Origin of the sequence: Actinokineospora enzanensis DSM 44649 (assembly GCF_000374445.1) — a bacterium.
Classification (GTDB): Bacteria; Actinomycetota; Actinomycetes; order Mycobacteriales; family Pseudonocardiaceae; genus Actinokineospora; species Actinokineospora enzanensis.
In genome coordinates this window covers 383,796-440,517 of record NZ_KB894405.1, presented here as the reverse complement: position 1 = coordinate 440,517, position 56,722 = coordinate 383,796, and the positions used below count along the sequence as shown (strand labels likewise).

Genomic DNA, 56,722 nt, shown 5'->3' with positions numbered 1-56,722 from the left:
GGCAGACCTCGGACACCGGCAACATCGGCAACACAGCCGAGCTGGCCGCCTGGGCGGCGCGGCTGGCGGCCGCGGCGGTGCCCGACGAGGTCGAGCTGGCCCCGTCCATGGTCCTCGCCTACGTGGCGGGCGGTCGGGAGCGCGCGGAACTGTTCCGTGTGGACGGCAGCACCTCCTCCGGCTTCGATCCCGACGGCCTGGTGGTCGTGTTCCCGTGGATCCTCGCCGCCCTGCCGGGCGCCGGACGCGGCCTGTGGAACCTGGTGGACCGGCACGCGGACGCGGCCCCGGCGGTGGGCGCGCTGCGGATCCTGCGCGCCGCCGACCCAGAGCTGGACCAGGTGCTGGGCACGCTCGACGCCCGGTTCGCCGAGGCGGGAGTACCCCTCGCCGAGCGCGAACCGCTGGCCCTGCGCACCACGTGGGCGCTGCTCGCCGACGCCGGTGGCACGCGGGCGTTCCTGACGGCGGCCGGGCCTGCGTGACAAGCAGGCCGAGCACGCCGCCGTGGCCGGTGTTCTGGCTCGGCACGGCGCTGCTGTGGACACTCCCGCGAGGCGCGGGGCCGTGGTGGACGGAGCTGCTCGACCTCCTCGGCATCGCCCCGGACCCGGCCAGGGAACTCACCGCCAGTGGCCTGCTGCGGATCGCCAACCTGGTCGATCTCGTCGGGCCACTGGTGATCGTGACGGCCGTCGTGACGGTGTTCGGCGCAGGCATCCGCGGCCGTTTCATCGAGTCCCGCTACAATCTGCGGGCCGCTGCTCCGGTGGGCGCCGTCGCGGAGATGGCCGAGTACGCCCGCGCGCAACTGCCGAACATCGAGGTCAGGGTCAACCTGGTCCGGGCCAGGCAGACATCGTTCGCCTACTTCCGCGGGCCGCGGCGGCCGCGGCTGGCGGTGTTCGGCTCGCTGGTCAAGCTGTGGCGGTCGGACCGCCGGGCCGCGGAAGCGGTGGTGCGGCACGAGGTCAACCACTGCAGACAGGGCGACAACGCACTGCTGGGCGCGGTGAGCCCGTTCGAGTTCGTACTGCGGCACTGGCTGCTGCTGTTCGTCTGCGCGGTGCTGATCCCCACGTCGGCGGTGTGGCTGGCCAACGCGATCGACTTCCTTCGTACGACCGGCGGCACCTCGCACACCCTGGGCCAACTGCTCACTCATGTCCTGCCGGGCCTGCTGCTCACCCTGGCCGGTTCCGGCGCCCGGCTGTTCGCCGCGCTCACCATGGCGATCGCCGCGTCGTGGAGCGCGGAGCTGGGCGCCGACCAGGCGGCGGCGCTCGTCGATCCACAAGGGACGATCGGCGCGCTCGCGCACACCGACCGTCCCGGTGGCTCCCGGCACTGGCTGTTCGGCCGGATCACCCATCCCCCACGCGCCCTGCGCCGGGCCGCGCTACGCGGCGGACCGACCACCGCGATCGTCTGCTACCCGCTGGGGTGGCTGGTCCTGCTGTTCTGGGAACTGGTCGCGGCCAACGCGTCCTTCCTGGTCGACGAGGTGCCGGCGACCGACATCCTGCACGAGAACGGCCGCCTCACCCTGCTCTGGATCGGCAGCATGTGGCCGCTGTGGCTCGCCGCAGCGGGGTTCATGCTGCTGTGGTCCGTGCTGCGGCGAGCCCTGTCATGACAGCGGAAGGCAGGGCCAGGAACCGGTGTCCCGCCGGAGTTGCCGATCGTGCGTGGCGAGGACGACCGCGGCCCCGGTGAGCCGGAGCGCCTCGGTGAGCTCGTCGACCAGCGCGATCGACAGGTGGTTGGTCGGTTCGTCCATCAGCAGCACGTGCGGTCGGGACGCGAGCGCGATGGCCAAATCGAGCCGCCTTTGTTGTCCCATGGATAGATCACGGACACGTTTGTCGGCATCCGCAGCGGTCAGGAGTCCGAGTGCGGAAAGCGAGACCGACGGGTTGTCGACGAGCCGGTTCAGTCGGGCGGCGAACACATCGGCCGCACGGCCGCTCCGGGCTTGTGCGGATTCCTGGTCCAGCAGGCACACCCGCGCCGTGCGGGCGGTGCGGACCGTGCCGCCGGACGGGTCGAGACGACCGGCCAGTACCGCCAGCAGTGTCGATTTGCCTGCCCCGTTCGGACCGCTGACGACCAGCCGCGCACCGGACTCCAGGTGCACGGTGACCGGTCGGTCCAGCCGACCGTCCACTGTCACCTCCTCCGCGCTCAGCAGGGTCACGCCCGGCCGCGTCGGCAGGTCTGGCATACGGAACCGCAGCGGTGGCGGCGGCACGGTGACCGCGTGCCGCTCCAGGTCCTCGCGGCGCCGGTGCACCGATCGGACGAGCGCGGGCGCGCGGGTGGCCCGTTCGTGCCTGCCGTGCCCCTTCTCCGGCCGCCAACCCGCGACCAGACGGTTCTGGGCGGTGGACAGGTCCTGGGTGAGACGGGCGTGCTCGGCTTGCTGTTGCTCGTATTCCTGCACCCAACGCTCCCGCTCGGCCTGCCGCCCCTCTTGATACCCGGCGAACCCGCCCCCGTACACGCGGGGTCCGCCGTCGCGGCTGGGGTCGAGATCGAGGATCGTGGTCGCCACGTCCGCGAGCAGCGCCCGGTCGTGGCTGACCAGCACCACGCCGCCCGGGTACTCGCGGAGCCGGTCGGTGAGGAAGTCGAGCCCGGCCTGGTCCAGGTGGTTGGTGGGCTCGTCGAGGAGCAGGAAGTCGTGGCCCGCGCCGAGCAGGCACGCCAACCGCACCCGGTAGCGCTGACCGACGGACAGCTCGGCCAGCCGCAGGGAACGGTCGGTGACGGCGCCGAGGTTGTCCAGCGCCAGGTCGACGCGCCGGTCCGCGTCCCAGGCGTCGAGGGTCTCGGCGGCGTCCAGGGCGGCGGCGTAGTCCTCCGCCGCACCGGGCCGGTCCTCGGTGAGGGCCTCGGTGGCCTGGTCGAGGGCGCGGAGCACGAACCGGGCGTCGGCGAGTTCGGTGTCGACGACCTCCCCGACGGTGCGGTCGTCGGACATTTCCTGTTCCGCGACACCGAGTGTCCCGGTGCGGTGGATCGTCCCGGAATCGGGTTCGAGGACACCAGCGAGAATGTGCAGGAGGGTGGATTTCCCGCAGCCGTTCTCGCCGACGACACCCCAGCTGGACCGGGGTGTCACCGTCATGTCCACACCGGACAGCACTGGACGTCCACTTCGGACGATGGCGATCCCGGACACGGTGAGCTGGGCCCGCGCACGCGCGGGCAGGGGAATGGAGATGGTCACGCTTTCCTCCGGACGGAGGCGCAGTTCGGCTGCGCGTCGATTTACTCGGGCTGGCTGAGCGCATCAACCGGACCGCCGCCTCGAACTGTGCGAGGGGCGGTCCGCTCGGGTCCGTCAGAGGTAGAGCTGCGTGATCACGGTTCGGACGCTACCAGGCGGTCCGGGCGCCCCCAACCGCATTTACCGACAGCCGAAATGGGCGCGGCCGTCGCGGTAGGGGGATACCGCGACGGCCGCTGGGAACCGGGACGGACGGGGCTATCCGTCCCGGGCCTGCTTCACCAGAGGTCGACCTCGTCGTCGTCCTCCGGTTCGGCGGGGCGGGGGCGGCGAGGGCGACGCCCCGTGGTCTCGGGTCTTGACTGGGATTGCGGACGGACTTGCGGCTGAGACTGTGCCTGCGGCGGTTCCTCGGCCGGGTAGTAGGAATCGGGAGCGGGGTCCTGCTCCTCCGGCAGGTACACGCTGAGCATCCGCATGACCTCGGTGCCCGCGCCCATCGGGGCGAAGGCGTCCGCGACCTGCCGCACGACCCGGCCCCGGGCGGCGGACACCGTCTGCATGATCGCGGCGGTGAGCCGGGCCGGGCCCAGCTCGCAGGCGCGGTGCCCGAGAGACAGGTCCAGCAGCGCGCCGGACAGGCTGAGCGTGACGGTCACCGCCCCGTCCTGCGACGACATCACCACCCGGTCGTTGGACAGCCGCTCGCCGAGTTCGACGGAGCGTGCGCGCAGCTGGTCGATGTCCTGCTGGATACCGCCCAGCGACGGTGGGTCGAGGTGCGGGTTGGTCACGGGGCCACCGCCAGGATCGTGTCCAGCCGCTGGGCGATCCGCTCGTTGTCGGTGGGGGCCATGCTGAGCCAGTGGTCGTCCAGGATCACCAGGTAGCGGCCGTCGGCGGTGTCGAACCAGCACACCACCGGGTGCGCCCGGTACCGGCCGGAGCCGACCCCGAACTGACCGCCCGCGACCCGGGTCTCGGCCAGCTCGCCGAGCACCAGGTAGTCCGGGTTCGGCGCGCCCGACTCCAGCACGCTGTCGTCCTCCTCGCCGGTGAGCGCGGCGACCGCCACGGACACCGCGTGCCCGGGACCCGCCTGGCCCGCGGGCAGCAGGCCCACCACGGCCCGGGGCAGCTCGGTGGGCCGCAACGACCGCACGGTGACCGACTCGTCCGCGTGCACGATCGCCAGCGCGCCCATGCCCTCGCGCACCGCGCCCAGCGCCCGGAACGGACCGGCGGGCCCGAGTCCGGGCGACTCCTCGGCGAGGTGCCCGACCGCGTCGACCGAGTGGTCCGGCGCGGCGAGGACGGCGAGCAGGTCGAGCAATGCGCCGTCCGGTCCCCGGCCACTCCACAGGCCCCGGGCCAGGAGACCGTTCCGCACCCGCTCGGTGATCTCGGTGCGCTCGGCACGGGTCACGCCCGCGCTGGGCACATCCAGCGGGTAGGGCAGCCGACCGAACCGGCCGGTCGACCAGACCACGTCGAACTCCTCGACACTGAGCCGGATCGCGGTCATTCGCGGACCCAGCTCTTGGACTTGAAGCTGACACCGATGACCGACGGGGCGACGCGCTCCTCGTCCTCGAAGATGGACTCGCCCTTGATGTACGGGGCGGAGCGGCGTTCCTCGTCCTCCTCGCCCTGGGCGCCGGTACCCGCGGCGGCGCCGGGCAGACCGGGCTGGCCGGGGGCGGCGCGTTCCGGGGCGAACACCGGCCGTCCGGGGCCACCGGTCGGCTGTGCCGGTCGGGATTGCGCGAGGCCTGCCAGCGGGCCCGTGCCGACCGCGCCGGTGCCGGTCGCGCCGAATCCGGAACCGACGCCCGAACCGCCGCCGGAGCCGCCACCGAGGTCCGGCATGCCCGTGCCGCCGTACCCGCCGCCCGGTCCGCCCAGGGCGGTGCCGGGGAGGAAGGTGCCGGTGGGGCCGAAGTCGGGGACGAAGCCCGCCGTGTCGACACCCGATTTGACATAGCTGCCGGGGCCGAGACCACCGGTGCCGCCCGGACCGAACGGCTCGAAGTCGCGGCCGAAGTCGCCCTGACCGATGCCGCCTGCGTGCACGGCCGGGTTGAAGCCGCCGGTGCCGAGACTGTTGGGGTCGAACCCGCCGCCGGGACCGTTCGGATCGAGCATGCCCGGGTCGAAGCCGGTGCCGCCGAGGTCCGGGGAGCCGGACGCTGGCCCGAGCGCGGACAGGTCGGCGTACTGGGGCAGGTCGGACTGGCCGCCGAACACGTCGCCGGTGAAGGCACCCGCGCCGCCGGAGTCCGGGTCGAACTCGCCGCCGCCGCCGAAGCCGAACCCGCCGTTGTCCCCCGTGGACAGGTTGAGCGCGGGGTCGACCGTCTGCGTGCCGTTCGGCGGCAGCGCGAACACCGGCATCGCGACGTCGACCTCGCGGGAGTTGCTCTCCAGCTCGGTCATCACGTCGACCGCGCGCTCGTGCGCCTCGCGGGACATCTCGTTGACCCGGGACATGTCCTGCAACAGCACCAGAAACCCGCCGATGCCGCTACCGCCGAACGCGGCCCGCAGCATCGACTGCCAGTCGAACACCACCGGCTCGGGCATGGCCGCGCGGGCCCGTTCGACCAGGATGCCCTGCTCTCCCAGCCGCACCGACAACGTGGTGGCGGTGGCCGCGGTGGCCGAGCCCCAGGACACCAGGCTCATGGTCGAGGCACGGGCCGCGTCGGCCGCGTCGCCCTCCCAGCCGGACTCGGTGTCGCGCACCGAGGCGGCGAACCGGGTGACCGCCTCGCCCATGTCGGCGCCCAGCCGCTCCCACTCCCCCGCGATGTCCTGGGTGGTGGCCGGGTCGACGTTCATGTGCACCGAGTAGTAGAGCTGCGGGTGCGTGTAGGCCGACCAGTTCACCGGCTCGGTCAGCACCAGGTCCGTCCCCAGGCGGGGACCGCTCGTGGGCGCGGTCATCAGCTGTCCGCCGTCTGCATGAGGTCCGCTCGCTCCTGGTCGGTGTCCTGGTATGCCTTGATCGCGAACGAGACGGCCTCGACCGCCCCGTCCAACGCTTCCACATAGCTGCGCAGAACGACCACGAAAGACGTGTCGTCGCTGTCCGCGCGGCGCCGGAACTTGTCGGCCATCGCCATGCCGACGTCGTTGGTGCCCAACGGGATCGCGCTTGTCAGCGCCTGGGCGCGGGTCAGCCAGCCCGCCGCCTCGTCACGCTGACCGCGCAACGCGGCGAGCAGCCGGGCACCGGTCTCCCGGTCGATGGTGACCCGGCCGGTGCGAATGTCGTCGGTGAGCGTCCGCACCCCGGTGATCGCCGTCTTCATGGCCGTGCCGCTCTGCGGGCCCGTCACCAGCATCCGGTCGGGCCCTTGTGGGTTGTCCACGGTTCTCCTCGGTCAGTGCCGGTTCTTCTGGTCGTGCGGTTGCTGTAGCTGTTGCCTGCGCCGGATCTCGGCGTTGGTGCCCTGCTGCGCGGACCACTGCACATCGGTGGTCTCGGTGATCACCTTGGTGCCCGCCTTGCCGTACCAGCCGATCGTCTCCTTGGAACTATCCAGATCGGCCATCCGGCGCAGGTTCGGATAATGCTTGCCGAGCCTGCTGCTGTTCTTGATCCGTTCCTCACCGCGTTTGAGCAGCGTCCACGAGTCGGGAAGCCGGGACTTGAGCACGTGCTCGTGGTACTTGAGCCACGGCCCGTCGTACGGCTTGGTCGCGGGCGGCTTGGTGGTGTTGGTGCTCGGGTTGGTCGTGCTCTGGCTCGTCGTGGTTCGGGTCGCGTTGTTCGAGGTGTTGGTCGACGTCCGGGTGACGTTGTTGGTAGTGCTGGTGTTCGTGGTGGTGCGGGTGGCGTTGTTGGCGACGTTCGAGGTCGAGTTGGTGGTCGTGCGGGTGGCGTTGGCCGTGTTCGTGGTGGTGTTCGTCGTCGTGCGGGTGGCGTTGTTCGTGCCGAGCCTGCCGAGCTGGGTGGTGCGGTTCCCGGAGCGCCCCAACAGGCCCACCACCCGGGTGATCTGGGTGACCGCCTTGCCGACCGTGGCGCAGATCTGCGCCCACAGCCAGGCGACGAAGCCGATCAGCGAGGTGCCCCCGGTGACCGGGGTGAGCGCCAGCGCGATCAGGCCCGCCGCGATGGCGTCGCCGACCAGGGTGGTGATCAGGTCGCGGACCAGCGCCCGCACCACGCCCACCGCCGCCGCGCAGCCGTGCACGATGTAGCCGACCGTCTTGGTGGTGGCGGCCAGCGCGGCCACCGCAACGTGGTGCTGGTTCATCGCGGCCTTGCAGGTGGTCGCCGCCTCGCCCTGCCACTGGTCGACCCCGGCCCGGCCGTGGTCGAACTCGGCGTCGAGCTGGGTGAACGCCTCGGCGAGCGCGTGCAGGTTCTGCGAGACCAGCTGCGCCTGGTCGGGGTCGCCCGCGATCCAGGTAAGCACCTGGCGGGTCGGCTCGAAGTGCTCGACCGCCCAGCCCAGCCCGGCCGAGATCAGCGAGCCGAACGGGTTGAACACCAGCTTGACCACGTCGAAGGCCAGCGCCAGCACGTCCACGCCGATCTCGACGCCGAACCGCGCGATGTCCGCGCCCTGCGCGTCCTTGATGGCCATGATGTCGCTGAACAGGTTTGCGCCGGAGTCGACGATGCCCGCGCCCGCGGTGGCGCTGACCTTCGGCTCCGGGAGCTGTTCATTGAGTGGCTCGGTCATGTCGCCGGGATGAACGTCGTGGCGGCGCCGTGGTCGGTACCGAGGTAGGCGGCGGCGATGCCGCGGACCTGGTCGGCGTCCCGGTGCATGAGTTCCGCCCGGTCCAGGCAGCTGTTCTCCAGGATGTCCATGGCGGTGTGCGCGACCAGGCCGAACACCTGGCCGAGCAGGTAGCCCCAGGCCTGCGGCGCCCAGTGGTCGCCCATCCGGCCCGCGGTGTCGTGCACGCCCTGCCCGGTGTCGTCGAGCAGCCGGGCCAGGTCGAGCAGCTGCCCCTCGATCACGGTGAACTCGTTCTGGTTCGTCACTCTCTCTCCCAGGTGGACGGTCAGCGGCGGGCGGTGACGAGGGTGCGGCCGTCCTCGGTGACGACCTCGACGGCGACGACCGCGCCCGGCGGGATCGCGGTGCGGCCCGATGGCCGCGCGGTGGCCGTGGAGGCGACCCACCGCGCGGCCTCGGTCCGGTTGTCGTCGGGTCCGACGACGAGCAACCGGCAGTGCGTGCCGGGCGGAACCCCGGTCACGCTCGCCCGCACAGCCGAGCCGCCGCGGTCGGCCGTGAGGGTCGCTTCCAACCACACCCCGGTCACCGGGTCGGTGCCGGACAGCACGACCGGCAGCTGGGGCGGTAGCCCCACCCTGGTCGGTGTGGTCGTGACCACCGTGGTCGAGGGCACGGTGGTGCTGGTGACGGGCACCGTGGAGACGCCCGTGGTCGGTGCCGGGCCGCCGGGTGCGGACGTCCGGGTGGCCGTGTCCGCGGTCGAACCCGGCGCGTGGCTCGGCTTCTCGCCCGGCACGCTCGTCCGGCCCTGGCTCTCGACCGGGGCCGGGGCGACGGGCGCGGCGGTCAGGACCTGGCTCGGTCCCCGATCGGGCAGCGGCTGCCGTTGCGCCACACCACTGTCCGATCCCGACCGGCCCACCAGGACGGTGACGCTCACCGCCGCCGCGACCACCACGCCCGCGGCGGCGGCCGTCAGGGTTCGCGTGCGGCGGGCGGCGGCCTCCGCGCGGATCTGCCGCAGTGTCCGTGCCAACAGGAGATCGTCGGCGGGCTTGGTCCGCAACAGGGCCTCGGGCGGCAGCGCGTCGGCCAGGTCCAGCAGCGCGCGCACCTCGACGAGCTCGGACCGGCACGGCGGGCAGCCGTCCAGATGCGCCTCGGTCACGCGTCGCTCCTCGTCGTCGAGCACACCCAGCGCGTAGGCGCCGAGCGGCGGGCAGTCCGGCGCGCTCATGTCGCGGTCCTCTCCAGCGGACCCGCCAGCACGGCCCGCAGGGCCTGCACCGCGTAGTGCGAACGGGACTTCACCGTGCCCGGGGCGATCCCCAGCTCCCGCGCGGCGTCGGCGACGCTGCGATCGTGGAAGTAGATCTCCACCAGGACCCGGCGGTGGTCCTCGGAGAGCCGATCGATGGCGGCCAGCACGCTCATCGAGTCGACCACCCGCTGCGCGTGGTCGACCAGCACCGGGTCCGCCGGGGCGGGCTCGGCCACCTCGGCCGGTCGCGCCGCCAGCGCGCGGGCCCGGTCGATGACCAGGTTGCGGCTGACGGTGAACAGCCAGGCACGCGCCGTCTCCGGCTTCGCCGCCAGCGCGGAGGCGTTGCGCCAGGCGCGCACCAGGGTCTCCTGCACCACGTCCTCGGCGGCGGCCCGGTCGCCGGTGAGGCGGGTGGCGTAGGCGAGCAGCGGCCTGCTGTGCTCCTCGTACAGCGAGCGCACCAGTGCCTCGTCCGCTCTGGCGGTCCTGGCAGAGGCGAACAGCCGCACCATCCCCGACTCCCCTGTCCGTCTCCGTGCTTCGGGCCCTCACTGCTGACACGGATGGCAGACGTCTCGGGTTCAAAGTGGAGGGCTGTTGTCGGCCACCACACACGGGGCAACCCCGGCGGCCGCTCCGCGCGTGGGCGGTCGGGATTCGTTGCGCTGTAACAATATTATGGCGCGCAATCAGAGGTGATCGGCGTCGAGGAGTGCCCGAACGAACGCGCGAGGTGCCTCTTGGGGCACATTGTGTCCGGTTCCGGGGAACTTGCGGTGCCCGTACGGACCGGTGAACCGGTCGCGGTAGCCCGTACCGTCGCCCGCGGGGGTGAACGGGTCCACTTCGGCGTCCACGGTGATGGTCGGGACGGCGATGGTCGGGCGGGCCGCGAGGCGGTTCTCCAGGTCGTCGTACCGGGGATCGCCGTCCGCCAGGCCGAGACGCCAACGATAGTTGTGCACGACAATGTCCACATAGTCCGGATTGGCGAAGGACGCGGCCGTCCGGTCGAGGGTGCGGTCGTCGAACCGCCAGGTCGGCGAGTTAAAGGTCCAGACCAGTTTGGCCAGGTCGCGGGCGTGCTCCCGGAGACCGAGCCTGCCGCGCTCGGTGGCGAAGTAGTACTGGTACCACCACGCCCATTCCGCGCTGGGGGCAAGCGGGGTCTTGTTGTTGTCGCGGTTGGTGATCAGGTAACCGGTGGTGGAGACGAGCGCGTGCACGCGGTGCGGCCAGAGCGCGGCGATGATGTCGGCGGTGCGGGTCCCCCAGTCGTAGCCCGCGAGGACGGCCTTGTCGATGCCGAGCGCGTCCATCAGCGCGAGGATGTCGAGCGCGAACACGGACTGCTGGGCGTTGCGGAAGGCATCGTCGGCGAGGAACCGGGTCGTGCCGTGGCCGCGCAGGTGCGGGACGATCACCCGGTAGCCGTGCTCGGCGAGCATGGGGGCGACGTCGGCGTAGCTGTGAATGTCGTACGGCCAGCCGTGCAGGAGGACGGCGGGGCGGCCGTGGGCGGGGCCGACCTCGACATAGCCGATGTCGAGCCCGCCCGCGTGGATCTGCCGGACCGGGCCGAAGGGCACCTTCGCCGCCGCCGGGGTGGTCGTCATGGTGGCCGCGGCCGCGCCGAGGCCGAGTGCCATTCCGAAGGTCCGCCTGGTGATCATCTGCCGCCCTTTCCCGTGGAGTGCGTGCACTCATCGTGAGAGCGGGCGGTGACCGTTCGCACCAGGGAGACTCCCTGGTGTCACCGCGCGACGTCGCGGAGTTGGCGGCGGGAGCTGATCCCGAGCTTGGTGAAGACCTTGCGCAGGTGCCACTCCACGGTGCGCGGGCTGATGAACAGGCGGGTGCCGATCTCCGGGTTCGACAACCCCTCGCGGGCGAGCCGGGCGATCTGGAACTCCTGCGCGGTCAGCTCGTCGGCGGCCTCCGGTTCGCTCCGTTTGCGCACCGTCTCGCCGGTGGCCAGCAGCTCACGGCGGGCCCGGTCGGCGAACGCGGTGAGGCCCATCGTGGTGAGCCGGTCGTGGGCGGCGCGGAGATGCTCACGTGCTTCGACGCGCCTGCCCTCGCGGCGTAGCCACTCGCCGAACAGGAGGTGGCCTCGGGCGGTGTCGACGCGGTTCGGGGTGCGGGACAGGTGATCGAGGGATCGCCGGTAGCACTGTTCGTCGCCTGCCAGCGCGCGCAGTCGGGCGTCGACTCCTAGTACCCAGTCGGTGGGGGTTACCCGGGCTCGCTCGGCGGAACGTGCGATGGCCGCCGCCAGCGACACGCCGTCGCCGGTGCGGGAGGCCGCCTCGGCGAGTTCCATCGTGGCGAGCATCCCGTAGCCGATCCAGTCCCGTTCGAACACTCGCGCCGCCGCGTCCCGCGCGGCGTCGTGGCGCCCGAGGCCGTTGTAGAGGACGGCGGTGGCGTAGTCCGCGAACGTGACCAGCCTGCCCTGGCCGCGCGCGGCGGCTTCCCTGGCGGTGGCCGTGATCATCTCGATGGCCTCGGTCTCGTGGCCCCGGAAGGCGGCGAGCAGCACTCCGCTGTAGCCGACGGGCGGGTTCCTGGTGACGTCCGCGATTCGCGAGTCCTCGGCCAGGGAGGTTTCGGCACCGGACAGATCGCCGGTGAACATTTCGGTGGCGGCGAGGAAGTTGAGGGCGAACTGGAGCTGTACCAACGCGCCTGCGTCCCGGGCGAGCTGCACCTGCCGCTCGGCGAGCGCGTGCGCGGCGGCGAAGTCACCCAGCTCGGCGGCGACGATGCCGCCTGCCCGGTTGCCGAGCAGCCACAGCACGCGCCCGGTTTCGGCTGCGTCGTCCGGATCCGGGAGGTCGTGCAGCGCTTCAAGCGCCCGGCCCAGCAACTCGTTCGCGGCCGCGTACCCCTTGGTGAACCGAACCGCGAACGCGTCGAGTACGAGGTCGACAGCCCTCGGTGGCCCGTCGACCCGTGACGCCGCGCACGCGGCCTCCGCTGCCTCCACCACTGCGGTCGAACCGCCCGGACCATCGGCCCAGATCGCGGCCGAGAGTGCTTCCAGGTGGGCCTCGCGGGCGAGAGCCGTGTCCCGCGGAGCCAGACAACGGGCCGCGTGCAGCAGCAGTCGGGCGGCGTCGGTGCCGTGGCGTCGGTCGAAGGCGATCTGGCCGCGGAGGTGGGCGACCTCCGCCGTGCGCAAGGGGTCGGGCGGGCCGGATTCGACGACGGTCAGCAGGTCGAGGGCCGCGTCCAGCAGACCGGCCGCGCGGCGGGCGCGGGCGGCGGCGAGTTCGCGGTCGGCCCGGCGGTCCGGTTCCGGGGTGAGCAGGGCCGCCTGTTCGAGGAACGACGCCGCCGCGACCAGGCCGCCCCGGGCCCGGGCGCGGACGGCCGAACCCTCCAGGTCGGCGGCCACGTCCCCGTCCGGGGTGACCGTCGCCAGGGCGCGGTGCCAGGCGCGGCGGTCGGGGTCGAGCCGCGGGTCGGTGACCTCGGCCAGGGCCCGGTGGACCGCCTGCCGGTCCCGCGCCGTGGCCGACCGGTAGACGGCCGAGCGCACGAGCGGGTGGCGGAAGCGCACCCGGGGGCCGAACTCGATCAGGCCGGTCTGTTCGGCCGCCGTCGCCGGGTCCGCGCCCAGCCCCAGCAGTCCGGCGGCGGCCCAGAGGAGGGTGGCGTCACCGAGGGGTTCGGCGGCCGCGGCCAGCAGCAACCGGCGGGTGTCCGGCGGCAGGTCGGCCACCTGGTCGGCGTAGCCCTGTTCGAGGCGGCCGGTCAGCGGTCCGGGCGCGGTGAGGCCGGTCCAGGAGCGCGGGAGCTCGACCAGGGCGAGCGGGTTGCCGTGGGCCTCGGCGAGGACCCGGTCGCGGACTCGCGGGTCGACCGGGCCGGTGACCAGCGAGTCCAGGAGTGCGCGGGCATCGGCCTGGCCAAGGCCCTCGACCACCAGCTCGGGCAGGTCGGCCAGCTCGGCGGCGGACTCGCGGGTGGCGAACACCAGGACGACCCGCTCGGCCAGCAGCCTGCGCGCGACGAACGCCAGCACCTGGGCGGACATCCGGTCCAGCCACTGCGCGTCGTCGACCAGGCACACCAGCGGCTCGGTCTCGGCCACCTCGGCGAGCAGGGTCAGCACGCCCAGCCCGACCAGGAACCGGTTCACCCGCCCGCCCGCGCTCAACCCGAACGCCGTGCCCAGGGCGTCGCGTTGCGGGTCGGGCAGCCGGTCGACGTGGGCGAGGAACGGCGCGCACAGCTGGTGCAGGCCGGAGTAGACCAGCTCGCGCTCGGACTCCACCCCGGCGGCCCGCACGACCCGGCAGCCGTCGGCCGCGGCGGCCAGGTGGTCGAGCAGGGCGGTCTTGCCGATCCCGGCCTCGCCGCGCAGCACGAGGACCTGGCCCGCACCCGCGCGCGCCCGTGCGGGCAGGCCGTCGAGGATCCCGCACTCGACCCGCCTGCCGAGCAACCCCGACATGAACACCCCCTGCGACTCCCCGCCACCGTAGCGCGGGCCCGTGCCCGGGGGCCGGTCCCCGGGCACGGACCAGGGTGTTCCACGGGTGCGACCGACCTGCCCGGCGAGCGATCGTGGTGTCAGCGGCCACGAGGGGCCGCGGGGCGCCGAGAAGGAGAGACGGATGGACATGAAGCTGGAGGTCGTGGTCCTGCCGGTGGCGGACGTCGACCGGGCCAAGCACTTCTACAAGACGCTGGGCTGGCGTCTGGACGCCGACTTCCCCGGCCAGGGCGACTTCCGGGTCGTGCAGCTCACCCCGCCCGGCTCGGCCGCCTCGGTGATCCTCGGCGTCGGGGTCTCGGATGCCGCGCCCGGCTCGGCCCGGGGCCTGCACCTGATCGTGACCGACATCGAGGCCGCCCGTGCGGAGCTGCTCGACCATGGTGTCGCGGTGAGCGAGGTCTTCCACGACGCGGATGGCGTGTTCCACCACGCCGGGACCGAGGGCCGGGTCACCGGGCCGGACCCGCAGCGGCGCAGCTACGGCTCGTTCGCGTCGTTCAGCGACCCGGACGGCAACGGGTGGGTGCTGCAGGAGATCACCACGCGGGCGCCGGGGCGCTGACCCGCACTATCCACAAGGGAGAGGGACGATGACTGTCGGCTACCGGTCCGCCGAGGAACTGGCGAAGGCATTGCGTCGTGCCGCCGAGGCGCATGGGCGGTACGAGGAGCGCATCGGACGGGCCGATCCGGACTGGCCGGATTGGTACGCACAGTACATGGCGCGGGAGCAGCGGTATGGGCAGCTGCCTGAACGGGTCGACCCGAGCGGGACGACCACGAGTGCGCAGACTGCCCGCCCACAGGACGAGGATGAGCTTCGGCCGCGTGACTTCCTGCACCACTACGGTGCGGCGGGTCTCGACTGGGACCCGTCCGACGCCTGACAATCCACAGTGGACCAGCCCGGGCGCCCCCACTGATCTGGCATTCCCACGGTCATGCAACGTGCGAGACAGGTCACCGCGTGTCAGCGCGCGGAAGACCAACTCACGCAGGAGTCTGCATGACCAAACACATGCGGGTATTCGCGGCAGCGGTGGTCACCGCCACCACCGCGGCCGCGCTCATCCCGACCACCGCGACCGCCGCACCCCCGGGCACGACACCGGACGGACCCGCCGACTACGAGATCACCCTCATCACCGGCGACCACGCACAGGCGAGCCGGGGCGCCGACGGTCAATGGTCTGTCTCCGCCCGTCCTGACGAGACGACCCAACGCGACTCGTACCTGACCTACGGCAAACGCCGCGGCAACACCACCGACGTCTACCTGGTACCGCGCAAGGCAACCAAGCTGATCCAGTCCGGCGTGCTGGACCAGGAGCTGTTCAACATCACCGGCCTGATCCGCCAAGGCTACGACGACGCGCACAGCAAGTCGATCCCGTTGCTGGTGCAGGGATCCGGCCCGGCACTGGCCGCGCCGACCGCCGCCAAGGTGCGCCGTCAGCTCACCGGCACCGACCTGGTCGCCCTGGACGCCACCAAGTCCGAGGCCGAGACGTTCTGGGCCGGACTCGACCGGCCCGACGCCTTCGCCAAGCAGGATCGCAGGATCTGGCTCAACGCCAGGGTGGCCGCGTCCCTGGACCGCAGCGTGCCGCAGATCGGCGCGCCCGCGGCCTGGCAGGCGGGGTTCACCGGCCAGGGCGTCACCGTCGCCGTGCTGGACACCGGCTACGACGCCACCCACCCCGACCTGGCCGGGAAGGTGGTGCAGAGCAAGGACTTCACCGGCTCGGGCAGCGTGCAGGACCACGCGGGCCACGGCACGCACGTCGCCTCCACCATCGCCGGTTCGGGCGCGGCCTCCGACGGCAAGTACAAGGGCGCGGCACCGGGGGTCACGCTGGCCGTCGGCCGAGTGCTCGACGACAACGGTGGCGGGTCCATGGACGGCGTCATCGAGGGCATGCGGTGGGCCGCCGCCGACGTGCACGCCAAGGTCGTGAACATGAGCCTGGGCGGCAACCTCCCCAACGACGGCACGGATCCGGTCGCACAGACCGTGAACGAACTCAGCGCCCGATACGGCACGCTGTTCGTCGTCGCGGCGGGCAACGACGGACGCGACCGCACGGTGGACAGCCCGGCGAGCGCGGACGCGGCGCTCGCGGTCGGCAGTGTCACCAAGGACGGCGCGGTGTCCGAGTTCTCCAGTCGCGGCCCGCGGGTGCGCGACGGCGCGGTCAAACCGGAGATCGCGGCGCCGGGCTCGGACATCGTGGCGGCCAAGGCGAAGGACGCGACGATCGGCGACCCGGTCGACGAGCACTACAGCCGCCTGTCCGGCACCTCGATGGCGACCCCGCACGTCGCCGGGGCGGCGGCGATCATGGCCCAGCAGCACCCGGACTGGTCCGGCGACCGGATCAAGGCCGCGCTCGTCGGCTCGGCCAAGTCGGTCGCCGACGCGGGCGTGTTCACCGTCGGCGGCGGCCTGGTCGACCTGGCCCGCGCGACCACCCAGCCGGTGACCGCGACACCGGCGACGGCCAACGCGTTCCTGCCCTGGCCGTCGACCACCCCGCAGCAGCGGACGATCACCTACCACAACGACGGCGCGGCCCCGGTCACCCTGAACCTGGAGCTGGCGCTGACCGGCACGGACGGCGCCCCGGCCCCCGCCGGGCTGGTCCGACCGGCGTCCCCGACGGTGACCGTCCCCGCGCACGGGACGGCCGACACGGTGTTGACCATGACGCCACGCAGCGGCAAGGCGGACAGCTACGGCGGCCTGCTGGTGGCGCAGACCGCGGACGGCACGGCCATCCGGACACCGGTCGGCGTGACCGAGGAACCGGAGTCCTATCAACTGGCCCTGGACGTCAAGGACCGCAACGGCGCGCCCGCCGACCTCGGCGGCCTCACCCTGATCAGCATCGACACCGGCGAGGTGTTGACGCTCGACCCGCGGGCGCCCATGCGGGTCGTGGCGGGCACGTACGCGGTGGAGACCTGGGCCGACACGCCGCGGCCCGGCCGGGAGCCGGTGACGACCGTCTTCGCGCACCCGGGCGTGCGGGTGGACAAGGACACCACGGTCGCCTTCGACGCCCGCGCGGCCAAACGGGTCTCGGTCAGTACCGACCGGCCCGATGCCCGCTCCGGCTGGTTGCAGACGCGGTTCCGGGTCAAGACCGACAAGATGGCGTTCCCCTTCGATGTGAAGGATCTGTTCAACCCGCAGTTCAACGAGGTCTACGCGTACTCCCCGCCCGGGGTCACCGCGCCGTGGTTCAGCTTCGCGGTCAACGCGCGCCTGCAACAGGCCCCGGTCGAACTGTTCACGGACGGCCCGCGCGGGTTCGAGGCGACCGCGATCTGGCTGTCCGACGCACACCGCGCCGACCTGTGCGAACGGCTGGCCCTCGCGTACGTGGGCGATGGTGGCCCGGACGCACTGCGGGGTGTGGACCTGCGGGGGAAGCTCGCGGTGCTCGCTCCCACTCGGGAGATGTCGCCCGATGACCTCTATGCGCGGATCGCGGACCTCAAGAACGCGGGCGCCAAGGTCGTGGGCGTCGTTCGGACGAAGCGGATCTCCACGCCGGAGGGGGATCCGGCGCCCGCGCTGCCCACGGTGTTGCTGGCCGGGGGTACCACTCAGGCGTTCGTGGACGCGGCCAAGAGTGGTTCGTGGGCCAGGCTGACCACGCGCCGGAACAGCGATGTCGCGTATGACCTGTCGTATCCGAGCGAGGGGCGGGTCGCCGAGTCGTTGACCTATCGGGCTCGGCGGGCCGACCTGGCGTCGGTGCGCATGGTCTACCGGTTGGGTACGGAGACTTCGCCGCCACGCATGCAGGCCTGGGTGGCCGGGCTTGGCGGGAAGTTGGGGGTGGACTGGCCGTTGGCGGCGATTCCGCGTGGTGAGCGCGTGGAGTATTACACGCCTGGGGATTGGCGGTTCGAGGTTCGGTCGGGTTCGGAGGTATTGCGGCGCCAGCAGGTGTTGCGGCGGGGGTGGACATATCGGTTGATCTGGTGTGAGCCGGTCGGTGAATAAGGACACTGTGATTCGGGCTTGATGCTTGTTCTGCGGGCTCCGCGTTCGATTGAGCGCGGAGCCCTGCTTTTCCCGACGGTGATCCAAGGCACGCTCCGGATGCGAGTGGACACGGATTGATGCAGGAATGAGCCATCGACCTCGGCCCGGATCGGCCCTGATAGCATGGCGGTCCGGTGACGTGATCGCGGCAGTCGGGCTGAGCGCACCTGGGTGATGAGGGAGTCAGGCTGTGTCTCGCGGGAAGTCCTACGCCATTGAAGCCGTGCAGGCCGTGGTCGCGGTCCTGGGTGGTGTGGTGGGCGGCGTCCCGTTGATCAGCTACGTCAACCAGAAGAACCACGGCGCGCTTTTCGACTTTCTCTTCGGCCACCTCTCCGGCGCGCTCGCCTATGCCGTGCCGATCGCCGTGAGTGTCGCCGCCATCGCCGTCATTCTCCTGCTGGAACGGCCTCGGAAACAGGCCCTCGTCCGCTAGGTTTCCCCGGCACCACGCCAAGTCACTCGATCAGGGCGCGGGCCAGGGTGATGGCGCCGACCACCGGGGGCTCGGTCAGGAAGCGCACGTCGATATCCGGGTGCGTGCTCCGCAGCGCCGTGGTGAACGCGGCGGACAGGCGGGGTTGGTTCGTGATGGTGCTGCCGCCCGCGACCACCGCGTGAGCGGCCGCGCCTTTCCGGATCACCTTGCACACCAGGGCGGCGAGGTCACGGCCCGCCTGCTCGATGAGCTTCACCGCCAGCGGGGAGCCCTGGTCGGCGGCCTCGAACACGGCGCGTGCGTGGGCGGCCCAGGTGTGCGCGGGGGTGGTCATCATGACCACGGGGAGTCGGCGGGTCGAGGCGACCTCCGCCGAGGTGGCCAGACAGGCGTCCAGGACGGGGTCCGGGTGGTCGTCCTGGGCGGCGTGCAGAACGGCCCGGACGGCCTCGCGCACGATGCCCGCCGCGCTTCCCTCGTCGCCGACCAGCCAGCCCCAGCCGCCCGCCGGGACCGTGCGGCCGTCGGGCAGGACGCCGATGGCCAGCGAGCCGGTGCCGGAGACCAGGCAGATCGCCGTCGGGTCGCCCATTCCGGCGCCGATCAGGCGGGCGTCGCTGACGACCCGGCACGGGGCGGACACCAGCAGCCGCAACGCGTCGGTGAGGGCCGTGCACTGTTCGTCGCTGTCGCACCCGTGGGCGCCGATGGCCAGTGCCCCGAGTGGGTGGTCGCCGAGGGCCGCGATGGTGTGGTCGGCGAGCTGGGCCGCCTTGTCCGACCAGGGGGCTCCGCGCCAGTCCCGGGTGACGTGCACCTGGTCGGCGAGCAACTCCCCGTTCACCCGGCACACCCGGACGTGCGTCTTGGTGCCCCCGACATCTATCCCGACCAGTACGCCGTCGCCGCTCACGCCTGCCCCCGGGTCCGTCGGCCACCCGTCCTGTCGTCTCCGAGAATAGTGAGCGACAGCGAGAGCGCGCGTGCAACCCGGGACCGGGGTCCGGGCGTGTAGCCGGCGTTCGAGTTCGACCGCGTTGGTGAAATCAGCGAAGAGGTGGAGCAGATGACGCTGTCCAGACGGGGTTTCCTGATCGCGGGGTCGACCGCGGCACTCGTGTTGGGCCTGGACGGGCCCGCGCGGGCCGCGGCACCGTACGACGCGATGCGGTCGCGGTGGCGGGACCTGCTCACCGGCCTCGGGTTCGACCCGAACGTGGCCCCCTTCGACTCCGCGCTGGCGGCCACCGGCACCTCGGCCACCAACTACCTGACCGCCATGACGCTCGGCTCGACCACCGAACTCTGGCCGGGCTACCCGGTCGACGTCTCGGCGAACGTCACCACCTCGTTCAGCAGGCTGCGCACGATGGCGCTGGCCTGGGCCCAGCCCGGGACCGGGCACACCGGCTCGGCCACGACGGCCACCGCCGTGTCCGACGGCGTGCGCTGGATGCTCGACCACGCCTACAACACCACCGTCGACCCGGACAGCACCAACTGGTGGGACTGGCAGATCGGCTCCCCGCAACGACTTCTGGACATCTGCTGTCTGCTCACCCTCTCTCCCACCGACCTGGCGGACGTGATCACGGCGGTCGACCACTCGGTGCCGTTGTCGCGGTTGACCGACTACGAGGGCAACAGCACCGGCGCGAACCGGGTCGACCTGTGCCAGGTGGTGGCGCTGCGCGGGGTGCTGGGCGCCGACCCGACGAGCATCGCGGCCGCGCGTACCGGCCTGTCCCCCGTGTTCCCGCGGGTGTTGATCGGCGACGGGATCTACGCGGACGGCTCGTTCGTCCAGCACACCTGCGTGCCCTACACCGGCGGCTACGGCGGCGTGCTGCTCGGCGGCCTGACCGAGGTGATGTTCCTGCTCGCCGGGACCACGTGGGCGGTGACCGACCCGAACCGGCAGGTGCTGTTCGACTCGGTGGAGTCCGCGTTCGCCCCGTTCCTGCACAACGGGTTGATGATGGACGGCGTGTCCGGGCGCGGGATCGCGCGCGCGGACCAGAACGACCACCAGCGCGGGCACAACGCCATCGCGTCGATCCTGCTGCTGACCACCACCGGCCTGGCCGCGCCTGCCGACGCGACCCGGTGGCGCGGGCTGGTGAAGGGCTGGATCACCCGGGACACCCTCTCGCCGAACCTGGGCGGCACGCCGGTGCCGGACCTGGCGCGGGCGGCGACCCTGCTGGCCGACGGGGCCGTGCCCGCGGCCGCGCAGCCGTCGTCGAGCCGGGTGTTCGCCGCGATGGACCGGGCGGTACACCGACGTCCACTATGGACGTTCGCGGTCTCGATGCACTCGGCTCGTACCACCTTCTACGAGACCGGCAACGGCGAGAACCTGCGCGGCTGGCACACCGGCAGCGGCATGACCTACTGGTGGGGCGACACCTACGGCCTCGACCAGTACACCGACAGGTTCTGGCCCACCGTCGACCCGTACCGGCTGCCCGGCGTCACCGCCTCGCGCAAGCCGCTCGCGGACGGGGAGGGCGGCAACTGGAACCAGACCCCGCCGACCAACGCCTGGGCGGGCGGGGCGGCCGATGGCGTGTCGTCGGTGGTCGGCCAGCACGTCACCGGGCTGAGCTCGACGCTCACCGGCCGCAAGTCGTGGTTCTGCCTGGACGACGCCGTGGTGTGCCTGGGCGCGGGCATCACCGCGACCGACGGCGCGTCGGTGGACTCCATCGTGGACAACCGCAACCTCGGCGCCTCGGGCACGAACGCGCTGGTCGTGAACGGCACCGCGCAACCCGCCACGGTCCCCTGGTCGGGCACGCTCACCGGAGCGCAGTGGGCGACGATCGCCGGGTTCGGCGGCTATGTGTTCCTGGGCGGCCCGACCATCAAGGCGACCCGCGCCGACCGCACCGGCAAGTGGAGCGACATCGACAGCGGCGGCTCCGCCACCTCGATCACCCGCCGCTACCTGACACTCTGGTACGACCACGGCAGCACGCCCGTGAGCGCCTCCTACGCCTACCTGGTCCTGCCCGGCGCGTCGGACATCACCACAGCGGCCCGCAGTGCGTCGCCGGGCGTGACGGTGCTGTCGAACACCGCGTCCATCCAGGGAATCTCGACGACGACGGTGCGCGGGACGAACTTCTTCGCCGCGGGCACCTGCGGGTCGATCAGTGCCGACGGCCCGTGCTCGGTGCTGGCCCGGCAGGACGGTTCCGTGCTCTCCGTCGCCGTCGCCAGCCCCGACCGCTCGGTACCGACGGTCACGGTCACCTTGCCGGACAACGGGTTCACCACCGCCACGGCCGACCCCGGGGTGACGGTCTTGCAGACCACGCCGACCACCAAGCTGCTGGTCGAGATCGGCGGCGTGCAGGGCGCGAGCAAGGTGATCCGGCTCGGCACCGGGGCACCCATCTCGCCCGGCACGGCCTCGACCGTCGCGCCCGCCGCGGACTCGTATGTGCGTGACGGCAGCTACGCGGGCCAGAACTTCGGCACCGCGACGACCTTCGGCATCAAGACGGCGGCCACCGGCTTCACCCGGCGCGCGTTCCTCCGGTTCACCCTTTCCCTGCCCGCCGCGCCGAGGCGAGCGATCCTGTGGCTGCACGGCAAGGCCATCGACCAGCTCTACTCGACGGTGAAGCTGTACCGGGTGACCGCGGCGTGGACCGAGACCGGGGTGACCTGGAACAACCAGCCCACGCTCGGCACGAACATCGCCACGTTCCAGGTCGGCAAGAACCCGGACTGGGTCGGGCTCGACATCACCGCCGAGCTGAGCACCAATCCGAGCACGGTGTCCTACGGCCTGACCGCCGACGAGTACGTGACCTTCGACAGCCGCGAGGCCGCCGCCGGTGTCCGCCCGGTGCTGGAGATCATCGCCTGAGCCGGGCGGGCCGGTAGGCGGCAAGGACCAGGGCCATACCGGCCAGCAGGAGGACCACTCCCGCCCAGAAGCCATGCTCGGCGTCCACCCCGGTGGCGGCCAGGGCGGGAGTGGTCGCCGGGCGGTATCTCGCCTCCGGGACGAGGTTCTCGGTCGGCGCGGGCGTCTGCGGGGCCGGGGTCGCCGTGCTCGGCGGGGGCGGGGTGGCCGCGCAGTCGGCGGCGAGGTGGAGCGTCACCGGGTCCAGGTCCGCGCCCGCCTGGTAGAAGCCCGCGAACGCCTCCGAGCTGGTCAGCGTGGCGGGGACGTTCGACCAGGCGAGCAGACCGTCGGTCGGCGTGGCGGTGGGCGGGGTGAGGTTCGCCAGGGCCACGTCGGGCAGGTCGGTCGGCTGGGCCGGGGCGCCGGGGTCGGCCTTGAGCTCGATGTCGGCGTGCAGGGTGGCAGCGCCGCCCGCGGTGGTCACCGAGGGGTCGGACAGCAGCAGGGTGAAGAAGTGGCCGGGGTAGCTGAAGGCGACCGTGCCGCGGTAGTGGACGGTGAAGTGGGTCGGGTCGGTGTAGTCGGCCGAGCCGAAGGTGAAGCGGTAGGCGCCGGTCGGGACGCCCGTGGGGTTGGCGACGCCGTCGCGGACGATCTCGTCGAGGGTGGTGATGGTGGCGCCGTCGGTGGCCTTGATGGAGTTGCCGGTGGCACCCGCGAGACCGATGCCGACGTACTGGCGGAAGCTCTTCTTGACCCCCCACAGCAGGTCGCCCTGCTTGGCCGTGGCGGGCGTGAGGGCACAGCCGGGAGCTGTCGTGGTCGTGCTGGGTGCTGTGGTCGTGGTGACCGGCGTGGTGGTGGGGCCCTGGGCGGCCAGGAAGACCAGGCCCGCGATGACGGGGATGCTCACGCGTCGACCTTCTTTCGCTTGCGCAGCACGACGACCACGACGACCACCAGCAGGACCACGCCCACGGCGACGACGGCAGGCCACCAGCTGGACGTCTCGCTGACGGGCTCGGCGGCCGGGGCCGCGGTGGGCGCGGCGGCAGCGGAGACCGTCAGGGCGACCGACCCGACCGCGCCCGACTTCGCGCCGGTGAACTCCAGGGTGTGGGCGCCCGCGGGCACGTCGGCCGGGAGGTCGGCGGTGTAGGCGATCGCGCCCGCGGCGTCGGAGTGGGCAGGGGCCAGGAACAGCGGGTCGGAGTGCAGCACCACGTTCACCTGCTCGTCGGCGGCGAACCCGGACCCGGTGACCGTGACCGTCCCCCCGGCCGCGGCCGCACCCGAGGCGGCCGACACGGTCGCCGCCCGCGCGGGCAGGGCGGTGGCGGCTCCCGGCACGGCATCGGTGTTCGGCACCGCGTTGGTATCGGGCGCGGGCTGGGTTGCCGGGGCCCGAGTCTGTGGTGTCTGAGTCTGTGGTGTCTGCGCCTGACCGCCGGCGGGGGCGGCGAAGCGGATCGGGGTGAAGGTCTCGTTGGTGGGGTTGACGACGCCGTGCGCGCCGATGGTGATGATCCCGCAGGTGACCTTGGCGCAGTCGACCTCGGAGGTGTTCCCGGTGCGGTCCACGGCCTTGAACCGGGCGCCGGGGATGACCATCCGCGCGGCCCACGCGCCGTCCGCGGACACCACGCCGCCGTTGGCGCTGGTCGCGGTGTCGCTGCCGGGAAAGGAGACGAAGCGCTGGTAGCCGTTGTTGTCCTTGGCCTCGCTGTCCTGGACGTAGCGGTAGGTGGTGCCCGCCGCGCCGCCCTTGCTGGGTTGCCATGCGCCGTCGGACACCCAGCCGAACAGGACGTAGATGCCGCCGTGCGCCTTGGGGACGGACTGGAAACCGGTGCCGCGCACGTCGATCTGCGTCGCGTAGTCGGGGTCCGCGGTGGACACCGACACGCTCACCCGCGCGGCGGCGGACGCCGTGCCCGGCAGCAGCGTGGCCGCGACCAACGCCGCCGCCACCGCACCGAAAGCCTTTGCTACGAACATTCTTCCTCCTCTCGGGACCGCACGGGCAACACGACGGGCACGCCCGTGCGCGGGTGCGGGAAGACCTCGACGGGATGCCGGTAGACGGCGCTGAGCAGCTCGGCCGTGCACACCTCGGCGGGCGGGCCGACGGCAACCAGCCTGCCCTTGTCCAACACCGCCACCCGGTCGGCGTGCGCGGCGGCCAGGCCCAGGTCGTGCAGCACGACCAACACGCCGCCGCCCGCCCGCGCGTGCCGGTGGGCCAGCTTGAGCACAAGCTCCTGATGCCGCACGTCCAAGGCGGCCGTGGGTTCGTCCAGCATCAGCACCGGCGTGCGCTGGGCGAGCACCCGCGCCAACGCCACACGCGCCTGCTCCCCGCCGGACAACGTCGGGTAGGCGCGGTCCGCCAGGTGATCCACCCCGGTGTCCGCCATGACCGCGGTGATCACGGCTTCGTCGTCGTCCTCCTCGGGCATCCCCCGCCACGGCGCGCGGCCCATCTCGACCACGGCTCGCGTGTGGAAGGGGAAGGAGACGGGATTGTGCTGCGTCAGCACCGCTCGCCGCCGCGCCGCCTCGACCGCCCGCCACTCCCCGACGGGCGTCTCGTCCAGCAGCACGCGCCCGTTCGCCAGCGGCACATCCCCGGCCAGCGCGGACAACAGGGTCGACTTGCCCGCGCCGTTCGGCCCGACCAGGACGAGAACCTCCCCGGTCCGCAACTGCACCGACACGTCGTCGACCAGCAGCGCGTTGCCCAGTCGCACGCTCACGTTCTCGGCGGTGATCACGCCCAACCACCTTCCCGGGTGCGTGTACGCCGCAGCAGCCAGAAGAAGAACGGGCCGCCCACCAGCGCGGTGACCATGCCGATCGGCAGGTCCGCGTAGGACACGACGGTGCGGGCCAGAAGATCGGCCGCCGCGAGCAGCACCGCGCCGCCGAGGAGGCTGGCGGGGACCAAGACCCGGTGGCCAGGACCGACGACCATGCGGATCAGGTGGGGCACGACCAGGCCGACGAAGGAGATGATCCCGGCGTAGGAGACGGCCGCCGAGACGCCGATCGCCACCACGCAGACCACGACGAGCCGGAGCCGCTCGACGTCGACACCGAGGTGCCGGGCCTGGCGGTCGCCGAGGGCCAGCAGGTCGAGGCGGCGGGCCACGGCCAGCGACACCAGGGCGGCGACCAGGACCAGCGGGGCGATCACCCAGACGTAGGACCAGCGGGCGCCCGCGACGGAACCGAGCTGCCAGAAGATGATCTGTTCGCGGGCGGCCTGGTCGCCGACGAACATCAGCAGGGCCACCGCGGCCATCGCGACGGCGTTGACCGCCACCCCGGTGAGGATCATCGAGACCGTGCCGGTGCGGCCGCCCGAGCGGGACAGCGCGTAGACGGCGGACGTGGTGATGAGGCCCGCGACGAAAGCCGCGCCGGGGGTGGTGAACGCGCCCAGGAACGTCCAGCCGAACACGATGGACAGACAGGCGCCGACGGCCGCACCGGAGGAGACGCCGACCACGCCCGGCTCGGCGAGCGGGTTGCCGAAACTGCCCTGCATCAACGCGCCGCACACCCCGAGCACGGCGCCCACCAGCAGGGACATCACGACTCGCGGGAACCGCACTGCCCAGAGCGCGCCCTCGGCGTACGGGTCGGACAATGGCTGTCCGGTCAGTGCGCGCAGGACATCCGACACCGGCACCCCGTACTGGCCTGCTCCGGCGGACACCACCGACACCACGACCAACGCCACGAGCAGCACCGCGAACAAGGTCACGACCTTGGTACGAGCCCTCATGACGCGTACAGGGCGCGGGCCAGGCCGTCGAGGACGGCGGCGGTCCGCGGCCCGAACCCGAGGACCACCGAGTCGGCCATGTCGATGAACCGGTGGCGCTGCCCGGCCGGGGTCTGCGCCACGCCCGGCACCTTCAGCGCGCCGTCGACTCCCCCGACGGACGCCAGGCCGTCGGTCATCATCAGGATCACGTCCGGTCTGGACTTGGCCAGCGCCTCCGGGTTGATCGGCCGCATGCCCTCCAGTCCGGCCTCGCCTGCGACATCGACCGCTCCCAGCGCCTGGATGAGAGAGTCCGCGCCGGATCCCTTGCCGAACAGGTAGTACACCCCTGCCTGCCCGCGCATGTACAGGAACACCACTCGCGGCTTGCGTGCCGGATCCGCGGGCGCCAACCGTTGGATCTGCGCGACGGTGTCGGCGACCTCTCTCTCCGTGCGCTGTGCCAGCAACTCGCCCGCGGCAGGCACCCCCAGGGCCGCTGCGACCGCGCGCACGATCGGACCGTTGGTGTCCATGCCGCGTTTGGGGTCCACGATCACCACCGGCACCCCGGCGTCCCGCAGTTGCAGCACGACATCCCAGGGGCCGAGCGTGGTGTCGGTGAGCACGACCGTGGGCCGCAGCCGCAGGATCGCCTCGGCGTTGAGCTGGTGGCCGTTGACCGTGACCAGCGGCAGGTGCTGCGCGGCCGGGAAGCCGGTCGAGATGTCCCGCCCGACCACCTGATCCCCGAGGCCGAGCCCGAACACGGTGGCCGCGAGGGTGCCGGAGACGTCGAGCGCGAGGATGCGGCCGGTGTCCTTGACCGTGACCTGGGTACCCTGGAAGTCGGTGACGGTGACCGGCAGCTTGACCGGCAGCTGCAGTGTCGGCCGCTGGACCGGGACGATGTCGTTGTGCGCGACCAGGGCCGTGGTCGGGCCCTCGTGCGTGCGCGGGTCGGCCATCGGTGTCAACGCGGACAGTGGCGGGCGTTCCCCGGACTGGGCGGCGCCGTGGGCGGAGTGTCCTGGCGGTGTCGAGCAGCCCGCGAGCAGGAGCAGGGCGACGAGCAGTGCCGCGCGCTTCACGCCTCACGCTCCCGCAACGCCGCCGCCACGGCCGCCTCGATCCGGTCCTTCTCCCCCGCCGACTTCGCCTTACCCCGTGCACGCAACGCGAGCGCGAGGCAGACGAGAAGCAGCAGACACACCACCACGGACCACGGGATCGCCACAGCAGCAGCGGAGCTGGTCACGACAGGCAGTGCCGCCCCGCCCGGAACGGCAGCCGTCACCGTGACCGCCGCCGACAACCGGCCCGCCGGTACGGAACCGACCGCGGCCTTCCTCGTGACGCTCTCGCCCGGCAGCAGCTCCGGCAACGGCTCGACCGCCGCGTCGGTCGCGAACCAGCCGAACGGCCCCTCGATCCGCACCCCGTGCGTGGCGGTCAGCCGGGTGTTGCCGGTGTTGACGATCGTGTAGCCCACGCTCGTCGTGCCCTTGCCGACGGGGTTCGGCGTCCCGTCGTAGTTCACGGTGAGGCCGCGCACCTCGACCGACGGCGTCAGCACACCGGCCACCCGCAGATGCATCCGCGAACCCAGCCGCCGGTCGACGGTGATCCCGGACCCGGACTCCACGCGCAGCGACGTGACCACTCCCCCGCTGTGGTCGCCGGGCGTGGCGTCGGCCGGAACGGTGACGGTGAACGGCACGGCGACGGTCTGTCCGGCCGGGACGGTGACGGTCGGCGTGTCGAAACGCACCCACGCGCCCGCGTCGGCCGGGGCCTCGCCCGCGGGCTTGAGGTCCAGCCGGCCGGACGAGGTCGTGAAGGCGTCGGCGGCGTACACGGCGAAGGTGAGCGCGCGCTGCTCGTGGTTGCTGACCAGGAGCGCGTCGCCCAGGGCGGCGCCGGGCGCGACGGAGTAGGCGAAGTTCGGCCGGTCGGTGCCGAGCGCGGAGTCGACGGGACGCACGCCCCAGGTGACGTTCTGCGCGGCGGCGAGGCCGGGCAGGCCGACGGCGAGCAGGACCGCGGTGGTGAGCGCGGCGAGGAAGCGAGTCATGGTGGGAATCCAGTGCGGGGAGAGGGCGGTTGTGGGCGCCATCAGGCAGCGATGGCGCCCACAACCAGGGGGACCAGACCGTGTCCACCAGCCCGCGGTGGCTTGTCCGGTGACGTTCCCGGCGCCGCGGTGACGGTGCGGGTGCCAGGGTCGGGGACGATGCCGGGCGGGGATGTGGGGGCGGGTGGCGGGAGAGGACTAACTCAGCGCAGTGAGGGTCAACGTGGCGTCGTAGGTCCCCGCACCCACGCTCGCCGGGACCTTCAGCTGCAGGTCGGCGCCGAGCAGCACCGAGCCCTTCGCGTGGTCGAGTGCCGCGCTGCCCAGCGTCGCGGGCTGCTTGAGGCCCGTGCCGCCGTCGAAACCGGACGCCACGGCGGCACCGGCCACCGCGCCACCCGAGTTCTCGGTGGCCTTCGGCGCCCAGCCCAGGTACTTGCCGTCGAACGAGGTGCCGTTCGCCGAGAAGTCGCTGACCTGCGCGGACACCGACCACGTCGGGGCACCGGCGCGGGTGTCGGTCACCCGGACCGGGTTGATCGAGCCGGTGGCCAGGTAGTGGTCACCCGCGGCCTTCGCGGTGCCGAGGTCGACCAGGCCGTTGCCGCCGTCGATGGTCCAGACGAACTCGCCCGGCTGTTCCTTCTCCGGCACGGTCACCCGCACGTCCTGCTCGTTCGCGGACGGCTGCGGCTGCTCCGGCGTCGTGGCGACGGTGTAGCCGATGTCGAAGGGCAGCGGCGGCTTGTAGTCCTGGTTGCCGCCGCAGCCGGTCGAATAGAAGTGCGGACGGATCGAGGTGGGCACGGTCTTGACGAAGTCCGGCGACCAGGAGCCCCACCAGCCGGTTCCGCCGGCACAGCCGCGCGTCTGCGCGGTGCCGTCCGGCACGTCGACCTGCACGCCCTGGTAGTCCGGGGTGACCCGGAAACCGGTGGCGGACAGGCCGCTGAGCGAGCCCGCGTCGTAGGTGACCAGGGTCAGGCGGCCGAAGTCCTGCGCCGAGGTCGGGTTGCCGGAGATGTCCGTGCCCGCGCCCAGGCTGTACTCCACCGACAGCGAGCCGGAGCCGTCCGCGGCCACGGTCACGACCGGGTTCTTGTAGATCTCGTTGGGCGCGTTGAACTGCGGCGGGTAGGCGTTGACGGTGTAGCTGCCGGTGAAGGTCAGCTTGCCCGCGCCGGTGGCCGGGTCGACCGTGCCGGTGCCCGCGGTGAACCTGACCGCGTTGGGCGTCTTCTGCGGCGTCGACGGCGGCATCGAGGTGGCCGGGACCGGGTCGACCGCGTAGGCGGTCTGCGCCCCGCCGGACACCGATCCGGTGAGGATGGACGCGGTGCCGGTCAGGTCCTTGTAGGTCCACGGCCCGAAGATGCCGACCTGCGCGTACCCGTTGAGGCCCCAGACGAACGTCGCGTCGGTGACGTTCGCGGTGGCCGCCGCGGCGGGCGTGGTGCCCAGGACGGTGGCGGCGAGAACGGCCGCCGCACCGACGGCGACCGCTCTGGCCGCGTGTGGTCTTGCCATGTGTTTCCTCCTGCGTGCGACCGCGCGGACCCATGCCGGTCAATTAGGTAAGGCTAACCTAATTACTCGGTCGCGGTATTGGCAAGGGCGACGCCCGCCACACTGTCCACAGTGGTATTCCGGGCATGCCGAAGCCGGGGTCCCGACCGCGGAACCCCTTGTCCGGCAACGGTCAGCAGTACACGGCGGCCAGGTCGACGAAGACGGCCCGGTTCAGCCGGAACGCCAGGTTGGCCTCCTCGACCAGGGCCTCCCGCTCGCCCTCGCGCCACGGCGCGTCGTCGAGCAGCGACCGGTAGTGGTCGCGGAACGGTTTGGGCTTGGCGACCCGGTCGAACACGTAGAACCGCACGCCGTCCTCATCGAACCCGTACACCTCCCGCATCCGCCGCCGGATGACCTGCCCACCGGACAGGTCCCCCAGGTAGCGCGTGTAGTGGTGGGCGACGAACGCGCCCCGGTCGGTGAAGCAGACCTCGGCCAGGCGGTCCACATAGGACTTCGTGGCCGCGAGCGGGGTGACGTGGTCACGCCAGTCCCGGCCGAGCAGGTGGGTGAGGTCACGTTCGAGGGCGTCCTTGCGCAGCAGCCCGTCGATGACGAACCCGCCGACCACCGGATCGTCCCGCCACGCCTCGCCCGCGGCTTCGAGCACGGTGTAGAAGAGGTGGCTTTGCCCCAGGAGCCCGGCGTAGGCTTCCCGCCCGAGCCGACCTTCCAGCAACGCCTCGATGAACGTCGACCGCTCCGCCCGCTCGTGCTCGTCCCGGGTCCCGGTCCGCAGCCGAGCCGCGAACCCCTCGTCCACCGCAGTCATAGCCCACCAATCCGTAAGGGTTGCCTTACCTAACCTAAATCAGGCAAACGGTGCTGGCTAGGGCCATTTTCTGAAGATCTCGACACGGAGTGTCACCGCATGTCGAGATCATCAGGCCTGGTGACAGAACCCGTGATCGACGCAACGACGGCTGCGGCAAGTACGGAGAGTAGCTTCCGTGCGGTTCTGCCGGAACTGCATCATGGTCAGGAAAGAACGCACCCTCGGACGTCGGTGCCCGAGGGTGCGTTCTGGCGAGATCAGCCGTGTCTAGACGAGCAGATAGGAGTTCGCGAAACCGCTAGGACTACACACGGCCAGACGGCTTTCCACCCGCGAGTAGGTGAAGCCGTACGGGACCGAGCAGGCCCACAGGCCCGCGCGGGGAGTCTCCACGTAGTAGGAGTTCGCGAAACCGCTGGGGCTGCAGACGGCCAAGCGGCTCTCCACACGCGAGTACGTGTAACCGTCCGGGACGTCGCACATCGACACACCACCGCGCGGCGCCTCCAGCAGGTAGGAGTTGGCGAAACCGCTGGGACTGCACACGGCCAGGCGATTCTCCACCCGCGAGTAGCTGAAGCCATACGGAACGGAACAGGCCCACAGGCCGGACACCGGGGTCTCGATGTAGTACGAGTTGGCGAACCCACTGGGACTGCACACGCCCAGCCTGCTCTCCACCCGCGTGTAGACCTTGCCCGCGGGCACGCTGCACGCCCACGTACCCAGCACCCCCTCGGTCGTGGCGTCCGCCGATCCCGAACCCACCATCGCCAACGCCAGCGCGCACGCGGCGCTCGCCACCAGACTCACGATCCTGCGCATTGCTCTCCCCGCTTGAAGGATGATCACGCTCCGGACGAGCAGAGTGTGTCGGGGAGATGTGGCCGTCGAGTCCGTTCTGTGCGGGCATTACCGGAAACGAGCAACCGTCACGACGGTCGGTGAACCCGGTGCGGAACACGCCACTCATCCAGTCCATTCCAGATGTCGTGGTCCGCCGCCGGGCGGCCGAACCCCGAGGCCATCCGGCCCAGGACACCCCGGGACGGTGCCATCCCGGGGTGCGTCGGGCATCAGACGAGCAGGTACGAGTTCGCGAAACCACTCGTGCTGCACACGTTCAACTGACTCTGCACCCGCGAGTAGGTGAACCCCGCCGGAACACTGCACGCCCACAGACCGGAGCGGGGCGTCTCGACGAGGTAGGAGTTCGCGAAACCGCTCGTGCTACAGACGTTCAACTGGCTCTGCACGCGCGAGTACGTGTAGCCATAAGGCACGTTGCACATCCACACGCCACCGCGCGGGGACTCCAGCAGGTACGAGTTCGCGAAACCACTCGTGCTGCACACGTTCAACTGACTCTGCACGCGCGAGTAGCTGAAGCCGGACGGGACGGTACAGGCCCACAGCCCGCTCACGGGTGTCTCGATGTAGTAGGAGTTCGCGAAGCCGGTGGGGCTGCACACCCCCAGCTGGCTCTGCACGCGCGTGTACGTCCTGCCTGCGGGCACACTGCACGCCCACGTGCCCAGGACCGCCTCCGTGCCCGCGTTCGCGGAACCCGAACCCACCACCGCCAGGGCCAGCGCGCACGCGGCACTGGCGACCAAACCCAGGATCTTGCGCATTGTTCTCCTGCCTCGAACCGTTCTCGACTGGTGCTCGCGTCCCCGACAGGCAGCAGTGTGGCCAAGCCGGGCGGCGTGGATCCAGTTGCGCGAGAGGGGAATGCCGGAAACGAGCAGTCGTCACGACAGCCGGTGAGCCCGCCGCTGCCGGGCACCACTCACTTGGTCCATTGCACGCGCGGCGGCCACCCGACCGGGCAAGACCGTCGCACATGACCACATCGGACCTCGCGCCACCACGGACCATCGGGGCTTCCGCCGGTTCGGGCAACCCGGCCGTGGGCCGGGCGGACGAGCCGAGCGGCCGTCCGGAGCAAGATCGAAATGTGCTGCAACCAGGGGCAGGCCCGGGGGCGTGGTGTCCGCGGAACGATCCTCCCGGGACCCAGGTCCCCCATCACCGAAGGTGGCCATGAGACATCGCAGGCTCGCCCCAGCCCTCGCGCTCACTCTCGCACTCGGCGCACTGACCATCCCGCAGCAGGCATCCGCCGCACCGGCGCACAACTCCGCCGTCGACTCGACCGGCTGCTCGGCCACGACGTCCCCGCTGACGCTCGGGCAGACCACCGCGCAGACCATCAGCTCCGGGGGCCTGACCAGGAGCTACCTGGTCCACATGCCCTCCACCTACGTGCCGGGCCAGCTGAAGCCGCTGGTGATGGTGTTCCACGGGCACAAGGGCACCGCAGCCGACATCGAGTCCTACACCGGTTTCGACAGCGCGGACGCCGTTCTGGCCTACCCGACCGGCGTGCTCGGCACGGACAACGGGACCGCCTGGCAGGGCGCGCCCTACAACGCGACCGGCGTCGACGACGTCCAGTTCGTCGCCGACCTGCTCGACAAGCTGCAGTCCCAGCTGTGCATCGACAAGTCCCGGATCTTCGCGGCGGGCAAGTCCAACGGCGGCGGCTTCGTCGGCCTGCTCGCCTGCCAGCTGCCCAACCGCATCGCCGCCTTCGGCATCGTCGCGGGCGCCTTCTACGACGCCACGCAGTCCGGCTGCGGGGCCAACCCGCCCGGGGTCCCGATCATCGACTTCCACGGCACGAACGACACCATCGTCGACTACGACGGTGACCTGGACAGCCACGGCGAGACCCTGCCCGCGATCCAGACCTGGCTGGCAGGCTGGGCGGTCCGCGACAACTGCACGACGGGCCCGACGCAGACCGTCCTGGACACCGAGGTCATCCGGTACGCCTGGTCGTCCTGCCAGAGCTCCGTGGACGTCGTGCACTACAAGATCCTGGGCCACGGCCACACCTGGCCGGGCGCGGCCGACAGCGGACCGGGCACGCACACCATCCAGATCAACGCCACCACGGCGATCTGGAGCTACTTCACCGCCCACCCGCGATCCTGGTTCTGACCGACTCCTGACCGCCGGACGCTCCCGGCGGGAACTTGGTGACGGACAGGAGAATCCCGGCCGGTGGGTGCGCTAGCGCACCCACCGGTTCCGGGGTCAGGGGCAGGACAGGACCGGGTCGCCGGTCGCGGAGCCCGAGGATGTCAGACCGCCCAGGGGCGCGCCGCGCAGGCCGAGGATCGCCTGGGTGGTGGCGCGGGTGACCGTGGACGGGTTGTATCCCGTGGCGTCGTAGGCGATCGCGCCGCGCTGGGCGGCGGGCGCGGTGCAGGTCTGGCGCAACGACAGGACGAACTGGTGCGCCTTGAGCGCGGGCACGACGCGCAGCCCCGCGCGGAACGCCTGGCCCGCGAGGCCGGTGGTGTTGGCGTTGGGCGTGCCGGAGCCGTCGCCCGCCGCGATGCCGCCGTCGTTCTGCTGCTTGGACTTCAGCCAGGCCAGCCCCTGCCGCGCGGCGGCGGTGCGGCCGGTGGCGAGCAGCGCCTGGGTGACCATGGCGGTGGCGTCGGTGTCGCCTGCGCAGGTGGGCGCGTCGAGCACGATCGGGAAACCGCCGTCGGGGCACTGGGTCGCGGCGGTGTAGTCCACCGCGGACACCGGGGCACCCGAGGGGGTGCGGTCCAACGCGATGAGCGCGAGCGACTGGGTGAAGGCGTTGCTGTAGTCGCCGTAGGCCGAGCGGTCGGAGTAGCGGCCGGACGGGGTGAGCAGCGAGTTCAGCCGGGCGACCAGGTCGACCCCGCCGTACGCGGCCGGGTCGCCGCCGCGGACCTCGACGGCGAGCGCGGTCTTGGCGGTGGCGCCCGCGTACGCTTCGGTGGTGCCGTCGCCGATGTAGCCGGTGAGGTTGGCGGGCTGCGCCAACCAGGTCAGCGCCGCGGAACCATAGTCGTCGGCAGTGCGCGTGGCGGCGAAGGCGAACACGGCGTCGAGGGTCAGACCCGGGTCCGGGTAGCTGGTGCCGCCGAAGTCGGTCTCCAGGTGGTCGCCGTGCACGAACTGGCGGGCCAGCCAGCCGGACGCGGCGTCCGCCGGGGCGTGGGTCGCGGCGGCCGCGGGCACGGCGGTGGCGACCACGGTGGCGGCGGTGACACACGCGAGTACTGCCTTGAATCTCATAGGAACCTTTCTCCGGGGGTGTTTCCGTTGTGGCCGAACGTCACCGGCGCCCCATAGGAGGCGCGGCGCGCGGCCCGGCGGAGCGTGGCCAGGACGGCGGGGCCGACCACGAGGATCGCGATCGTGTTGGTGACGGCCCGACCGGTGTCCCAGCCCGCGGTGGACGTCAGCAGGGTGAACACGGCGAAGCGGTGCAGGTTGTCCAGCACCGGGTCGCCGGGCACGTAGGAGATGTGGCCGTGGTGGTAGGGCACCTCGGCGCCGGTGATGAACGGCCAGAACCACAGGTTCATCAGGAAACCGAACAGATAGGACACCAGGATGCCGTAGCCGACCAGCATGGCGATCTCCGCCTTGCCGGTGACCCGGCGCGGCAGCAACCCGGCGCCCATGCCGATCCAGGCCGAACTCAGCATCTGGAACGGCAGCCACGGCCCCACCCCGGCGGTCAGCAACGCGGAGGCGAACAGCGAGGTGCACCCGAGCACGAAACCGAACCCGGCCCCGAAGACCCGACCGGCGAGCACGAGCATGAAGAACACCACCTCGATGCCCGCCGTGCCCGCCCCCAGCGGCCGCAGCGCCGCGTTGACCGCCGACAGCACGCCCAGCATCGCCAGCGCCTTCGCGTCCATGCCGCCCTCGGACAGCTCGGCGAGCACGATGACGATGAGGACCGGCAGGATCCCCAGGAACACGAACGGCGCGTCCGGTCCGTGCTGCGTGCTCTGCGGCTGCACCCGGACCAGCAACGGCCACACGAACATCATCAGCCCACCGAGCGACGCCAGGGTGAGCACGACCGCCGACCGCGGTCCCAACCGGACCACCTGACCGGCCCGCCCCCAGGTCCGGACCCGACGCGACCCGCCCACAGCGGAACCGGCCCGCTCACGGTCCACCGGCTCGGCGCTCATCGGGGCTCCGCCGGACGGGCGGCGGCGACCTCGGCGACGGTGAGCCAGTCCGGGCCGAGGATCTTGGCCACCTGCGGCGCGAAGGCGGGCGAGTCGCCGAGGACCCGGGCGGTGGGCCCGGCGGAGACGATCTCGCCCTCGGCCATGACCAGCACCCGGTCCGCGATGGCCGCCACGAACTCGACGTCATGGGTGGCCACGACGACCGCGCGCCCCTCGGCGGCGATGGCGGCGATCATTCGCCCCAGCGCGGACTTCGCCGGGTAGTCGAGGCCGCGCGTGGGCTCGTCCAACAGCAGCACGCGCGGCTCGGCGGTCAACTGCACGGCCAGCACCAGGGCCAACCGTTGCCCCTCCGAGAGATCACGCGGATGTCGCGCCGCGTCGACCTCCGGTGCCAGCCGGTCCAGCAGCGAACGGCAGGTACCCGCGGCGGCCCCGGACTCCCGATCGGCGGCCGCGCACTCGGCCGCGACCGTGTCCAGGTACAGCAGGTCGCTCGCGGTCTGCGGGACCAGCCCGACGACCTTCCGAGCCTCCACAGTGGACATACTCGTCGGGTCGACCCCGTCGACATCGACCCGGCCGCTCTGCCGCGGCCCCGATCCCTGCACCGCCCACAGCAGCGACGACTTGCCGGACCCGTTGCGCCCCATCATCGCCAGCACCTCACCGGCGCGCACGTCCAGGTCGACCCCGCGCACGGCCACGATCGGCCCATAGCGGACGACGACATCCCGCACCGACAGCAGCTCCGCCCCGTCGACCCGGGACGGCCGCGCCGGAACCGACAGCGAAGACCGCAACGGCCCCGCCCGACGACGCGCGTCCCGCACCGACAGCGGCAGCGGGTCCCAACCGGCAAGCCGCCCCAGCTCCACGATCGGCGGGGCGACCGGCGTGTCCCGCAGCACCTCCGCCGGGTCCCCGTCGACCACTCCCCCGTCCCCGGTCAGGTAGACCATCCGGTCGACGAACGGGACCACCCGTTCCATCCGGTGTTCGGCCAGCAGCACCGTCGTCCCCAGGTCGTGCACGAGCCGCGCCAGGGTCGCCAGCACGTCCTCGGCCGCCGTCGGGTCCAGCGCCGAGGTCGGCTCGTCCAGCACCAGCACCTTGGGGTGCGTGGTCAGCACCGAACCGACCGCCACCCGCTGCTGCTGCCCGCCGGACAGGGTCCGCAGCGCCCGGCCGCGCAGGTCCGCGATCCCGAGCAGGTCCAGCGTCTCCTCCACCCGCCGCCGCATCACCGGCGGCTCGACGCCGAGCTGCTCCATGCCGTAGGCGAGCTCCTCCTCCACCGTGTCGGTGACGAACCCGGCCAGCGGGTCCTGCCCGACCACGCCCACCAGGTGCGCGAACTCGCGCGGCGGCCGGGACCGGGTGCTCACCCCGTCGACCGACACCTCGCCGTCCAGGTGGCCGCCGGTGAAGTGCGGTACCAGCCCGTTGAGCGTGCCAAGCAGCGTCGACTTGCCCACCCCGGTGCGGCCGGCGAGCAGCACCAGCTCGCCCTCCCCGATGGACAGGGACACCTCGGACAGCACCGGCTCCGGCTGCCCGTGGTACCAGAAGCTGACCCGGTCGAGTTCGATCACGCGGGCACCCTCCCGAGCGCGGGTTCCGGCGGCGGGGCGAGGACCGCGGGCAGCGCGCCGAGCAGCACGCCCGCCAGCGGGGTCCACGACAGCGCGGGCCAGGACAGGACCATCAGGGACGGGGTGAGGTCGGTGGGGTCGACGGCCGAGGTGGCGACCAGGGCCGCGGCGACCGTGAGCCCGCTCAGCGCGACGAGCACCTCCGGCAGGTGCCAGCGGCCCGGCCGGTACCGGGTGCGCCGGACCCGCGCGCCCGCGGCCCGGAAGCCGACGAGGCCCACCACCACACCGAGGACCAGCATGGGCGCGGCGAGCACGCGCGGCGTCGACCCGTCCAGGGTGGCGTAGACGCCGACGCACACGCCGAGCAGACCGGCGATCATCAACGCCCCGGTGGCCAGGCGCCTGCGCGGGTCGACCGTCCCGGCCCGGCCGTAGCCGCGCGAGTCCATGGACGCGGCCAGCCGCAGCGACCGGTCCAGCGCGTCGGCCAGCACCGGGATCACGATCGCCCGCAGCGCGTGGAACCGACGGCCGTCGCCGCCGCGCAGCCTGCGGGCGCGCCGGACCCGCACCACGCTCTCGGCCAGCTGCGGGAACACCGACAGCGCGACCACCACGGCGGTGCCGACCTCGTAGAGCGCGGGCGGCATGGACTTCAGCAGCCGCTTCGGGTTGGCCAGCGCGTTGGCCGCGCCGAGGCACACCACCATGGTCGCCAGCCGCAGCCCGTCGTAGAACCCGCCGAGCAGCGACTCCGCCGACACGTCGCCGAGCAGGCGGATGCCCGCCGCCCACTCCGGCAGCGGGATCTCCGGCAGCCGCAGGACGATCGTGGCACCCTCGCCGCCGCCGAACACCAGCCGGAAGAACACCCGGAACCCGACGACGACCGCGCCGAGGTACAGGTACATCCGGAACGCCAGCGCCCACGGCGCTTCGCCACGCCGGGCCACCACCACGAACCCGGCCACCGCCAGGATCAGCCCCAGCAACCACGGGTTCGTGGTGCGGCTCGCGGCCGTGGCGAGGCCGAGCGCCCACACCCACCAGGCCATCGGGTGCAGGTCGCGCGGCAGGTAGTAGGTGGCGCCCGGCACTACCGCTCCCCGGCGCGTCTGCGCCGCACACCGAGGTAGGCCGTCGCGGCGGCCAGCATCAGCACGGCCCCGGCGGCGAACCAGGGCGCGGCACCGTCGGCACCGGACTGGTCCTCAAGCACCCGGTTGACGTCCGGCCTGTCCTCGCCGCCGGTGAAGGCGATGTTCGCCGCCGGGTCCGGCGCGGCCGACGCGGTCCGCGGCCGAGGCGGCGGCAACGCACCACCGGGCGCGTCCCCGGCCTGCACCGGCGCATCGGGGACGGCCGTGCCGGGAACGTTCGTACCGGGCTGTCCCGGCGCGGCGTTCCCGCCGTCCGATCGGACCCCGGGTTGGGCGGTGGCGCCCGGCACGGGTGCGGCGGCCGCCGGTTCGGGCTGCCGCTCGGCCGGGTTGTCGGAGTTCGGCGGCGGTTCCGCCGCCTCCGCACAGGGCTGGCCCGCGGTGCCCGGACGGACGGGGGCGACGCGTGGCTGCGGGTTGGACGTCGTGGTGGCGTTGAGCGAGAAGGACCAACCCTCGAAACCGCCCTGGACGAACTGCCGGTTCTTGACGCCCCACTGGCTGTAGGTCCACGCGCAGCCATTGCTCGCATGCCAGTACGACCAGTACCCGGTGGCGGGCGGGGTGTTGACGCACCCCTCGCGGTAGTCCTCGTGCCCGGCGATCGGCAGCGTCTCCACCGCGGACGGCCGGTTCTCGATCCGGCAGACGAACCCCTCGCCCCACCGCGCCGCGCCCGCGATCTGGAAACCGGCCCCCTTGAGCGCGTCCAGCCCGGTTCCGGGGTCGGCGTTCGGGTAGCAGCGGACGATGGTGATGCCGCCCAGCCTCTGGAAGTCGACGACGACGGTCACGCCGGTGGGGCCGGGGCAGAACCCGGGCAGGCCCTTGCCCTGGTCGATCGCCCACGCCGGGGCGGCGCTCGCGACCGTCACCAGCGCGGTGACCGCCGCGAGCGCCGCGAACCTGGTCGTCATCGCACGAAGCCGCCGGTCGACGCCGGGCGGGTCGGGGTCACGCCGGGGGCCGGGTTCGTGGTCGCGGTCTTGTTCAGCGAGAACGACCAACCCTCGAAACCGCCGGGGATCACGTTGCGGTTGAGGGCGCCGTAGCTGCTGTAGGTCCAGGTCGTGCCGGAACCGTCGGCGTACCAGTAACCCCAGTAGGCGTTGGCGGGTGGGGTCCGCGCGCAGGACTCCTTGTAGGTGGGGTTCGTGGTGCGCGGCAGGGTCTCGGTGGCCGACGGCCTGCCCTCCAGCCTGCACACGAACCCGAGCCCCCACTGCGTGCTGCCGGTGATCGCGATGCCCGCGTCCTGCAGGGCCTTGATGCCGGTGCGCGGTGTGCCGGGACCGGGGTCGGGCGAGCACCGGGTGATGGTCGGCGCGGCGGTGCCGCCGTTGCCGTCCAGCTCGTTGAAGTCGATGACGACCGTGACCCCGGTCAGGGCGTCGGCGCCTGCGCAGACCCCGGCGTAGCCCTTGGTCGGGTCGATCGCGGACGCCGCCGTGGGCAGCGCCGCGACCAGCCCGGCCGCCAAGGCCGCGGCCGCGATCAGGGACGGGAACCTTCTCATCGGGAGACCACCTTCGGTGTCGAGTTCCGGGTCACCAGCCGGGTGCCGAACACGGCCGCCACGGCCAGCAGGAAACCGAGGCCGACCAGCCCGACCCCGAGCCACGGGGACACCCGGTCGGACGAACGGGCGACCGCAGCGACGGAGTCGGCACCGGTCAACGGGAGCCGCACGGCGGGCACCACCGGGGCGTGCTCCGCCCCGGCCCAGGACCGCCCCGCGACCGCGGGCGCCGCCGTGACAAGGTCCGTCAGGACGTTCCCGTCCGATGCTTCCTGGTCGAGGCGGGCCACCTCGCCCATCGCGTTGTCGGGGGCGATGTCCGTCGAGCGGGAGCGCGGCTCGTCGGCGAGGGCTCGGGTCGTGGCGGCGATGTCGAGACCGACGAACTGCCGTCCACCGGCGATGGCCGCGGTCATGGGCACGTCGATGTCGCCATCGGGGCCACGGACGGTGCCGTCCGTCGCCGTCCGGGCGTTGAGCGCCGCCGCGGCGGCCACCAGGGCGGTGGTCCGCTTGGTCGACCATTCGGCCGGGGCTCGGTTCGCCGGGATCTCGACGGACGCGGATTGATTGCCCGGCAACGGTTCTGTCGGGGATGGGCCCGTCGGGGATGGGTCTGTCGGCTGGGTGGACGCGCGGGCCGCGTCCAGGGCGATGACGGCGGACGCGGTGGCGGCGAGGTCGCCGGTCGCGCAGTCGGCGGTGGTCATGTTCTGCGGGAACGTGCCGTCCCGGCACTGGCGGTCGGCCAAGGAGTCCACCGCGGCCAGCGCGGCGTGGTCGGAGGCGGCGATGGTGGCCGTGGTCGCCCACACGTGCCGCTGCACGGCGGTGGAGGCGTCGGCGAACTGGCCGGTGTCGGTGAAGATCCCGGCGTCCGAGCGCAGGCCCGCGAGGGCGGCGTCCAGGTCGGTGCTCACCTGGTCGTACTCGCCGGTGTCCCGCTGGAAGCCCGCGACCAGCCGGAGTCTGGCCAGCGGTTCGGCGTAGGCGGCGGGGCCGGGCTCGTACGGGACGCCGTGCGCATAAGCGTCGATGGACGCGGGGGTGAGCAGGAACCGGGTCGCGCGGTCGACCGCGTCCGGTTGGCCGCCGAGCGCGTGCAGGGCCAGGACGACGTCCGCGGTGGCGTCGTAGTCGACGAATGTCCTGCCGTCCTGGGTGACCTCGACGTGGTCGCCGTCGACGAGCCTGCCCGCGAGGTACGCGGCCGCGTGACCGACCGGGGTCTCCGGCTCCGGGGCCTGCGCCGGGGTGGGCGGTGCCAGCGGGACACCGGGTGCGGAGTTCGGTGGCGGCGCCGGGGTCCCGGCCCGGCGGCTGACCGGGGCGGGCACCCGCCGGGTGATCGTCCGGGTGGTGCCGTCCTTGGTGATCACGATGGTCTGCGGCGCGGGCGGCAGGCCGGTCGCCGGGCCGGTGGTCGTCGTGGTCGTAGTTGTGGTCGTAGTGGGTTCGGGCGAGGTCGGGGTGTCGGTCGGCGGGACCTTGCCCTGGGTGAGGTCGTGGAAACCGACCTGCGCGAGACCGAGCGCGGCCTGGGCTCCCGCACGCACCCACGTGTCCTTACTGGACATACCGGTCTGCCTGGAGTCCCGGTACTGCTGCGGGTCGTAGGCGATGGCCCCGATGTCCTCGGCCAACCTGGTACCGGCATCCGCCTGGTTCACCTGCGCCGCCTTCAGATATGCGAGCCCTGTCCGCACCTGCGCGTCGGATCCCCCGGCGTCGGCCAAGGCCTGCACGACCAGACCCGTGCTGTTGGTGTTGGGCGCCTCGGTGGTGACACCACCACCCCAGCCACCGGACGCGTCCTGTGCCCCGCGCAGGAACCGCACCGCGCCGTCGATCGGCCCGTCGACTCCCCGGGCACCCGCCGCACGGGCCGCCAGCAGCGCGGACAGTCCCATGGCCGTGGCGTCGTTGTCCGGCTCGGACAGGTCGTACGGCTTGCCTTCCTCACAGCTGGAGAGCTTGTACCCACCGGGCAGCACGTCGTCGCCGGTCTCGGTGGTCGGGACGAAGGAGTACAGGATCCGGAAGTACCCCTCGACGCACTGCTGGCCCACCAGCCGGTCGACGGCGAGCTGGTCGACCTCGCGCACCCCCGCCAGGCCGATGACGGCGAGGGACTGGCCGAAGGTGTTGGTGTTGTTGTCGACGGCGTCGGCCAGCTCCGGGTTCTTCGTGTGGACACTGACCCGCCCCTTGTCCGGCCCGGACCGCGGGATCGAGCCCTTGGTCTCGGCGAGCAGGTCCCACCCGCCGAAGTGCCGGGGGTCCCGCCCCGCCACCTCGGCCGCCACCAACGTCTTGGCCGCGTAGCCACCGTCGATCACCGCGTCGTACTTCGGGTTCTGGTACAGCGCGCCGAACGCGAAGTACTCGCCGGCGTGGCGCTGGTCGTCGAGGTAGCGCAGGATCGGTTGGGCCAGCTCGCCCGCGCCTGCCGCGTAGGAGGCGTAGACCAGGTCGATCATCAGGCCGTGATCGGGCAGGGCTCCGCCGAGCGGGTTGCGCACCGTGCCGTCCGCGTCGACCTGCCTGGCCAGCCACCGTGCGACGGCCACGGCCCCGTCCCGTTCGGGGGCAGCGACCACCGGCGTACTCGCGCAGAGGAGCCCGATAACGGCCAGTGCCGACACAGCGATCGACGGCTGGGCGACCTTGCGCAACGCCAGACTCACGGCCACATCCTCAATCCCGCGAGGACAGGGAGGAGGGAAGACCGGTGCGCGACACCGCCTCGTCACCCCTGTTCTCGCGACAGCGGTACGACAGACACCCCACCCGCACGGTGATCCGACTCGCCACTCACATGGCCTACGGTTGCGCGACAGTGCCGGACTTCGACCGGCTTCCCCGTCCCGGGTGGTGACTATTCAGTTGGCATGACGCAGGGAATGTAACACCTCGACCGATGGGGGCGGCTCCGCCGAACGGCGTACCACGCGTGAACGTCATGCCCCGGCTTCGCGGGCGTTGCCTTCGGGAGTCACCGCTAGTGGTGCGACCCAGAACGTCGACCGCGTCTCGACCCGCCCACGACGTGCCTGACGGCACCGCCGAAACGACCAAGTACATCCAGTACGAGGCCGTCCCGGCGGCACCGTCAGCCACGCCGTGGACCCGCCGATACACGGCCGACGTTCTGAGTCGCACCACTAGCCGGAGTCGCGGCCGATCAGGCGGGTCCGGGCCAGGACAAGCGCGAGGGCGACCCAACCGAGCAGCACTGTGCCGCCGATCACCGGGCCTGGGCCGTCCGGGGCGTGTGCCGCGCTCAGTTGTTCGGCTGCCGAAGCCGGGAAATAGGTGAGGATGTCCGTGCGTACCCAGGCAGGCAGGAACGCGCCCACGATTGCCGGGGCGAAGATGAGGGCGATCGTCAGCACGACCGATCCCACCGAGCTACGGGTGATCACCGCACCGGAGAAGGCGATCAAGGCGAACGCGGCCATTTCCGCGCCCCATCCGAACATGCCGCGCAGCACTCCTGGATCCCCGAGAGCCAAGGCATGAATGTCGGGATTCGTGCCCAGAAGCGCCTGCCCGATGGAGAAAGCCGCCACCGCGAACACCGCGCCCAGGACGAACGCGAACAGCCCCACTACCAGAGCCTTCGAGAGCAGGACTCGTCCCCGGCGCGGGGTGATCGCGAGCGTGAGTCGCATCATGTCGGTCGTGTACTCGGTCGATACGGCGAGTACACCGAGGATGGCGACCAGGACCAGGCCCAGGTTGAGGCCGACGAGGCTGGTGCCCGCCGCGTCGAAGTCGAGGCGTTGTTCTGCTGGCAGGTTGGCGTAGTCCTGTGCTGTCACCAGGCAGAACAGGACGGAGAGGCCGACACTCACCACCATGGCCGCGATGGCGACTGTCCATGTGGTACGGACCGACCGGAGCTTCGTCCACTCCGCCGCAACGGTGTCCGACAGCCTGACCGTCATCGCTCTCCCCTATGCGCCCGGTACTGCACACTGCCACGCGTCAGTTCCAGGAACGCGGCTTCCAGGCCCGCGTGGACCGGTGTCAGTTCGTGCAGGCCGATTCGGTACTCCAGTGCGAGGTCACCGATTCGCGCTGCGTCGAGTCCGATCACTTCCAGCGCGCCCTCCGGTCGACGCGTGACCGCGCCGCCCGCGTGTTTCAACACGGTCGATAGCTCTGCCAGTCGAGGTGCGACCACTCGGACATGGCCGCGTGCGCCGCGTTGGGTGAACTCGTCGATCGGGAGGTCCGCGATCAGTTCGCCGCGTCCGATGACCAGGACGTGCTCGGCGGTCTCGGCCATCTCGTTCATCAGGTGGCTGGAGACGAGTACTGCCCGGCCCTCGGCGGCGAGATCGCGCAGGAGGGTGCGGAGCCAGTGGACACCCTCGGGGTCCAGGCCGTTCACCGGTTCGTCGAGCAGGAGCACCGGCGGGTCGCCCAGCAGGGCCGTGGCGATGCCGAGGCGTTGGTGCATGCCCAGGGAGAAGGTGGCGATCCGGGCATTCGCGACCGAGGTCAGGCCGACGATGTCGAGCACCTCGTCGACACGGGTCCGGGGGACGCCGCCCGCGCGGGCGATCCAGCGCAGGTGGGTGCGGGCGGTGCGGGCGCCGTGCACGGCCTTGGCGTCCAAGAGGGCGCCGACCTCGTGGATGGGCGCGGGCAGGTCGCGGTACGGCTTGCCGTGGATGGTGACCGAGCCGCTGGTCGGGGCGTCCAGGCCGAGGATCATGCGCATCGTGGTGGACTTGCCCGCGCCGTTCGGACCAAGGAAGCCGGTCACGACGCCGGGCCGGAGGTCGAAGGTCAGGCCCGCCACGGCCGTGGTGCGGCCGTAGCGCTTGGTCAGGTCTCGTACCGAGATCAAGTTCCGCTCCTCTCGCGCTCGGGGTTCGGCACCAGGCAACCCGGGACGACGGTCGTCGGGCGACGGCGCTTGGTGGTCTTTCGCGGCAACGAAAGTTGCGGGTTCGCCGAAGAGTCCACTTTGGTTGCGCGGGTCGTGCACCGTCGGCCGTGTCGGATCGACCACGGGATCGGGTCGACTCGGCGTATGACAGCCAGCCTGAGCAGAATCCCGGCGTTCGCGCGGTTTCCGGTGTTCCTGATCGCGGGGGTGACCGGTGTTCTCCTGCTGCTCGCCAGCCGGAACTACGGGTACTCGTTCGACGAGGCCTACTTCATCATCGCGGGCCGCGATCACCCCGCGTGGGGCTATTTCGACCAGCCGCCGTTGCTGCCGGTGCTCGCGGCCCTGCTCGACGGCCTGGCACCCGGTTCGCTGGTGGTGCTGCGGCTGCCCGCGACGCTGGCGGCCGTCGGCGGGATCCTGGTGACCGCGCTCATCGCCCGTGAGCTGGGGGGACGGCGGGTCGCGCAGGGGGTCGCGGCCGGGGCGGCGGCGTTGTCGGCGATGACGGTGCTGTCGCACTACCTGGCGACGTCGTCGCTCGACCCGTTCTTCTGGACGCTGATCGTGTGGCTGCTCGTGCGCTGGACCCGGCTGCACGGGGAAGGTGCCGACGACGACCGCCTGCTGTTGTTCGCAGGCCTGGTCACGGCCGTGTCGTTGCAGACGAAGTTCCTCGTGCCCGCGCTGTGGGTGGCGGTCGCCATCGGGGCACTGGCGTTCGGGCCGAGGCGCCTGCTCGGTCGGCCGTGGCTGTGGGGCGGCTGGCTGATCGCGACGGCCGCGACGGTGCCGACACTGCTCTGGCAGAACGCGAACGGGTGGCCGTACCAGCGGATGACGGACGTGGTGGCGCGGGAGTTCCCGGGGACCGGCCAGTTCCTGTGGCAGGCGTTGACCGGGGCCGGGTTGGTGATCGGGGTGCCGCTGGCCGTGTTCGGGCTGGGGCGGTTGTTGATCGCGCGGTCGCTACAGCCCTATCGGTACCTGGGCGTGGCGTTCGTGTTGTTGGTCGTGGCGTTCCTGGTGATGTCCGGGCGGTCGTACTACGTGTTCGGGGTGTACGCGCTGCCGTTCGCGGCCGGGGCGGTGGGGTTGCAGGACCGGGAGTGGCATGTGTCCGCGAAGATCGTCGGCGCGGTGCTGTTGGTACCGTCGGTGTTGTTGACGCTGGTGGCGCTGCCGTTGTATCCGAAGTCGTGGGCGGAGCGGATCCCGGACAGCTCGCTGTTCCCGTTGACCGCGAAGGTGTTCGCGCACGCCGACGGAATGCTGCGGGAACTGTCGGACGCGGTCGTGACGGTGTATTGGTCTTTGCCTGCGGAGAAGCGGGAACACTTGACAGTGATGACCGACAGCTATGCCTTCGCCGCCGATATCCAGTTCGTGGGCTCGCAGCAGGCATTCCCGATCGTCTACAGCCCGCATCGGGGGTACTACTACTTCGGTCGTCCGGGTGACGAGTCCACCGATGTGCTGTTCGTGGGCGACCCGAGTCCGGAGCTGGTCGAGGCGTTCGAGCGGCGGGAGGAACTCGTTCCCGGACTGATGACCGTGTTCAGCGGCCGGAAGAAAAGCTGGGAGACGCTGTGGCCCATATTGCGGACTCAGTGAGCCTTCTCGCTGGTCGGCACGTAGGTCGGCAGCTCGGCAGCCACCTCGAAACCACCGTCGTCGGTGGGACCCGCGCGCAGGGTCCCACCGACGAGGTCGACGCGGTGGCCCAGGCTGGACAGGCCGAGCCCGGACCCGCTGCCCGCCAGGACCTCGTCCGGCGGGCGCGGGGCCGCGCTGTTGTGGACGCTGACCGTGACGCCGTCCGTCCGGTAGCTCAATCGGACCCGGACGCGCGCGCCTGGTGCGTGTTTACGCGTGTTGGTGAGCCCTTCCTGCACGATCCGGTGGACCGTGCGGGCGATGGTCGGTGACATCAGCGACCGCTCACCGTCCACATCCAGCTCGACCGGCATCCCGGCCGCCGTGGACTCCTCGGCGGGCGCGGCCGGATCGGGCACCGCGGGCTCCTGCCGGACGGCCGGGGCCCGCTCGTCGGACTCGCTGCTGAGCACGCCGACCAGGTCGCGCAGCTCGTCCAGGGCCGCCGTGCCCGCCGCCCGGATGTCCGCGGCGGCCCGGCGGACCGCGCCGGGATCGGCCGCGATGACGCCGAGCGTGCCCGCGTGCAGCACCATCAGGCTCAGCCCGTGGGTGAGCACGTCGTGCATCTCCGCGGCCAGCCTGCGGCGCTCCTCGAACCGGGCCCGCTCGGCCATCAGGTGCTGCTCGCGCTCCGCCCGCTCGGCCCGGTCGCGCAGGGACCGCACGAGCTGCTTGCGCGCCTCCAGGTAGAGCACGAACACGGCGGGCCCGGCCGTGCTGAGCACGGCGAACGGCGTGACCGCCCAGTTCGGCTCCCATGGCCTGCTGCCGATCAGCGCGAGTACCCCGATCAACGGGAACGACAGCCGCGGGGGCACGACCAGGACCAGGTGGATGGCGACCACCGGCGTGGCGCGGGGCAGGGTGAGCGGGCTGGCGGGCTCGACCGGCACGAACAAGCCGGGCGCGAACACGTCCGAGACCAGCGTGAGCACCGCGACGACGAGCGTGATCGCGCCGACCGTGCGGGGATATCGGGCGAGGAACACCAGGGAGATGTCGACCGAGAGCTGCAGCACGAGGTCCGCGCGCGGGCCCGCCCAGCCGGTGGTGGGCGGGCTGTTCAGGCAGATCGCCAGGTCGAGCGCGGCGAACGCGACCGCCAGGATGATCAGGGTGAGCCGGTGCCGTCGCCCGCCCGGCCAGTCCGGTCGGCCGGTGGCATCGAGCACGAAACCCACCCTAGCGCGGCCGGGAAAACACGGCGCCGTCCTGCGACGGAAGTCGATACCGGAGCGGAAATCGACAACTTTGGTTGTCTTCGTCGTCCGATCGCGGATAGCACGCCGCCTGCTACGGTTGAATCGGCCGATGAGTCGCTTCGGGGGAACGATGGCTCGGGGGGCAGTGATGACAGCCGAGCAGGGGACAGCCGAGGATCCGATCCGCGTCGTCCTCGTCGACGACGAGCCGATGGTGCTCGCCCACCTGCGCACCATCCTTGGCGACGCCGACGACCTGGAGATCGCGGGCACCGCCCAGGACGGCGCCGAGGCCATCGAACTGGCCGCCCGGCTGCGCCCCGACGTGATGCTGATCGACCTGCGCATGCCCGAGATCGACGGCCTCACCGCCATCCAACGCATCGCCGCCATGCCGAACGCCCCGGCCCTGGTCGCCCTGACCACGTTCGACACCGACAGTCATGTCCTCACCGCACTCCGGTCAGGAGCCTCGGGGTTCCTGCTTAAGTCCACGCCGCCTGAGGATCTCCTGAACCTCATCCGTGTTGCTGCTGACGGTCACACTGTTATGTCCCGTCAGGCCACTCGCCGCGTTCTGGGTGCTGCTGCGGGGGAGCAGCGGCGTACTCAGCAGGCCAAGTCTCGGCTTCGCGGACTGACTACTCGGGAGCTTGATCTGTTGGCTTGTCTGGGGGAAGGTTTGTCCAATGCCGCGATTGCTGGTCGGCTGCATTTGTCTGAGGCCACGGTGAAGAGTTATGTGTCGCGGATGCTTACCAAACTCGGGTACAGCAATCGGACGCAGGCCGGGTTGCTTGCGCGTGAGGCTGGGATCAGTTAGTAGCTCGGCTTCGCGGTGTGGGCTGCTTTGGGTAGTGGGGTGGGGGTGGACGGGTTTGGGGGGCTGGGCGGGGGGGACATTGGTGAATGGATACTCGGTTCGGGGTGTCACTCCTTTGTCGTAGAAGGACATCGGGCGAGGGGATTGTGCGGGATGGCGGGAACTCGTCCGGAAGGGTGGGGTTTCTTGAAGTGGGGGGTGTGACAGATATACCTTGGATGGCACGGCCTGGCCAGTCGTTCGACATCGTTGTCTCACGTCCACGTACGCGACCGAGGGGCTCACGCGATGACGCAAACCTTCTCGGCTATGCCCGTCGCGCCTCGGGGCGTGCCGCTGCTTGGGCATCTGCCTGCCTTTTTGCGTGATCCGCTCGCGTTTCTTCGGTCGCTGCCTGCGTATGGCGATGCCGTGCGTATTCGGTTGGGGACCTCGTCTGCGGTGGTGGTGTGTACTCCGGAACTGACCGACCGGGTGTTGCGTGATGACCGCGTGTTCGATAAGGGTGGGCCGTTCTGGGACCGGGCCAGGGAGTTCGCGGGGGATGGCGTGGCCACCTGTCCGCACCACCTGCACCGGCGGCAGCGCAGGCTTGTGCAGCCCGCGTTCCACTTCGCTCGGCTGCCCGGCTACGCCCGGACCATGGCCGCCGAGTTCACCGCGACGGCAGGCTCGTGGCGGGACGGGCAGGTGCTCGACGTGGTCGCGGAACTGCAGGCCCTCACCGCGCGAACCGTCGCCGTGACCATGTTCTCGGACGCGTTGCCCGCCGACGCGCAGCGGCAGATGCTCGACGATCTGAAGATCCTGTTCGCGGGCATGTACCGACGGATGACCCGACCACCCGCGCTGGATCTCCTGCCCACGCCCGGAAACCGTGCCTACGACCGGGCCTGCGCGCGGTTTCGGGAGACCCTGCACCGGGTCGTCCTGGCGAGCCGCGCGAACGACTCCGATCAGGGTGACCTGCTGTCGGCGCTGCTGTCCGCGCACGACCCCACGGGCGACGCGAGCGACGCGGAGTTGACCGACCAGCTGACCACGTTCTTCATCGCGGGCTCGGAAACCACCGCCAGCGCGCTGTCCTGGCTGCTGCACCTGCTCGCCGAACGTCCGGACCTGCAGGACCTCGCCCACGCCGAGTCGGCCGCCATCCTGGCCGCGGGCACCGCGCCCGACCGCGCCACCCCGGTCGCCCGCATGATCACCGAGGCGCTGCGCAAGTGGCCGCCCGTCTGGATGTTCACCCGTACCACCACGACCGACACCCGGATCGGCGACCACACGGTCCCGGCGGGCACGGCGATCATCATCAGCCCCTACCTGCTGCACCACCGCCCGGACCGCCACCCCGACCCGGAGCGCTTCGACCCGGACCGGTGGCTGCCCGAACGCGCCCCTCGGGTGGAGTACATCCCGTTCGGCAGCGGCGCCCGCAAGTGCCTCGGCAGCCAGTTCGCGGTCACGGAGATCGCCCTCGGCCTCGCCACCATCCTCACCCGCTGGCGGCTGACCCCGGTCGACCGGGTCCACGCACACGCGACCGCCACCCTGCACCCACGCCCACTCCACCTCACGGTCGTGGCCCGTTCGGACTCCCCGGTTCCGCTGTCCGGCCATCACTCCACACCGGCACCACCCGCGTGCGACTAATTGTCCTTTGTGGACTCACGAGTGATCACCCTGACGGTGGATTCCCGCTGTGCTTCCCCGAGTGCGATCGTGAGCCGCGACCACTTTCCCGGAGGGGGCGACAACCATGGGGTCCAACTCGTCCATAGTCAGACGCGGCGCGATGGCACTCGCAGGCGCGGCCGCACTGATGTGCGTCACCGCGCAGGCCGCGAGCGCGGACAACGCCACGCTCGGCGAGGGCTGCTACGGCGGCTGGTTCGCGTTCACGCTCCACGCCACCGGCGACATCCCGGCAGGCAGCAGCTGGACGTCGAGCTACTCGGCGGCCTCGTCGATCCCCGGCGACTACATGGTCAACAGCACGTCGGGCGCCATCACCGTCACCCAGGCCGGCCCGCACACCGCCCACCTGGTCAGCACCGCGACCATCTCGGCGGGCACCGTGGTGTACCTGCAGCCGACCGGCTACCCATTGACCACCAAGAGCTCGCTGAACCTGAACATCTCCGGTTATGGCGGCTCCGCACACGCCACCTTCCAGACCCAGGACGGCGAGAGCCCCAACTGCTGAACCAACCACACAGGCCCGGCCTGCTACGCGAAGCAGGCCCTCGACGGCGGCAATGTCGTCCACTCAGGACTGCTCACCGGGCGGCGGCGTAGGCCTCGGCCAAGCGTTGCATGACGGTCGGGCCGTCGCGGTCCGGGGTCGGGTGTCCGAGGTGGATGGCGCGGAGTTCGGCCATGAACTCCTCCCACAGGCCCGGGCCGCCCGACGCGAGCAGCTCCGCGCGTACCCGGAGCCGGTTCGTGGTGGGGCGGTGGCGGACACCCCAGTCGCCGAGTTGGGCGAGGATGGGGACGAGCTGGATGGATGCCTCGGTGAGGCTGTAGGCGGCGCGGCGGCCGGGGCCCGCGTCCTCGCGGGTGAGCAGGCCCGCGGCCACGAGTCGCTTGAGGCGGTCGGCCAGGATGTTGGAGGCGATGCCCTCCTCGGAGCCCGCGAGCAGCTCGCGGAAGTAGCGGCGGCTGCCGAACATCACGTCGCGGAGCACGAGCAGGCTCCAGCTGTCGCCGAACGCCTCGACCGCCGCGTTGATCGGGCACCCCGAACGTGCCTGCACCCGGCCCACCTCCCATCTGGTTGCAATCTACCACCGGTTGCCCTAGCGTGTGGCCACCACCGATTGCAAAACGCAAGCACCTGGGAGTCCGGCATGCACGACACCACACCACAGACGGCGGCGGGCAAGGTGCTCTGGCACTTCGCGATGTCCCTGGACGGCTTCGTCGCGGGCCCGAACCACGAGATGGACTGGATGACCGGCTACTCGTTCCGCCCCGGCCTGCACGAGGAGTACATCTCCACCACCGGCGCCGTCCTGGGCGGCCGCGACGGATGGGACGTGGTCGACGACGCCCGCCCCTACGGCGGCGCATGGCAGGGGCCGATCTTCGTGCTCACCCACCATCCGGAGGACGCCACCCCGGCCGCCGACGTCACGTTCCTGGACTGCGACCCCGCCGAGGCCGTGCGCATCGGGCTCGCCGCGGCGGCGGGCAAGAACCTGGAGGTCTTCTCCCCCACGATCGGCAGGCAGCTACTGGACCTGGGCCTGATCGACGAAATCGACCTGCACCTCGTCCCGGTGCTGCTCGGCGACGGCAAACGCCTCTACCACAACCCCGGCGGGACCCCGGTCCGCCTGCACCGCGTCGGCCCGGACGGCCCCACCTCGACGGTGAACGTCCGGTACCGGCCCGCCTGACTCAGAAGTCGTCGGCGCTGGTCAGCTCGCGCTCCAGGGCGTCGGCCTGGGTGACGAGCAGGGTGAGCGGCCGCACGAACTCCTCCCGCACCCCCGCCTCGGCCAGCGGCGCGGCATGCTTGAGCAGCGCGATCCCGTCGACCACGGCGACCCCACCGACCGGCGCGCCGCCCGCCTTCTCGGCCAGCACCCGCAGGTCGAGCTTGTCCGCCCAACCCACCGGCGAGGAGATCTCGACCCAGGCACCGTCCCCGTCGGCGACGTGGTGCACCGCGACCTGCTGGCTGCGCCCGTCCTCGGTCGCCAACCGGAACCGCAGCCACCCGTTGGCGTCGTCGAGCACCTCGTAGCGCGTACGCACGTAGTTGACGACGTCGGTCCAGCTCGCCACCACATCACCTCATCAGCCGCGATTCCCGGGCACAGCATCTCACACCGGCCCCGGGCATCGGCATGATCCCGCCCGCGGACCATGGTCCTGCCTGTTCGGGGTGCTCAATGGGGTGCACTCCGGGCAAAGGCGAGGCCTGCGCCGACAAAGCTGACGATCTCGTACTTCCTGGTCTCCGGAAACCCCCGGAGCTCACCCGATTCAGTGCGGCGAGCAACCGGCCCTGGTAGTTCGTACGTTGTCGACCGCATTCCGGGCTAGCATGCTAGCCTCGCCAGGGTGGGCGATGAGGACGTCAAGCAGTTCAACGTGTACCTGCCGGTCGGGCTGATCAAGCAGGTCAAGCACCACGCCATCGACACGGGGTCGTCGTTGTCGGCGTTGGTGGCCGAGGCGCTGCGGGTCTACCTCGCACATCCGCCATCCGAGCAAGCGCAGGCCGAGCAAGCGCGGGAAGCGTCCGGGGAGGACACCTGATATGAGTACCGAGGGCATCGAGGCCGTGTTTGTCGAGACCCACAACTGGGGCAGGGCCGCGCGGTTCTTCCAGTCGTTGGGTTTCACGCTGGAGTTCGAGACCGACCACGGCTCCGGCCAGTTCCGCAACGGTGACGGACCCTATGTGTTCGTGGCCGAGGTCCCGGCGGACCGCGAGCCGCGGAGTCGGATCGTGTTGAAGGCGCCGGATGTCTTCACGCCGGACGGCGACGTGGAGGTGGTGAGTCCGTTCGCGGAGACTCACTACGGCACGCGGGAGATGACCGTGCGCGATCCCGATGGTCGACTGTGGAGTCTCCAGGCTCCCGGTGGGGAATGACATGACGGGGCAACGGGTCCCGGACAACACGGCGGTGCGGGTCGCGCTCTGGCGGGCCATGCATGTGGAGGTCGACGCGCCGCCGCACGTGCTGGTGGACGAGGTCGGTCTGCGGTTGGTCGCCCCGGATGACGGGTGGCGGGAGCGTCCGGACATGGACCCGGTCGCCACCCGGGGTTTCCGCGCGGCCATGGTGTCGCGGGCGCGGTTCGTGGAGGACCTGGTGGCCGAGCAGGTCGGGCACGGGGTCGGGCAGTACGTGCTCCTGGGCGCGGGTCTGGACACGTTCGTCCAACGCCGACCCGAGACCGCGGAGCGCCTCCGGGTGTTCGAGATCGACCAGCCCGACACCCAGGCCTGGAAACGCGCGCGGCTGCTCGACCTCGGGCTGCCCGTGCCCGACCGGCTGCGGTGGGTGCCGGTCGACTTCGAGTCCGGCCAGTCCTGGTGGGACCGGCTGGTGGCGGCGGGCTTCGACCCGGCCCGGCCCGCCGTGGTGGCCGCCACCGGTGTCACTATGTACTTGTCAAAGGACACGACCGCGGCGGCGCTGCGCCGAGTCGCCGGGTTCGCCCCGGGCTCCACCCTCGCCATGACCTTCCTGCTCCCCGACGCCCTGGTCGACGCCGCCGACCGGGCCGGGCTCCAGCGCGCCGGGCAGGGCGCGCGGGCGGCCGGGACGCCGTTCGTCAGCTTCTACCGGCCCGACGAGATGCTGGACCTGGCCCGCGAAGCCGGGTTCGCGGAGGTCCGGCACGTCCCGGCGGCCACGCAGGCCGACCGCTACTTCTCCGGCCGCTCCGACGGTCTCCGCCCGTCGAGCGGCGAGGACTTCCTCCTGGCGTCCACCTGACGACGGATGTCCTCGGGGTAGTCGTCCAGCACGATGAACTCGGCGTCGGGGTCCGGTTCGGCGTCCCGCTGGTAGTCGAACTCGCCCGTGGCCCATTGTGCGTGCGTGATGACGTCGTCCTCGATGAAGACATCCCACTGTCCCGGATCACAGATCGGCGGCGGAGCGTAGGGACCGCCGCACCCCGGGCAGTCCCCGCCCAACCCGAGCGTGACCACGAGGCGGTGACCGGGCTTGCCCCGGTCGTACCCCGAGCCCCAGCGCAGCCGGTCGCCGATCCGGAACTCGTCGAGGTGACAGCCGCCGAAGTAGAACTGCACGCCCTGTTCGCTCGTCGTGTGGCACTTCGGGCACTCGACCGGTCCCAGCTGCAGCATGCTGAACATCCCCATGGGGAGATGAAAGCATCGGCGGCCGCCGCGCCCGAACGATTTCCCGGCGGGACGTCCACGGTTGCCCGAGGACGCCGGGCGGCAGCGGGAGCCAGGTCCGGCTCCGCGACCTCGGCGTCGATCGCGGTGCTTGCGGTATTGGCAAGTTTGTTTGCCGGTCGCGCGGCGGCCGGGTCACCATGGGCGTGGAGGTGATCCCGAGAATGACCACGAACCACACCACCGATCTCGACATCCTGGTGGTCGGCGGCGGGGCGGCCGGACTGTCCGCCGCCCTGCTGCTGGCCCGCGCGCGGCGTCGCGTCGCCGTCGTCGACGGCGGACGGCCGCGCAACGCGCCTGCCGCGCACATGCACGGGTTCCTGTCCCGGGACGGTGTCCCGCCCGCGCGGCTGCTGGCGGCCGGGCGCGTCGAGGTGACCGGATATGGCGCCGACGTGATCGACGCCGAAGTGGACACCCTGGCCCGGCGGGACGACGGGAGCTTCATCGCGCGGCTGGACAACGGCAGGACCCTGCGCTCGCGCAGCGTCCTGGTCGCCACCGGACTGCGTGACGAGCTGCCCGACATCCCCGGTGTGCGGGAGCGGTGGGGACGGGACGTGCTGCACTGCCCCTACTGCCATGGCCACGAGGTCCGGGACCGTCCGGTCGGCGTGCTCGGCACCGGTCCGGCCGCCGTCTTCCAGGCCCAGCTCGTGCGTCAGTGGTCCGCCGACACCGTGCTGTTCGCCCACACTCTCGACATCGCCACGACCGACCGGCGACGGCTCGACGCGCGCGGCATCGCGGTCGTCGAGGGTCTGGTGGCCGGGCTGGACATCCACGGGGACGCCCTGCGCGGGGTCACCCTCGCGACCGGCGAGATCGTGCCGCGCGAGGCCGTTTTCCTGCCGCCGCGCATGATCCCGCGCGACGCCCTGCTCACCGGGTTGGGGTGCGCGGTCGACGACGGGTGGGTGCGGGTCGATGGTGCCGGTCGGACCAGTGTCCCGGGTGTCGTGGCGGTCGGGAACGTGGTCGACCCGCGAATGCAGGTCCTCACGGCGGCCGGTATGGCGGCCGCGGCGGCGGGCATGCTCAACGCCGACCTGATCGAGCAGGACATCACCGACGCGATGGCCCACTCGGCTGACAGCGTCGAGTCCGGCGCGGTCAGCCACGCGGGCCAGGGAATCGGCCGCTGACGACAACGCACGGCGCGCCGGGGTCGAGTGTCTGAATAGGACATATGTGCTCGCGATGCCGGACAATACAAGTGCATCGCGCAGTACTCGGTGGTCATTTGACAGAGTGCGTGCCGGGTTCTTCGTCATGCGGCCAAAGTACGGCGAGGTGGGGCGACTCCGCGTCGCCGCACGGTCCGATCTCTTGTGGGCCGACTACTCCCCTGGTATTAGTACCTGGCTCCGATCACCTCGGCGTTCCGCAGGGCGGGGTTCCGAGGTGATGCCCGCGTTGTGCAGGTGCAGTGAGTCCAGGAGCCAGGTGTGGGCCTCGCCCAGTGAGGCCGGTTGGGCGGTGACCACGCGAACGTCGGTCCAGTAACGGCGCATGCGGGGTTCGCGGTCCACCTCGACGGAGGCAAGCAGTTCGCGGCGGAACTCGGGGGTGTCGCGGCGGTCGCGGACGGCGGCGTGGGTGGCGACGAACAGCTCCAGTTCGGGGCTGGGGCCGGGTGGCTCGCCCGCGACGACCTTGGGCAGGGCGGTGGCACAGGCGTCGCCGACGCCGTCGTGCAGTGCGACCTCGCTGGAGATCATGCGGCGGTTGGCGGCAGCGCTCTGCAGCAGGCGGACGGCCAGGGAACGGTCGCCTGCCAGGGCGACGAGTTCGGCATAGGCGACGACCTGGTCGGGGGTCGGGTCGGCGGGTGGGGGTGGGGCGCTGACGTCGAGGAACATCTCCAGTACCTGGCCCGTGATCGGGCTGGGGAAGCGGTCGCGCCAGAAGGTGACGAGGACGTCGTGCGCGGCGCGGCCGTCCTGGACGGCGGCGAGGAGTTCGAGGCGGGCGGCGCGGTCGGCGGGGCCTGCCTGTTCGACGGCGCGCAGGGACGCGCGGCGCCAGGCCATGGCGGCGAGTTCGACGTCCAGACCCGCGCGTTCGGCAGCCACGGCCTCGCCGAGGGAGCTTTCGCCGGTCAACACGGCGGTGATCGAGGAGAGGCCGAGGCCGAGCGAGCGCAGCCTGCGGACCAGGTCGAGCCGGGAAACGGCGTCCTGGCCGAAGCGGCGGTGGCCGCCGGTGCTGCGCAGCGGGGTGAGCACGCCCTCGTCGCAGTAGAAGCGGATCGTGCGCACCGGGACGCCCGTCAACCGCGCCAGGTCACCGATGCCCAGCGTGTCGCCGATCACAGTCACTCGAACCTCCACCCGACTGGAGCTCCTACGGTACGGGTGTCGAACCGGAGAGGAGCACCATTCATGGATGTCGATCAGCTCGCCACGACACTGCACGCGCAGACCGCCGCCATCGCCACCGTGCTAGCCGAAACCGACCTGGAGCGGCGAGTGCCGACCTGCCCGGAGTGGCGGGTGCGGGATCTGATCGGGCATGTCGGCCAGTCCCTGCGCTGGTCCGCGGGGATCGCGCGCACCGGGGAGGCGTCGCCCGTGCCGAGCGTCGCCACCGTGGAGCTGCCTGCCGCGTGGGCGGAGTGGCTGCGGGAGAGCGCCGAGGAGTTGGCCACGGCG

At 71.6% G+C, this 56,722-nt stretch carries 54 protein-coding genes (2 of these 54 only partly in view); 18 read left to right on the top strand and 36 right to left on the bottom strand.

Annotated elements, in window-relative coordinates; genetic code table 11:
* Positions 1-485: the 3' portion of a hypothetical protein gene (locus tag C503_RS0106565; RefSeq protein ID WP_018681397.1), read on the top strand. It extends 13 nt beyond the left edge of the window; 485 of the gene's 498 nt are visible here — the last part of the coding sequence; its start codon lies off the left edge, out of view; its stop codon occupies positions 483-485.
* Complete coding sequence (locus tag C503_RS0106560; RefSeq protein ID WP_156893018.1) at positions 482-1,636, top strand: M48 family metalloprotease; 1,155 nt, start codon at positions 482-484, stop codon at positions 1,634-1,636. The genes C503_RS0106565 and C503_RS0106560 overlap by 4 nt, the downstream gene beginning before the upstream one ends.
* Here C503_RS0106560 and C503_RS0106555 read toward each other — a convergent pair.
* From C503_RS0106555 to C503_RS0106505, 11 genes are all read right to left on the bottom strand, one after another.
* Positions 1,631-3,226, bottom strand: coding sequence for an ABC-F family ATP-binding cassette domain-containing protein (locus C503_RS0106555; protein ID WP_211222335.1), 1,596 nt, complete (start codon positions 3,224-3,226; stop codon positions 1,631-1,633). The genes C503_RS0106560 and C503_RS0106555 overlap by 6 nt on opposite strands.
* Before the next feature lie 284 nt (positions 3,227-3,510).
* Entirely contained in the window at positions 3,511-4,026 is a 516-nt protein-coding gene (locus C503_RS0106550) for a YbaB/EbfC family nucleoid-associated protein (RefSeq protein ID WP_018681394.1), read from the bottom strand.
* Positions 4,023-4,757 (bottom strand): ESX secretion-associated protein EspG, encoded by a 735-nt coding sequence (locus C503_RS0106545; RefSeq protein WP_018681393.1) that lies wholly within the window; start codon positions 4,755-4,757, stop codon positions 4,023-4,025. The genes C503_RS0106550 and C503_RS0106545 overlap by 4 nt, the downstream gene beginning before the upstream one ends.
* Entirely contained in the window at positions 4,754-6,178 is a 1,425-nt protein-coding gene (locus C503_RS0106540) for a WXG100 family type VII secretion target (RefSeq protein WP_018681392.1), read from the bottom strand. The genes C503_RS0106545 and C503_RS0106540 overlap by 4 nt, the downstream gene beginning before the upstream one ends.
* On the bottom strand, positions 6,178-6,606 hold the full coding sequence (locus C503_RS43070) for a hypothetical protein (RefSeq protein ID WP_156893016.1): 429 nt from the start codon (positions 6,604-6,606) through the stop codon (positions 6,178-6,180). The genes C503_RS0106540 and C503_RS43070 overlap by 1 nt, the downstream gene beginning before the upstream one ends.
* A 12-nt stretch (positions 6,607-6,618) precedes the next feature.
* On the bottom strand, positions 6,619-7,929 hold the full coding sequence (locus C503_RS0106530; protein ID WP_026316022.1) for a hypothetical protein: 1,311 nt from the start codon (positions 7,927-7,929) through the stop codon (positions 6,619-6,621).
* The gene (locus tag C503_RS0106525) at positions 7,926-8,237 is read right to left on the bottom strand and encodes a hypothetical protein (protein WP_018681390.1); all 312 of its coding nucleotides are present in this window, start codon (positions 8,235-8,237) and stop codon (positions 7,926-7,928) included. The genes C503_RS0106530 and C503_RS0106525 overlap by 4 nt, the downstream gene beginning before the upstream one ends.
* A 20-nt stretch (positions 8,238-8,257) precedes the next feature.
* Entirely contained in the window at positions 8,258-9,172 is a 915-nt protein-coding gene (locus tag C503_RS48440) for a zf-HC2 domain-containing protein (protein WP_018681389.1), read from the bottom strand.
* Positions 9,169-9,711, bottom strand: a complete 543-nt coding sequence (locus C503_RS0106515) for a sigma-70 family RNA polymerase sigma factor (protein ID WP_018681388.1) — start codon at positions 9,709-9,711, stop codon at positions 9,169-9,171. The genes C503_RS48440 and C503_RS0106515 overlap by 4 nt, the downstream gene beginning before the upstream one ends.
* A gap of 177 nt (positions 9,712-9,888) precedes the next feature.
* A complete protein-coding gene (locus tag C503_RS0106510) occupies positions 9,889-10,872 on the bottom strand; it encodes an alpha/beta fold hydrolase (RefSeq protein WP_018681387.1) in 984 nt (327 codons plus the stop codon).
* Between the two features lie 80 nt (positions 10,873-10,952).
* Positions 10,953-13,661, bottom strand: a complete 2,709-nt coding sequence (locus C503_RS0106505) for a helix-turn-helix transcriptional regulator (RefSeq protein WP_026316021.1) — start codon at positions 13,659-13,661, stop codon at positions 10,953-10,955.
* A 163-nt stretch (positions 13,662-13,824) separates the two neighbouring features.
* Here C503_RS0106505 and C503_RS0106500 point away from each other — a divergent pair, with 163 nt between their 5' ends.
* From C503_RS0106500 to C503_RS0106485, 4 genes are all read left to right on the top strand, one after another.
* The gene (locus tag C503_RS0106500; RefSeq protein WP_018681385.1) at positions 13,825-14,268 is read left to right on the top strand and encodes a VOC family protein; all 444 of its coding nucleotides are present in this window, start codon (positions 13,825-13,827) and stop codon (positions 14,266-14,268) included.
* A gap of 28 nt (positions 14,269-14,296) precedes the next feature.
* Positions 14,297-14,593, top strand: a complete 297-nt coding sequence (locus C503_RS0106495; protein WP_018681384.1) for a hypothetical protein — start codon at positions 14,297-14,299, stop codon at positions 14,591-14,593.
* 119 nt (positions 14,594-14,712) lie between these two features.
* Positions 14,713-17,721 (top strand): S8 family peptidase, encoded by a 3,009-nt coding sequence (locus tag C503_RS38250; RefSeq protein ID WP_018681383.1) that lies wholly within the window; start codon positions 14,713-14,715, stop codon positions 17,719-17,721.
* Positions 17,722-17,953: 232 nt separating this feature from the next.
* A complete protein-coding gene (locus C503_RS0106485) occupies positions 17,954-18,199 on the top strand; it encodes a hypothetical protein (RefSeq protein WP_156893015.1) in 246 nt (81 codons plus the stop codon).
* Between the two features lie 22 nt (positions 18,200-18,221).
* Here the strand turns inward: C503_RS0106485 and C503_RS46705 are convergent, their stop codons facing one another.
* Positions 18,222-19,115, bottom strand: a complete 894-nt coding sequence (locus C503_RS46705) for a BadF/BadG/BcrA/BcrD ATPase family protein (protein ID WP_018681381.1) — start codon at positions 19,113-19,115, stop codon at positions 18,222-18,224.
* 153 nt (positions 19,116-19,268) lie between these two features.
* Between C503_RS46705 and C503_RS38245 the strand changes: the two genes are divergently transcribed.
* Positions 19,269-22,082, top strand: a complete 2,814-nt coding sequence (locus tag C503_RS38245) for a polysaccharide lyase family 8 super-sandwich domain-containing protein (RefSeq protein WP_018681380.1) — start codon at positions 19,269-19,271, stop codon at positions 22,080-22,082.
* Here the strand turns inward: C503_RS38245 and C503_RS0106470 are convergent.
* The 10 genes from C503_RS0106470 to C503_RS38235 all read right to left on the bottom strand — a co-directional run bounded on the left by C503_RS0106470 (position 22,072) and on the right by C503_RS38235 (position 31,891).
* Entirely contained in the window at positions 22,072-22,977 is a 906-nt protein-coding gene (locus tag C503_RS0106470) for an HtaA domain-containing protein (protein ID WP_026316020.1), read from the bottom strand. The two genes, C503_RS38245 and C503_RS0106470, sit on opposite strands and share 11 nt — an antisense overlap.
* On the bottom strand, positions 22,974-24,062 hold the full coding sequence (locus C503_RS0106465; protein WP_156893012.1) for a hypothetical protein: 1,089 nt from the start codon (positions 24,060-24,062) through the stop codon (positions 22,974-22,976). Before C503_RS0106465 ends, C503_RS0106470 begins: the two co-directional genes overlap by 4 nt.
* Positions 24,053-24,838 (bottom strand): heme ABC transporter ATP-binding protein, encoded by a 786-nt coding sequence (locus C503_RS0106460; protein WP_018681378.1) that lies wholly within the window; start codon positions 24,836-24,838, stop codon positions 24,053-24,055. The genes C503_RS0106465 and C503_RS0106460 overlap by 10 nt, the downstream gene beginning before the upstream one ends.
* Positions 24,835-25,854, bottom strand: coding sequence for a FecCD family ABC transporter permease (locus C503_RS0106455; protein ID WP_033400258.1), 1,020 nt, complete (start codon positions 25,852-25,854; stop codon positions 24,835-24,837). The genes C503_RS0106460 and C503_RS0106455 overlap by 4 nt, the downstream gene beginning before the upstream one ends.
* The gene (locus tag C503_RS0106450) at positions 25,851-26,927 is read right to left on the bottom strand and encodes a heme/hemin ABC transporter substrate-binding protein (RefSeq protein ID WP_018681376.1); all 1,077 of its coding nucleotides are present in this window, start codon (positions 26,925-26,927) and stop codon (positions 25,851-25,853) included. The genes C503_RS0106455 and C503_RS0106450 overlap by 4 nt, the downstream gene beginning before the upstream one ends.
* Positions 26,924-27,910, bottom strand: coding sequence for an Fn3-like domain-containing protein (locus C503_RS0106445; RefSeq protein WP_018681375.1), 987 nt, complete (start codon positions 27,908-27,910; stop codon positions 26,924-26,926). The genes C503_RS0106450 and C503_RS0106445 overlap by 4 nt, the downstream gene beginning before the upstream one ends.
* Positions 27,911-28,108: 198 nt before the next feature.
* Positions 28,109-29,437, bottom strand: a complete 1,329-nt coding sequence (locus C503_RS0106440) for a hypothetical protein (RefSeq protein WP_018681374.1) — start codon at positions 29,435-29,437, stop codon at positions 28,109-28,111.
* A gap of 172 nt (positions 29,438-29,609) precedes the next feature.
* A complete protein-coding gene (locus C503_RS0106435) occupies positions 29,610-30,254 on the bottom strand; it encodes a biliverdin-producing heme oxygenase (protein WP_018681373.1) in 645 nt (214 codons plus the stop codon).
* Positions 30,255-30,524: 270 nt separating this feature from the next.
* A complete protein-coding gene (locus tag C503_RS43060; protein WP_018681372.1) occupies positions 30,525-31,082 on the bottom strand; it encodes a hypothetical protein in 558 nt (185 codons plus the stop codon).
* A gap of 251 nt (positions 31,083-31,333) precedes the next feature.
* Positions 31,334-31,891 carry a hypothetical protein gene (locus tag C503_RS38235; RefSeq protein ID WP_018681371.1) on the bottom strand — a complete coding sequence of 186 codons (558 nt, stop codon included), beginning with the start codon at positions 31,889-31,891 and terminating at the stop codon, positions 31,334-31,336.
* A gap of 412 nt (positions 31,892-32,303) precedes the next feature.
* On the opposite strand from C503_RS38235, the gene C503_RS0106420 reads away from it, so the two are divergent.
* Positions 32,304-33,266 (top strand): CE1 family esterase, encoded by a 963-nt coding sequence (locus tag C503_RS0106420; RefSeq protein WP_018681370.1) that lies wholly within the window; start codon positions 32,304-32,306, stop codon positions 33,264-33,266.
* 96 nt (positions 33,267-33,362) lie between these two features.
* On the opposite strand, the gene C503_RS0106415 is transcribed toward C503_RS0106420, so the two are convergent.
* The 9 genes from C503_RS0106415 to C503_RS0106375 form a co-directional block, all read right to left on the bottom strand.
* A complete protein-coding gene (locus C503_RS0106415; protein ID WP_018681369.1) occupies positions 33,363-34,385 on the bottom strand; it encodes a prenyltransferase/squalene oxidase repeat-containing protein in 1,023 nt (340 codons plus the stop codon).
* Positions 34,382-35,302, bottom strand: coding sequence for an ECF transporter S component family protein (locus C503_RS0106410; RefSeq protein WP_018681368.1), 921 nt, complete (start codon positions 35,300-35,302; stop codon positions 34,382-34,384). Before C503_RS0106410 ends, C503_RS0106415 begins: the two co-directional genes overlap by 4 nt.
* Positions 35,299-36,900 carry an ABC transporter ATP-binding protein gene (locus C503_RS0106405; protein WP_018681367.1) on the bottom strand — a complete coding sequence of 534 codons (1,602 nt, stop codon included), beginning with the start codon at positions 36,898-36,900 and terminating at the stop codon, positions 35,299-35,301. Before C503_RS0106405 ends, C503_RS0106410 begins: the two co-directional genes overlap by 4 nt.
* Entirely contained in the window at positions 36,897-37,958 is a 1,062-nt protein-coding gene (locus tag C503_RS0106400; protein WP_051114766.1) for an energy-coupling factor transporter transmembrane component T, read from the bottom strand. Before C503_RS0106400 ends, C503_RS0106405 begins: the two co-directional genes overlap by 4 nt.
* A gap of 41 nt (positions 37,959-37,999) precedes the next feature.
* Positions 38,000-38,980 (bottom strand): hypothetical protein, encoded by a 981-nt coding sequence (locus C503_RS0106395; RefSeq protein WP_018681365.1) that lies wholly within the window; start codon positions 38,978-38,980, stop codon positions 38,000-38,002.
* Positions 38,977-39,579 (bottom strand): hypothetical protein, encoded by a 603-nt coding sequence (locus C503_RS0106390; RefSeq protein ID WP_018681364.1) that lies wholly within the window; start codon positions 39,577-39,579, stop codon positions 38,977-38,979. The genes C503_RS0106395 and C503_RS0106390 overlap by 4 nt, the downstream gene beginning before the upstream one ends.
* Positions 39,576-42,269: a hypothetical protein gene (locus C503_RS0106385; protein WP_018681363.1), complete on the bottom strand. Its 2,694-nt coding sequence runs from the start codon at positions 42,267-42,269 to the stop codon at positions 39,576-39,578. Before C503_RS0106385 ends, C503_RS0106390 begins: the two co-directional genes overlap by 4 nt.
* 477 nt (positions 42,270-42,746) lie before the next feature.
* Complete coding sequence (locus tag C503_RS0106380) at positions 42,747-43,532, bottom strand: ABC transporter permease (protein ID WP_018681362.1); 786 nt, start codon at positions 43,530-43,532, stop codon at positions 42,747-42,749.
* The gene (locus tag C503_RS0106375; RefSeq protein ID WP_018681361.1) at positions 43,529-44,443 is read right to left on the bottom strand and encodes an ABC transporter ATP-binding protein; all 915 of its coding nucleotides are present in this window, start codon (positions 44,441-44,443) and stop codon (positions 43,529-43,531) included. The genes C503_RS0106380 and C503_RS0106375 overlap by 4 nt, the downstream gene beginning before the upstream one ends.
* Before the next feature lie 186 nt (positions 44,444-44,629).
* Here C503_RS0106375 and C503_RS0106370 point away from each other — a divergent pair, with 186 nt between their 5' ends.
* Complete coding sequence (locus C503_RS0106370; RefSeq protein ID WP_018681360.1) at positions 44,630-46,099, top strand: ArnT family glycosyltransferase; 1,470 nt, start codon at positions 44,630-44,632, stop codon at positions 46,097-46,099.
* Here C503_RS0106370 and C503_RS0106365 read toward each other — a convergent pair.
* A complete protein-coding gene (locus C503_RS0106365; RefSeq protein ID WP_018681359.1) occupies positions 46,093-47,325 on the bottom strand; it encodes a sensor histidine kinase in 1,233 nt (410 codons plus the stop codon). The genes C503_RS0106370 and C503_RS0106365 overlap by 7 nt on opposite strands.
* A gap of 169 nt (positions 47,326-47,494) precedes the next feature.
* Here C503_RS0106365 and C503_RS0106360 point away from each other — a divergent pair, with 169 nt between their 5' ends.
* The 3 genes from C503_RS0106360 (at position 47,495) to C503_RS0106350 (ending at position 50,375) form a co-directional block, all read left to right on the top strand.
* Positions 47,495-48,169, top strand: a complete 675-nt coding sequence (locus C503_RS0106360; protein ID WP_026316018.1) for a response regulator — start codon at positions 47,495-47,497, stop codon at positions 48,167-48,169.
* Positions 48,170-48,457: 288 nt separating this feature from the next.
* The gene (locus C503_RS0106355) at positions 48,458-49,822 is read left to right on the top strand and encodes a cytochrome P450 (RefSeq protein ID WP_051114755.1); all 1,365 of its coding nucleotides are present in this window, start codon (positions 48,458-48,460) and stop codon (positions 49,820-49,822) included.
* Between the two features lie 142 nt (positions 49,823-49,964).
* Complete coding sequence (locus C503_RS0106350) at positions 49,965-50,375, top strand: hypothetical protein (RefSeq protein WP_018681356.1); 411 nt, start codon at positions 49,965-49,967, stop codon at positions 50,373-50,375.
* 73 nt (positions 50,376-50,448) lie between these two features.
* Here the strand turns inward: C503_RS0106350 and C503_RS0106345 are convergent, their stop codons facing one another.
* A complete protein-coding gene (locus tag C503_RS0106345; protein ID WP_018681355.1) occupies positions 50,449-50,928 on the bottom strand; it encodes a winged helix-turn-helix transcriptional regulator in 480 nt (159 codons plus the stop codon).
* Between the two features lie 93 nt (positions 50,929-51,021).
* On the opposite strand from C503_RS0106345, the gene C503_RS0106340 reads away from it, so the two are divergent.
* The gene (locus tag C503_RS0106340) at positions 51,022-51,573 is read left to right on the top strand and encodes a dihydrofolate reductase family protein (RefSeq protein ID WP_018681354.1); all 552 of its coding nucleotides are present in this window, start codon (positions 51,022-51,024) and stop codon (positions 51,571-51,573) included.
* A gap of 1 nt (position 51,574) precedes the next feature.
* On the opposite strand, the gene C503_RS0106335 is transcribed toward C503_RS0106340, so the two are convergent.
* Complete coding sequence (locus tag C503_RS0106335) at positions 51,575-51,964, bottom strand: hypothetical protein (RefSeq protein WP_026316016.1); 390 nt, start codon at positions 51,962-51,964, stop codon at positions 51,575-51,577.
* Between the two features lie 279 nt (positions 51,965-52,243).
* On the opposite strand from C503_RS0106335, the gene C503_RS0106330 reads away from it, so the two are divergent.
* The 3 genes from C503_RS0106330 to C503_RS0106320 are packed head-to-tail and all read left to right on the top strand — an operon-like array spanning position 52,244 to position 53,634.
* A complete protein-coding gene (locus C503_RS0106330) occupies positions 52,244-52,441 on the top strand; it encodes a ribbon-helix-helix domain-containing protein (protein WP_018681352.1) in 198 nt (65 codons plus the stop codon).
* A gap of 1 nt (position 52,442) precedes the next feature.
* Entirely contained in the window at positions 52,443-52,781 is a 339-nt protein-coding gene (locus C503_RS0106325; RefSeq protein WP_018681351.1) for a glyoxalase/bleomycin resistance/dioxygenase family protein, read from the top strand.
* A gap of 1 nt (position 52,782) precedes the next feature.
* Positions 52,783-53,634: a class I SAM-dependent methyltransferase gene (locus tag C503_RS0106320; protein ID WP_018681350.1), complete on the top strand. Its 852-nt coding sequence runs from the start codon at positions 52,783-52,785 to the stop codon at positions 53,632-53,634.
* Here C503_RS0106320 and C503_RS0106315 read toward each other — a convergent pair.
* Complete coding sequence (locus C503_RS0106315; RefSeq protein WP_156893011.1) at positions 53,565-54,011, bottom strand: hypothetical protein; 447 nt, start codon at positions 54,009-54,011, stop codon at positions 53,565-53,567. The genes C503_RS0106320 and C503_RS0106315 overlap by 70 nt on opposite strands.
* A gap of 218 nt (positions 54,012-54,229) precedes the next feature.
* Here C503_RS0106315 and C503_RS0106310 point away from each other — a divergent pair, with 218 nt between their 5' ends.
* On the top strand, positions 54,230-55,213 hold the full coding sequence (locus C503_RS0106310; protein ID WP_018681348.1) for an NAD(P)/FAD-dependent oxidoreductase: 984 nt from the start codon (positions 54,230-54,232) through the stop codon (positions 55,211-55,213).
* A 195-nt stretch (positions 55,214-55,408) separates the two neighbouring features.
* Here the strand turns inward: C503_RS0106310 and C503_RS0106305 are convergent, their stop codons facing one another.
* On the bottom strand, positions 55,409-56,389 hold the full coding sequence (locus C503_RS0106305) for a MerR family transcriptional regulator (RefSeq protein WP_018681347.1): 981 nt from the start codon (positions 56,387-56,389) through the stop codon (positions 55,409-55,411).
* Positions 56,390-56,452: 63 nt separating this feature from the next.
* Between C503_RS0106305 and C503_RS0106300 the strand changes: the two genes are divergently transcribed.
* Positions 56,453-56,722 carry the beginning of a maleylpyruvate isomerase family mycothiol-dependent enzyme gene (locus tag C503_RS0106300; RefSeq protein WP_018681346.1) on the top strand. 474 nt of this gene lie beyond the right edge of the window, so only the first 270 of its 744 coding nucleotides appear in the window; it begins with the start codon at positions 56,453-56,455; its stop codon lies off the right edge, out of view.

Excerpts from the sequence above, each read along its gene's own strand:
- C503_RS0106310 (WP_018681348.1), top strand. The coding sequence starts at position 54,230 with ATGACCACGAACCACACCACCGATCTCGACATCCTGGTGGTCGGCGGC.
- C503_RS0106540 (WP_018681392.1), bottom strand. The coding sequence starts at position 6,178 with ATGACCGCGCCCACGAGCGGTCCCCGCCTGGGGACGGACCTGGTGCTG.
- C503_RS38235 (WP_018681371.1), bottom strand. The coding sequence starts at position 31,891 with ATGCGCAAGATCCTGGGTTTGGTCGCCAGTGCCGCGTGCGCGCTGGCC.
- C503_RS0106435 (WP_018681373.1), bottom strand. The coding sequence starts at position 30,254 with ATGACTGCGGTGGACGAGGGGTTCGCGGCTCGGCTGCGGACCGGGACC.
- C503_RS38245 (WP_018681380.1), top strand. The coding sequence starts at position 19,269 with ATGACGCTGTCCAGACGGGGTTTCCTGATCGCGGGGTCGACCGCGGCA.
- C503_RS0106360 (WP_026316018.1), top strand. The coding sequence starts at position 47,495 with ATGACAGCCGAGCAGGGGACAGCCGAGGATCCGATCCGCGTCGTCCTC.
- C503_RS0106370 (WP_018681360.1), top strand. The coding sequence starts at position 44,630 with ATGACAGCCAGCCTGAGCAGAATCCCGGCGTTCGCGCGGTTTCCGGTG.
- C503_RS0106380 (WP_018681362.1), bottom strand. The coding sequence starts at position 43,532 with ATGACGGTCAGGCTGTCGGACACCGTTGCGGCGGAGTGGACGAAGCTC.
- C503_RS0106400 (WP_051114766.1), bottom strand. The coding sequence starts at position 37,958 with ATGGCCTGGTGGGTGTGGGCGCTCGGCCTCGCCACGGCCGCGAGCCGC.
- C503_RS0106530 (WP_026316022.1), bottom strand. The coding sequence starts at position 7,929 with ATGACCGAGCCACTCAATGAACAGCTCCCGGAGCCGAAGGTCAGCGCC.
- C503_RS0106395 (WP_018681365.1), bottom strand. The coding sequence starts at position 38,980 with ATGACGACCAGGTTCGCGGCGCTCGCGGCGGTCACCGCGCTGGTGACG.
- C503_RS0106495 (WP_018681384.1), top strand. The coding sequence starts at position 14,297 with ATGACTGTCGGCTACCGGTCCGCCGAGGAACTGGCGAAGGCATTGCGT.
- C503_RS0106440 (WP_018681374.1), bottom strand. The coding sequence starts at position 29,437 with ATGGCAAGACCACACGCGGCCAGAGCGGTCGCCGTCGGTGCGGCGGCC.
- C503_RS0106510 (WP_018681387.1), bottom strand. The coding sequence starts at position 10,872 with ATGATCACCAGGCGGACCTTCGGAATGGCACTCGGCCTCGGCGCGGCC.
- C503_RS0106350 (WP_018681356.1), top strand. The coding sequence starts at position 49,965 with ATGGCACTCGCAGGCGCGGCCGCACTGATGTGCGTCACCGCGCAGGCC.
- C503_RS0106465 (WP_156893012.1), bottom strand. The coding sequence starts at position 24,062 with ATGTTCGTAGCAAAGGCTTTCGGTGCGGTGGCGGCGGCGTTGGTCGCG.
- C503_RS0106455 (WP_033400258.1), bottom strand. The coding sequence starts at position 25,854 with ATGAGGGCTCGTACCAAGGTCGTGACCTTGTTCGCGGTGCTGCTCGTG.
- C503_RS0106500 (WP_018681385.1), top strand. The coding sequence starts at position 13,825 with ATGGACATGAAGCTGGAGGTCGTGGTCCTGCCGGTGGCGGACGTCGAC.
- C503_RS0106420 (WP_018681370.1), top strand. The coding sequence starts at position 32,304 with ATGAGACATCGCAGGCTCGCCCCAGCCCTCGCGCTCACTCTCGCACTC.
- C503_RS0106505 (WP_026316021.1), bottom strand. The coding sequence starts at position 13,661 with ATGTCGGGGTTGCTCGGCAGGCGGGTCGAGTGCGGGATCCTCGACGGC.
- C503_RS48440 (WP_018681389.1), bottom strand. The coding sequence starts at position 9,172 with ATGAGCGCGCCGGACTGCCCGCCGCTCGGCGCCTACGCGCTGGGTGTG.
- C503_RS0106355 (WP_051114755.1), top strand. The coding sequence starts at position 48,458 with ATGACGCAAACCTTCTCGGCTATGCCCGTCGCGCCTCGGGGCGTGCCG.
- C503_RS38250 (WP_018681383.1), top strand. The coding sequence starts at position 14,713 with ATGACCAAACACATGCGGGTATTCGCGGCAGCGGTGGTCACCGCCACC.
- C503_RS0106325 (WP_018681351.1), top strand. The coding sequence starts at position 52,443 with ATGAGTACCGAGGGCATCGAGGCCGTGTTTGTCGAGACCCACAACTGG.
- C503_RS0106390 (WP_018681364.1), bottom strand. The coding sequence starts at position 39,579 with ATGAGAAGGTTCCCGTCCCTGATCGCGGCCGCGGCCTTGGCGGCCGGG.
- C503_RS0106320 (WP_018681350.1), top strand. The coding sequence starts at position 52,783 with ATGACGGGGCAACGGGTCCCGGACAACACGGCGGTGCGGGTCGCGCTC.
- C503_RS0106410 (WP_018681368.1), bottom strand. The coding sequence starts at position 35,302 with ATGAGCGCCGAGCCGGTGGACCGTGAGCGGGCCGGTTCCGCTGTGGGC.
- C503_RS0106515 (WP_018681388.1), bottom strand. The coding sequence starts at position 9,711 with ATGGTGCGGCTGTTCGCCTCTGCCAGGACCGCCAGAGCGGACGAGGCA.
- C503_RS0106445 (WP_018681375.1), bottom strand. The coding sequence starts at position 27,910 with ATGACTCGCTTCCTCGCCGCGCTCACCACCGCGGTCCTGCTCGCCGTC.
- C503_RS0106315 (WP_156893011.1), bottom strand. The coding sequence starts at position 54,011 with ATGCTGCAGCTGGGACCGGTCGAGTGCCCGAAGTGCCACACGACGAGC.
- C503_RS0106545 (WP_018681393.1), bottom strand. The coding sequence starts at position 4,757 with ATGACCGCGATCCGGCTCAGTGTCGAGGAGTTCGACGTGGTCTGGTCG.
- C503_RS0106415 (WP_018681369.1), bottom strand. The coding sequence starts at position 34,385 with ATGAGATTCAAGGCAGTACTCGCGTGTGTCACCGCCGCCACCGTGGTC.
- C503_RS0106340 (WP_018681354.1), top strand. The coding sequence starts at position 51,022 with ATGCACGACACCACACCACAGACGGCGGCGGGCAAGGTGCTCTGGCAC.
- C503_RS43060 (WP_018681372.1), bottom strand. The coding sequence starts at position 31,082 with ATGCGCAGGATCGTGAGTCTGGTGGCGAGCGCCGCGTGCGCGCTGGCG.